A 56,245-nucleotide genomic window follows, 5' to 3' on the forward strand; every position below is an offset into this window, starting at 1 on the left:
CGACATAGTTCGATCTGAGTGCAGGTCCACCGCGACGGATCAGCTAGTCCGAAATGGAAACGAGGCGGCTGAAGCCATCGGCATGATGATGTAACTCCAGCCATGACGGCAAGACTAACTTGTTCAAGGCCGCAACCAGACACCTGTTCGGGGACGACCTCGATGGCAGAATGGGCCCTGCTGCTTGTGAGCGCCGCGACGGCGGTGCTTGCCGGCATCACGGCTGCGGAGGCGGCCGACTGTCCGCGCAAGGACGCACTCGGGACCTCGCGCGTGCTCGCCGTTGACGCCAAGACTCATCCGCGGGTTGGACTGAAGAGCTTTCCCCAAACTCTCCCCTTAGCCGACCACGAGGTCGTGCTGACCTTCGACGACGGGCCCCGGCCGCCGTACACGGAAAAGGTGCTGGCGGCGCTCGCGCAGGAGTGCGTCCGAGCCACGTTCTTCCTGGTCGGCAAGTCGTCAGCCCAATTTCCCGAGCTCGCGCGGCGCGCGGCCGCGCAAGGCCACACCATCGCGCACCACACCTGGTCGCATTCGATGGCGTCGAAGATCAGCTTCGAGAAGGCGAAAGAGGACATCGATCGCGGGATTGCCGCCGACGAAATGGCGCTCCATGGAGTATCGACAATGGCGCCTTCGACGCCGTTCTTCCGCTTCCCCTATTTCGACTCGACCCCTCAGACGCTCGAGCTACTCCAGTCTCGGGGCATCGTCGTGTTCGGAGCGGACCTGTGGGCCAGCGACTGGGAGGAAATGACGCCAGACCAGGAGCTGAAGCTGATCACCAGCCGGCTCAATGCCGAGGGGAAGGGGATCATTCTGTTTCACGACGCCAAAGCACATACCGCCGCGATGATGCCCGCCTTCCTACGGTACCTGCACGACAACGGCTATCACGTCGTTCACGTCGTTCCGACGGCTCCGCTGCAGAGGAATGCCGATACGCATTGATGGCGGAGTGTCACGGCGGCGCAGAGTGGAGCAATCCCGAATCCACTAAGCCGTCGTTCATGTGAGCCGGTGCAAGGATGAAGGCGGAATCGCGCATGAGCCGTTTCGGGCAGGTAGGAACCGCAAAGTGACGTAGATTACGTCAGACGTCTGCATCATCTTTGCCGTTTACGCGCCGGCAGGAGTGGCAGCGGCGCATAGCCGCTCGGTATCTTCCTCGTGCTGCACTTCCTGATTTTGGAATGGAGAAGCCCACCGCTTGTGACCCAAGCGATCTTCCGCTCGAATGCCGCGACCGTCTCACGCTGTAACGCGTGTCCGCAAGCATTAGAAGAGGTCTTCTAAACAAACAGATCGTAAAGTGATGCAAGTGAACGACAAAACGATCTCGCGCGACACGGCCCGACGAGGCTCTCATAAAGCATTTAACGGCAATGCGATGGCAGGCAGTGAACCCGGCTCATCAGGACGGGACATTGTCTATTCGAGGAACGCGCGAGAAGCCGGCCTCAATCGCGAGCTCAACGACCAAGTTACACGCGTTCGTCGGGCGTCCGTGATGTTCTTCATCGCGCGGAAACAAATGGCGCGTCCGATGGGAGATTAGAAAAACTGATTATCTAAACACTACCAAAAACAGTGCGCCTTGGACTCGCGCGTTCCACGATTCTCTGAGAGCATTGATCTCAGGCAATGAAGCCGGTCAGGGACGCTCATGCTGCCCACCAACATCTTTGACAGAGTGAGTAATTCAGTTATTAGCGCGGCCCGATGAGCGTTCCTTCTGCGACGCGCGCGGCCATTGCGATGGGGCCGTCGAATGTGGGACTGGATCCGGCAAATCGCTGGTCGGCCTGCCGCTCGAACTTTCTACGAGGGGGGAGAGTAGATCCAGATGCGTGAGTCTTTTCGCAAGCGGTCAGCCTCGCTCCTGTAACGTCCGAGCATGAACACGATGGGGGTGACACGCAGGTCCAAAGAAGGAGAGAGGGCTCCGTGCGACCATTACGATGTTCGACTTCGGCTTTCTGAGATATTTTTGGAGCGGCACGAGGACGCTATCACCTCAATGTGAACTAGAGCGTCATCTCACTTTCAACTGTGCAGTGTATCTGCTTTGAATCGGGTGCTGCGGCAGCCTCCGTCCGCCGCTGGACCAGGTCGTATGTTGGTTAAGCTTGGAAGAGGATATGACATGGTGACCACGCGTGAAGTGTCTATCGATGACGCCACAACGGTGACCCACATGGTTGCTGCCCTACTTGCTGAACTTGAGGGGGGGCAAATGCAGGACGAACTAGATACCCAGCTTGTTGTCGACCTCCTGGCGATGAAAGAGCGCGTCTACGGGTTTCTGGCTTTCACGGAGGCACGCCCGGTCGGCCTCATTATGTTGTCGGAAGGCGCGGCGCTTTTTGCGCGCGGAACCTACGGCATTATCACCGAACTCTATGTGGTGCCCGATCAGCGATCTTCTGGGGTCGCGATGCGTCTCATTGCGGCTGCGGTGGGCCTGGGGACAGTAAAAGGCTGGGGCCAGCTTGAAGTGGGGGCGCCGAGGCAACCCATGTGGAGCCGTAGCCCCACCTCAGCATTGTACTTGAAGGCCGGTTTTGCAGAGATCGGCCCACGCCTCAAATTGCCGTTGCACGGCTTAGCCAGTCATCGTGCGAAATGTAATGCTGCAGGGCGATCGCGATTATATCCTCGGCGGCAACACGCACTCTGCCGCGGTGTGTCGGATTCATCTTCTGCAAGATTTGCGTGAGCGTCGAATTGCCGGCGCCCGGTTGACCGGCGACGAAGTTTGTAATGCCGGCTTGTCGCGCGCGGTGAGCGATCGGCAATTGTCGGAGGAGATCCTGGCGGACGCGGTCGAGGCGGGGCGGCGCTGAGGCTTGCGAATGGGCCGTGATGCGTTGGAACCTCCGTTGGCGATGTGTGCAATTTCCTGGTGGCTGCAATGAATCTCCGGCCGGAGCAACACTACGAAACTTGATGTGCCCGCACCGGCCGGGTTAGCGTTTCGCGCGGACCGCCGCCTGGGTCTCTCAGGCGGCGGTCCGGATCAAAGCCCGTCAGGGGCTCCCTCCCTCTCGTCATTTCGTCGCAGGGCGCGGTGCCATTGTCGGCATTGCCGCCTTGGCCATGATGAAACATGATTGGCCTTGGCCGGAGACGACTTGTCTTCGGGAAGGTGGAGATGACGCCGAACGCGCAAAGCGCAGATTCGGCCGGTTGAAGGAGCTCTTGACCGCCGACAGCACGCCCTCCGCAATCAGCGGGATGTCCATCGGGCGCTCGCGTAGCGCCGGCATGTGCACCGGGAATGCGGCGAGGCGGTAGTACAGGTCGCGCCGGAAGCGACCGGCCTCGACCTCGGCCTCCAGGTCGCGGTTGGTCGCCGCCACCACGCGAACGTCGACCTTGCGCACGCGCTGCGCGCCGAGCGGCCGGATCTCGCTCTCCTGCAGCACACGCAGCAGCTTGACCTGGAACCCCGGGGAGGTCTCGCCGATCTCGTCGAGGAAGATCGTACCGCCATCGGCGACCTCGAACAGGCTGATACGATCCTGGTAGGCGCCGGTGAAGGCGCCCTTCTTGCAACCGAACAGATCGCTTCCAAGAGCTCGTCCGGCAGCGCGCCGCAGTTCTCGACCACGGACGCCTTGTTGGCCCGCGCCGAGCCGTAATGGATCGCGCGGGCCAGAAGCTCCTTGCCGGTGCCGGATTCTCGGGTGATCAGAACCGAAATATCGTAGTCGGCGGCGCGCCTGCCGAGCTCGATCACGGCGTGCATCGGGCTTTCCGTCGAATGCACGATGCGGTCGAAATCGCAGAGCTGCTTGGCCACTCCGCGCTTGACCGAGGCGACCTTCTTGATGTGCCCCGAGGTCGCCTTGACGTCGAGGCCGGCGGTCTCGGTCTCCTTCTGCAGCCGATAGAGCTGAACCGCCTCCTTGACGGTTTCGACCAGTTGGTCCGGCTGCCAGGGCTTGGTGATGTATTGATAGATGCCGGCCTCGTTCAGTCCTGCGATGATGTCCTCGGACTCCGAATAGCCGGAAATGATCATCCGCACCGGATCCGGCCTGAGCTCGCGGACGCGCTTCAGGAAGCTCACGCCGGATTCGTGCGGCATCCGCTGGTCGCAGAGGATCGCGTGGACAATCTCGCCCTCCAGCAGCTTCTCCGCATCGGTCGCATTGCCGACGCAGAGCACCTCCAAATCCTCCCTGAGCACGCGCCGCAGCGCTTCCTGCGAGCGGACCTCGTCGTCGACGAGGAGAATGGTTCCCTGAATGCTCACGATGGCACCGCCATGCCGACAGGCCGATCTGGCGCACGCCGGGACCGGTGACCAGCGATGGTCAGCGGCGTGCGCGACTTCGGCACCTTGTGGATGAAATTGTAGCGCGCGACGTGGTAGCTCGGATCGAAGCCGTAGAAATTCAGCTTCATCCGCCGCAGCTCCTCGTCGCGGTAGGATTGCAGGGGCTTCTCGGCCTCATCGGCGGCGCGCCGCTGCCGCTTGGCGGCGAGGCGCATGGCAAAACCGGCATCCGACGCCATGGTGGCGCCGCGCTGTACGAGGCTTATTATCGGCAAGCTCCTCGCCCGATAGCACGCGATCGACGATGCCGAGGCGCCGCGCCTCCGCCACTCCCATCGGAAGCCGGCATTGCGTGATCCGGGTTGCGTTCGCGGCGCCCGCACGGCGCGGCAGCAGATAGGTCCAGTATTCCGAGCCGTAAAGATTGCCCATGTCCTTGTAATGCGGATTGAGGACGATCTGGTCGCTTGCCCAGACCTCGTCGGCGGCAAGACTCAGGAAGACGCCGCCCGCACCCGCATTGCCGCGAATGACCGAGACGACCAGGCGGTCGGTGGTCTCGATGATCGCGCGGGCAAGATCGTCGATCGCATTGATGTTGCGCCAGGACTCATCCGCGGGGCTGTCGGCCGCCTCGATTTCTGCAAGATGAATGCCGTTCGACCAATAATCCCGGCCCCGGTCAGGAGCAGCACCCTGGTCGGGCGCGCCAGCGCCGCGCGATAGGCCTCGAGCAGGGCCTCACATTCGGCGGTCGCCATGGCGCCGTTGTAGAAGGAGAACGCGAGCTCGCCGACCTCGCCATGCTCGCGATACCTGATCCGGGCGTAGCCGCAGCCGGGCCGGTGCGGCAGATGCGCCGCCTCGGCGGCAAAGAGTTTCGCCGCCGGCAGCTTCAGGCTCTTCGGCGCGAGCTTCCTGACATGCCCGATCCAGACCGCGCCATCGACCGTGGCGCGCGCCAGCGCGCCGTCGCATTGCGCGACGACGGTGCCGGGCACGCCGGAGATGCCGTGCGCCTCATGCGCATCGAACAGCCTGACCTCCTGGAAGGACAGACTGTCGACCAAGCCCGGCATGCCGTCGGCGCTGTCAATCTTGCGCAGCACGGTCGCGGTGGTGTCGTGCTGCCAGTCGATCGCCCGGCCCGCCTGGCGGCAAGGTCCGCGCACGCGAATGCGCGGGTCGTCCGTGTCCATCGGCTGCGGGGCAGGCCGTCCGGATTCGATCGCCGCGACGGCTTCGAGCACCGCCGCAACCGCGCAGGACGTCACCTCATTGCGGTAGATGCTGGACTTAGGCGCACGCCCCACTCGCTTGCACCGTCCAGAATCGCCCAGTCGAGCGCCGCCGGACCGCGATCGCCGGGCGGACCGGGATGGACGACCAGGCACCGCAGGCTGCGCCAGACGTCGTTGGGAATCGCCTGCTTCAGGAACGGCGCGATCACAAGGTCCGGCCGATGCAGCGCCACGCTCTCGCGCGTGACCTCGGCATGGATGTCGAGCTCGACCGCGACATCGTGGCCTCGATCCCTGAGCTCGACATGCAGCCGCTGCGTCAGGCTGTTGAAGGAATGCGACAGGAGCAGGATGCGCATGATTTGCCTCAACAGATTCTCGGCAATTGCTCGCCCGACAGCCAGTCGACGATCCGCCCGCCGCCGAAGCTCGTGGCCATCTGCACGAAATGATGATCGTCGGCCACGGCCTCGCCGATATCGGCGGCGGCGCGGCCAAGCGGATGCGCCCGCATCGCGGCCAGCACTGCAGCAGCATTTTCGGGCGCCACGATCGCGACCAGCTTGCCCTCATTGGCGACATGGAGCGGATCGAGCCCGAGCAGCTCGCACGCTGCCGCGACGCCAGGCTTGACCGGGATCGCCTCCTCGCGAAGATGGAAGCCGAGGTCGGACTGCTGGGCGATCTCGTTCAGCGTGGCGGCAAGCCCGCCGCGGGTGGGATCGCGCATCAGGCGGATGCCGAGGCCGCCGGTTTCGACCATCTTCGCGACGAGATCGTTCAGCGCCGCCGAATCCGAGACGATCTCGGTCTCGAAGGCGAGATTCTGCCGCTTCGACATGATCGCCACGCCGTGATCGCCGAGCGTGCCCGAGATCAGCACGCGATCGCCGACGCGGGCATTCTCCGCCGAGAGATCGAGCCCGTGGGGTACGACCCCAACGCCGGCGGTCGAGATGAACAGGCCATCGGCCTTGCCGCGCTCGACCACCTTGGTGTCGCCGGTGACGATGTGAACGCCGGCGGTGCGCGCAGCCTCGCCCATCGATTCTGCGATCATCTTGAGGTCGGCGAAGCGGAAGCCTTCCTCGATGATAAAGCTTGCAGAGAGGTAGAGCGGGCGTGCACCGGCCATGGCGATATCGTTGACGGTGCCGTGCACTGCAAGCGAGCCGATATTGCCGCCGGGGAAGAACAGCGGCGAGACCACATAGCCGTCGGTCGTCATCACCATGCGCCCGGCACCAACGTCGAATGCCGACTGGTCGTTGCCGCGCGCCAGCCATTCATTGCCGAAGGCCTCGTGGAACAGACCCGAGATCAACTGCGCCATGGCCCGGCCGCCCGAGCCGTGGGACAGGTCGACGCAGCCGTTCCTGATGTCGAGCTTGCGCTGGTAGGCCTTCATGACACACGCCTTTGCTGGTGGTCGCGGAAGCGGCCATAGGTCCAGTGTGCGGCGCAGGCGCCTTCGGAGGAGACCATGCAGGAGCCCATGGGCGTCTCCGGCGTGCAGACGGTGCCGAACAGCTTGCAGTCGACCGGCTTCTTCACGCCGCGCAGGATGGCGCCGCATTCGCAGGCGGGATTGTCGTCGACGCGCAGCTCGTGCATGTCGAAGCGCACCTCGGCGTCGTATACGGCGTAAGCGCGCTTCAGCTTCAGCCCGCTATAGGGAACCTGTCCGAGCCCCCGCCATTCGAACTGATCGCGCAGCTCGAAGATGTCGGAGACCTCCTCCTTGGCGCGCAGATTGCCGTCGCGGTTCACCGCGCGGCTGTACTGGTTCTCGACCTCGTGCCTATCCTCGTTGACCTGCCGCACCAGCATCAGGATTGCCTGCATCATGTCGAGCGGCTCGAAGCCCGCGATCACCACGGGCCTGCCGAACTCCTCGGCAAAGAACTCGTAAGGAGCCGTGCCGATGATCGTCGAGACATGGGCCGGCCCGACGAAACCGTCGATCTCGACCCGGCCGATGTTGCGGATGTCGGGACTTTCCAGGATGTTCTGCATCGCCGGCGGCGTCAGCACGTGGTTGCAGAACACGGTGAAGTTTTCGAGCTGCTTCTTCTCCGCCAGCCGGATCATGACTGCAGTCGGCGGCGTCGTGGTCTCGAAGCCGATGGCGAAGAACACGACCTCGCGTCCGGGATTGTCCTCGGCGATCCGGATCGCGTCGATGGTGGAATAGACCATGCGGATGTCGGCGCCGCGCGCCTTCGCCTTCAACAGCGATGCGCCCTGCGAGCCGGGAACGCGCATCAGGTCGCCATAGACGCACAGGATGACGTCCGGCCGCTCGGCGAGCCGGATCGCCATGTCGATGCGTCCGCCCGGCAGCACGCACACCGGACAGCCGGGGCCGTGGATCATCCGCACGTTCTTCGGCAGCATGTCCTCGAGGCCGTAACGCGAGATCGCGTGGGTATGGCCGCCGCAGAATTCCATGAAGCGATAGAGCTTTTGCGGATCGGCTTCCGCGCGGATCGCTTTCGCAAGCCCGAGCGCGATCTCCTTGTCGCGAAACTCGTCGGCATATTTCATGACGCGGCTCTCTGCCCCTCGGCGCTAAGCTCGCGCAGCAGTTCGAGCGTCCGCATTGCCTCCTCCGGATCGATCTTCGTCAGGGCATAGCCGACATGGATGATCACATAGTCGCCGACGGCGAGATTCTCGATCAAGGCGACCGATATCTCCTTGCTGACGCCGTCGATCGAGACGATCGCCATCTCGTCGGGCAGGAGCCTCGTGACCTCAGCAGGTATCGCGAGACACATCAGGCGGTTCCTTCCAGGCCGTACTGTTCGAGTTGGAGCGTGGCGATCCAGGCCTGGCCGAGGCTGAGACCGCCGTCATTGGGCGGCACTTGCCGCGGCAGCAGCGGCAAGAGACCGGCGGCGATACAGCCGCGCTCGATCTCGCAACTGAGGATCGCGTTGAGAAAGCAGCCGCCGCTCAGGGCGACGGTCGTGACGCCGGTCTCGCGCGCCGCACGGGCGATCCAGTCGACGCAGGCAGCGGCGAGCGTGCCATGGAACAGCCCGGCCCCCTCGATCGGATCGATGCCCTCGGCCGCAAGGCGCGCAAGCAACGGAAACAGGGACAGCACCCCATCCTCGATCCTCCAGCCGTCTTTCATGGAGCGCGGCGCGCGAACCCGCGCCTCCAGTTTCATCGCGGCTTCGCCCTCATAGCTCTGCACCTGGCAAAGACCGAGCAGCCCCGCCGCCGCGTCGAACAGCCGGCCGGCGCTGGTCGTCACCGGTACGCCCGGCTGGTCGAGCAAGGCATGGAGACGCGCAGCCTGCGGCTGCGCCGCAAACCGGGTCGCGATCGCGTTGCCGCGGGCCAGGTCATGCAATGCGCTTGCAGCCATGCGCCACGGCTCGCGCGCGGCGCGATCGCCGCCCGCCATCTTCATCGGCGCCAGATGGCCGAGCCGCCGGAACTGCGCGCGCTCGCACAGCAGGAGCTCGCCCCCCCAATTGCCGCCGTCGCTGCCCTGGCCGAAGCCGTCGAGCACCAGTGCCAACGCAGATCCCGCGAGGCCATGCTCCGCCATCACGGAGGCGGCATGGGCATGATGGTGCTGGACTGCGATCAGCCGCCGCCCGCTCGCTTCGGCGAAGCGGGTCGAGGCTATGTTCGGGTGCAGATCATGGGCGATAACCGCCGGCTCGACGTCCAGCGTCGACAGCAGGTGGCCGATGGTTTCCTCGAAGACACGGACGCCTTCGGCGGTGTCGAGGTCGCCGACGTGCTGGGAAACGAAGGCCTCGCTGCCGCGCGTGACCGTCACGGTCGACTTCAACGCGCCGCCGACCGCAAGGATCGGCGGCACCGGTCGCGCCAGCCGAACCGGCTCCGGCACGTAGCCGCGGGCACGGCGGCTGAACTGCGTCCGGCCGGCGACGACGGCCGCCACGGAATCGTCGGCGCGGGTGACGATGTCGCGATCATGGCTGACGATGAGGTCGGCGATGCCGGCAAGCCGCAGCTCGGCCTCGCGATTGTCGATCAGAAGCGGCTCGCCGCCGGGATTGGCGCTGGTGGCGACGATCGCCCAGCTCTCGCCGGCGAGCGGATGCGCCGCATCCAGCGCCTCGAAGATCAAATGAAGGAGCGGAGTGACCGGCAGCGCGATGCCGATCCGCGCCAGCTCCGGCGCGATCGCTGGCGAGAGCCGATGGCGCGATGTCATCAGCACGATCGGCCGCGGCGACGTCTCGAGCAAGGCGAGCTCGGCAGCATCGGCGTCGGCGATGCCGGCGACCGCGTCCACCGAGCCGACCATGACGGCAAACGGCTTCTGGTCGCGCTGCTTGCGCTGGCGCAGGCGCTGCACGGCCGCCTCGTCCCGGGCATCGCAGACGAGCTGATAGCCGCCGAGCCCCTTGACTGCGACGATCTTGCCTGCGGCGATCGCGGCAGCGATGTCCTCGATACCGTGGCTGAGCCGCGGGCCGCATTGCGGGCAGGCGATCGCTTCAGCATGGAAGCGGCGGCTGTCGGGATCGGCATAGTCGCCCGCACAGGCCTTGCACATCGCAAAGCGCTTCATGGCCGTGGTCGCGCGGTCGTAAGGAAGCCGCTCGGCAATGGTATAGCGCGGACCGCAATGGGTGCAGTTGACGAAGGGGTAGCGATAGAACCGGCTGGCTGGATCGAACAGCTCGCTCAGGCATTTTGGACAGGTCGCGGCATCGGCGCCGATGCGTGTCGACACCCTGCCCTGGTCGCTCGCGCGGATATAAAACCCCTCGCTCGCCACCGCCCCGACCGGCTGCACCGAGATCTCGTCGATCCGGGCGAGCGGCGGCTTTTCCAGCGGCAGTGCCCTGACGAAGTCCGATGCGCGCTCGCCCTCGACCTCGATGACGACGCCCTGGGAATCGTTGGCGACGAAGCCGCCGAGGCGGTAGCGCGTGGCGAGGCCGTAGACATAGGGGCGAAAGCCGACGCCCTGTACCGCGCCGCGCACGTGCAGGCGCAGCCGCCGTCCGTCCCGCGCCGTGGCCTCGCCGCCCATCGTCACTCCGCCGCCGTCATCGCGGCAGGCGTCGTCGCCGCCATCCGCTTGCGGATCCAGGCAAAGAACGCCGCAAAGCCTTCGCCGGTGCGCGCCGACACCGTCAGCACCTCGATCTTCGGGTTGACCCGGCGCGCATAGTCGATGGTCTTCGCCAGATCGAAATCGAGCACGGGCGCGAGATCGATCTTGTTGATCAGCATCAGCGACGAGGCTGCGAACATGTCGGGGTATTTCAGCGGCTTGTCCTCGCCCTCGGTGGTCGAGAACACCACGATCTTGCAGGCCTCGCCGAGATCGAACGCCGCCGGGCAAACCAGGTTGCCGACATTCTCGATGAAAAGCAGGCCGCCGTTCAGCCAGGGCAGCCGGTCATAGGCCTCGCCGACCATGGCGGCGTCGAGGTGACAGCCCTTGCCGGTATTGACCTGGATCGCCGGCACGCCGGTCGTGCGAATGCGCTCGGCATCGTTGGAGGTCTGCTGGTCGCCTTCGATCACGCCGATCGCAAAGCTTGCCTTCAGCTCGGACAGGGCGCGGACCAGCAGCGAGGTCTTGCCGGCGCCGGGGCTGGAGACCAGGTTGAAGGCGAGCACGCCGTCGGCCGCGAAGCGGGTGCGGTTGTCGGCCGCAAGCCGGTCGTTCTTGCCGAGGATGTCGCGCTCGACCTGGATGATGCGGTCGCTGCTCATGCCGGCGATCTTCTGGCCCGCGGGATTGGCGCCGCAGTCGAGCAGCCCGGCCTCATCGGGGGCGTGGTCGTGGGCACCACCGTGGTGATGGTGGTGACCGTGGTCGTGGCCATGACCGCGGTGATGATGATGGTGCTCGCCGTGCCCATGGCCATCGCCGTGATCATGATGATGACCATGCGCATCTTCGATCGATGCCTTGCCGTCGCTGCAGCCGCAGACCGTACACATCAGTCGACCTCCAATTCCCTTACCCGCATCTCCTCGCCGCCCGTCACCTGCAATTGGTAGCCGCCGCAGGACGGGCACGGCTCGTAACGCTGCCCGATCTCAACGGTTTTGGAACAGGCCATGCACCAAGCCGTGCCGGGCGTCTCGACGATCTCGAGCCGCGCGCCTTGCGCGATGGTCCGCGCGGCTACGGCCTCGAAGCAGAATTTCAGCGCCTCCGGCGCGACATGGCTCAGCGCACCGATCTCCAGACGGACGACGTTCATCTTGGTGAAAGCGCGCTTGCGCGCTTCCTCCTCGACGATACCGACGATGCCTTCGCACAGCGCCATCTCATGCATGGCCGGCCTCGCGAAATTGCAGGCTGAAGCAGACGCAGGGATCGAAGGAGCCGACCAGCGCGCGAACCGCGTCCTGCCCCTGCCGGCCGGTCGCGAGCGTCGCGCCCTTGAGGCTCCTGACCAGCGGTCCGCGGGCGTGAAAATTCCACTCGGTCGGTGCCAGGAACTCGAAGTTGACGACGCGATCCTCGTCGTCCAGTGCGACGGCGTGATGGAGGCGCCCGCGTGCGCATTCGACCGCGGCTGCCCCCTTGCCCGCGCCGAGCCGGTAGCTCGCGACGACGCCTTCATCGAGATCCGCATCGCCACGATCGAGCCAGGCGCAGAGCCGCGCGACCTCGGCAATCCGCGCCTTCAGACGCGCGGCGGAGCCCGCTTCCGCCGCCGAGACCGCTTCACGGCGTGCCCTGCGCGCCCAGACGCCGGTTTCCGGAATCCGGCCGCAGAGGTCCGGCGCATCGGAATAGGCCGCACCGTCCGCCAGCAGACGCGTGACGATGTCTAAATCGTCCGCCACCGTCAGGAAGGATGGATCGGCCTCGGGCTCTGACACCAGCTTGCCGTGGCATCCCGCGACGGAGGCGGCGAGCGGGCTGCCCGGCGCGAGCGTCTCGTCTTCTTTGCCGGCGATCCCCATCGCGCCGAGCGCGGCCTTGATCTGCACCACCGCGTCGCGATGCAAGGCCGGCGGGACGGCCTCGTCCGCGCCCCCAAGCAGCGCGCTTGCCTGCATTACGGCGCGCACCGCCAGAGCGTTTGTGCCGTCGAGCGCGAGCCGTCCGACGAACAGGCCGCGCAGCAGTTCGGTCAGCCGCTCGACGACGACTGCGGTGACGCGGCGCCGCACCGTTGCGGGAGCCGGCTCCCGTCCTTGCGCGGCTTCCACCGCCGACTGGAACGCCACGTGATGGGCGATCGAGCACAGCGAGAACAGACGCGGCAGCACCGGAAGCAGCGAAGCCGCGGGCTTTCCCGCAAACAGCCGCGTCAGCGGCGGCCGATTGCGCGGCTTGATCGCGACGTCGGCGATCGTGGCGCCGGACAACAGCACCGTAATATCGATCTCGTTGCGAAACGAGAGACTCATCCATGCCGCTCCGTCAAGGCGCCCCGCAGGAAGTTACGCCGATCGATCGGGCTTGTCGCGGGCTCGCGGCGGCGAACCGCCTCTTCGCTGTCCGCCGGCAGCATCAATTCGGCAAGCGCGGCTTCGGCCGTCGCTCGCGCGGCATCCTTGTCGGCGAATTGGAACATCGGCGAGAACAGCGAGCAGCTCGCGATCCGGCCGATCCGGGCGACCTCGCTGAGGGTGAATTCGATATGGCCCGCGGGAAAACGCATTCGCACGGTCGCGCCCGAGGTGACTGGCGTCACCGCGCCCGCCGGCATCGCCACGTTCATGAACCACGACGTGACCATGATGCCGACGATCGTGCCGTTGAAGGGACGGAAACCGACCGCCTCGACGCCGAGCGCATCGTTGTAGATGGGTAGATCGCGCATCGCGCGCTCGCCGATCTCGCGGTAGCTTGCGGCCAGAAGCTCGCCCCACGCCGCGGCGTCGGCGTCGTCGGCAGGACCTGACGCACTCGCTGGTGCGCTGCCTGTCATGTTTCGATCGCCATGAACTTGGATTTTGGCGCGTCGCAATTCGGGCAGTGCCACTCCTCCGGCAGCGCCGCGAACGGCGTGCCCGGCGCGATCTGCGCTACCTCATCGCCATCCGCCGGATCGTAGACGGTCCAGCAGATGCCGCATTCCAGCCGCGTGACGTCGGCGACGTCCTGGCGCACGCCAATATTCTCGAAGGCGCTCATTTGAAGTAGGCCTCGATGATTTCCTGCAGCCGCTCGGCGGAATCCTCGAAATCCTCGTCCGCTGCCAGCGCAACCGTCGGCACGCCGCCGACTTCGAGCGTATCGAGAATGATAGTGTCCATGGCGTTGAAGAACTGCACCGACCAGACATTGCGGATGCCGGTGGAGAGCACCCGGCAGGTGCCGTAGCCGCGCGACACCAGCTGGATCGGTCCGTTCCGGATCGTGTCCTGCATGAAGCTCATGTCGACCGGGCTCATCGGCAGCAGCGTGAAATTGATGATCTGCGAGCGAATGCCGGGCCGCCAGGCCTGTGCCCACTCGCGGATTTCGGCGAGCACCGGCAGCACGTTCATGGCGCCCTCCGGCACCTGCCCGATCTCGAAATCGGCGGATGTCAGGTCGGCAGCCGCACGCTTGACGATCTCGGGAACCGCGCCGATCTCGAGATATTCGGAAGTGGCGTCGGTCTCGAGCCGCACACGCCAAATTCCCGCCAGCACCGATTCCTGGATCTGCGCCAGCGATCCGTCCGGCAGCGCGACGACACCGGCGACCTCGCCTTCGCCGAGCACGTCGGCCACCAGCTTGCTCTCGAGATCGTTGAGATTGGCCAGCCGAAACAGTCTTGTCGGCGCGTTCGCCTTTTGATCCGCGATGGCATCCGCGATCCTCGAGAGCAGCGCGACCGCGTTCGGGCAGCTCTTTGCAAGCTCCGCACTGTCGCGCGTTGCAAGCTTTGCGAGCGCGCCGGCCGCCGTCAGGCTGCCCTTCGCTGCATTGAGACTCTCGTCGCCGATCGGAAACACGTTGACTGGTTGCTCGGCGCCTTCGGGCGCATCCCAGAAGCCGGCCTTCATAGCCCGACCTCTTGTGCGCGATGCTGGGGAATGATGGTGACGGCGACTGCGGCGCCTTGCCCGCGCGGCCGGTCGATCAGCTTGGTGATGCGGTCGGCATAGACCGACCAGTCCTGGATCTTGGCGATCAACCCCAGCGTCTTGCCGTTAGCGACGAAGATCAGCGTCGGCTGCACCCGCACCTCGAAGCGCTCGCCGAGCACACGCTCAGCGTCGCGTGCGATGATCGCACCGCGCAGCCGATTGCCGAACGCTGCGACAAGCTCGGGCAGCACCACGGCGACATCGATTGCCTCCGGAAAGCGGTTGGGATCGCCAGCCGACAGCAGCACCGCGACCGCACCGGCCTCGTCCGCTCCGCCAAGAAAATGATCGACCGTCGCAGCATCGACCTCGGGCAGACCACTCCGCGCCAGACCATGCTTTCCCACCTGGAATTCCATCGACCTCTCCTGACAAGCTTGTGTTTTTGGCGAACCAGAGGTTAGCAAGCCACGTGCCAGGATCGGTTATCACATGTTCGGATTTATCCCATTGATCCAGATCATGTATTTCTTGGCGCCGAGTGTAAGCCAAGCTTCAATGGAAAGATACTTGCCATATCTGGTGAGAGCTGTCTTTGCAGGTAGAAATCGATCTTCCAGGCGCACAGCGGCTGCCGAGGCCGGCCGGTCACTGATGTCGTCAACGCATCAAACGGGAGAAGCAGCGGCGATCCTAGTCGGACCGCAGGTGCTCGGGTAGTTGCGGCTCGCGGTCGATGAGGTCGGCGAAGAAGCGGTCGCAATCCTCGCCGTCGAGCGCCGCGCTGAGACCTTCGATCGCATTCGCGATCAGGCGTGCCTCGTCCTCGTCCAGCAGCCGGATCGCGGTGTCGATATAGACCAGCACCTTGGCGCCGACCGGAGGATTCGAGAGCAGCAGCACAGAGACGGGGCGCTGCTCGCCGCGATACGCGCACAGCGCCGAGATCCCGTCGGTCTCGACAATCGTCATGGGCAGGCCGAGGCACATGGGCAAATCTCCGGCAGTGTGGCCGATCAGGCCGGCCGCGTCTCGTAATGGAAATGATCGATGTCATTGGCGAGCAGCCGCTCGATATCTGCCAATGGCTCGGCGCGTTGGCTCACCGTGAGGCCCCATTCGGCCAGGATGGCGCAAGCGAGATTGATCGCCGGCGCGATCTGGTCGCGCACCGGCGCCGTAAGCGGCCCGCCCCAGTCTTCGAGATCGAGCGGCTGGCAGCCGATCAGCACCAGATGTTTCGGGCAACGGCCGAGCAGGTCGGCCGCGCTGATGACTTCCTGGAAGCCGGTCTGGTGCAGGCTCATCTTCTTGGCGCCGGTGAAACGCGGCACCTCGTCGTCACGCACAAGCTTCAACTGGCCGGGCTCGAGGCCATAGTCGATCGCGTCGAACACGATCAGGCGGTCCGCCTCTTCCAGATAGTTGACGAGATAGAGCCCCTGCGTGCCGCCATCGAGAATGGTGACATTGTCGGGTACGGCGTAGCGGCGGTGGAATTCCTCGACCGCCCGGACGCCGAACCCTTCGTCGGCCCACAGGATATTGCCGATGCCGAGCACCAGGATGCGATCGTCTTGCGAGAGTATCGGCTTCACTTGGCGTTCCCGTTTCAGTCGCGGAATCGCCGTTCGCCCGAGATCATCGAGGAGATGATGCTCTGGCGCGACATGATGTCTTCGCGGATCGCGGTGTAGATGTGCACCATCACGAACACGACCAGCGCCCACATGCCGAGATGATGCCAGGTGTGCACGTCCTGGCTGTTCGGCCAGATCGCAAACACCCAGCCGAACAGCTTATGCTGCCAGCTATCGATGCCGGTGCCTTCCGAATAGAGCGCAAACCCGGTGATGATCATGAAGGCCACGAACAGCGTGAATCCCGTGAACATCGCAATCTGCGCCAGAGGATTGTGGCCGACATACATCTTGGGCTCGCGCTCCAGGAACGCGTACCAGCGGATTTCGTGCAGCACTTCCTTCCAGAACTGCTTGCGGTGAAACGGGATGTAGAAGATCTGCCGAGAGTGGTGGTTGCCGACGAAAGCCCACAGGATGCGCGTGAGGAAGAATACCGCAAGCACCTGCCCCGCGGCGAAATGGGCGAAGCGGATGTAGCCCATCACGAAATTGTCGGACGCCTCGCCCGCGACCGTCGGCAACGGCGTTCCGATCAGATAGCCGGTCACCATAAGCCCGATAATCGAGAACGCGTTCACCCAGTGACAGATCCGTACCGGCGCTTCGTAGACATAGACGCTGGGACGACCCACCGCACGTTCTCCAGAAGCATAGGCTGCGATCGCCGCAAGGTCGGGCCTGGCGTCCGAGGCAGGAGCAACTGCATCCATCATGATCCTCTCCTACCTGACCTTGACCTTGGCGAGCTCCCGGCCGTCCGGGCTCATGACGTGCGTCGAACAGGCCAGGCACGGATCGAAGGAATGGATGGTGCGCAGGATCTCCAGCGGCTGCTCGGGATTGACCATCGGCGTGTTCATCAGCGACGCCTCGAAGGCGCCAATATTTCCCTTGGGGTCGCGCGGCGAGCCGTTCCAAGTCGTCGGCACCACGCACTGGTAGTTGTCGATCTTGGTGTCCTTGATCTTGACCCAGTGCGCGAGCGCGCCGCGCGGCGCCTCGGTGAAGCCGACTCCCTTGGCCTCCTTCGGCCAGCTTTCCGGCTTCCACTTGTCGACATTGGCGGTCGAGCTGTCGCCGGCCTTGATGTTGGCGACGAGCTTGTCCTGGAAGTAGCGCATCTGGCGTCCGGCCCAGACGGATTCGAGCGCACGCGCCGCCGTGCGGCCGAGCGTCGAGAACAGCGCCGACATCGGCAGGTTCAGATCCCGAAGGAACTTGTCGACGGGATCCTTGAACTCCGCCTTGTTCTGCGCGTAGCCGACGACCCAGCGCGCCAGCGGGCCGACCTCCATGGCGTGACCGCGCCAGCGCGGCGCCTTGATCCAGGAGTACTTGCCGCCTTCGTCGAGCTGCTCGATCGCCGTCTTGGTGCCCTTCGCGTTGGGTCCCAGCACGTAATTCGGCTCGGTGACGCCGTCCCAGGGATGAAGTCCCTTGGTCTCGTCGGGATATTTGTACCAGGAGTGCACCACGAACTCCTGGATCTCGTCGGGATTGGCGTGGTCGACCGGAAGCACCTTGGACAGGTTGCCGTTGATAATGGCGCCGCGCGGCAGCTTCAGGCTCTTGGCGGAATAGTCGTTGGCATGTTCTGGCACGTCGCCATACGAGAGCACGCTCTGGCTCGAAAGGCCGCCGCCATAGAGCCAATCCTTGTAGAATGAGCCGATCGCCGCCACGTCGGGGAGATAGACCATTTCGTTGAACTCGATCAGACGGTCGATGATCGAGGAGATCAGGTTCAGCCGTTCCATGTTGATGGCGCCGACAGCGCCGGTGCCGTCGACATTGATCGGACAGGGCACGCCGCCGACGAGCCAGTTAGGATGCGGGTTCTTGCCGCCGAAGATGGTGTGAATCTTGACGATCTCCTTCTGGAAATCAAGCGCCTCCAGATAATGCGCCACCGCCATCAGATTGGCTTCGGGCGGCAGCTTGTAGGCCTTGCTGCCCCAATAGCCATTCTTGAACGGACCGAGCTGCCCGGACTCGACGAACTTCTTCAGCCGGGTCTGCAGATCCTTGAAGTAGCCGGGCGACGACAGCGGCCAGCTCGAGATCGACTGCGCTAGCGTCGAGGTCGCCCGCGGATCGGCCGAAAGCGCGGAAACGACGTCGACCCAGTCCAGCGCGTGAAGGTGATAAAAATGGACGACGTGGTCGTGCACCTGCAGGGCAAGCTGCATCAGGTTGCGGATCGAATTAGCGTTCTGCGGGATGGTGATCCCGAGCGCGTTCTCGACCGCGCGCACCGAGGTCAGCGCGTGCGTGCCGGTGCAGACGCCGCAGATCCGTTCGGTAAACGCCCAGGCGTCGCGCGGATCGCGGTTCTTCAGGATCACCTCGATGCCGCGCCACATCGTGCCAGTGGAGACCGCGTTGCGGATGACGTTGTCGGCGTCGACATTGACCTCGACCCGCATGTGACCTTCGATACGTGTCACGGGGTCCACGACGATGCGCTTGCCGGAATTGTCGAGATTGAAGCCGTTGGGAGTCTGGATACCCATGATTGTCCTGCCCTGCTGTGTTCTTTTCGATCAGCTATTGTGGTCGGCGTCTTCGCGCTTGGTCGCGAGCCGCTTGACAGCGGTCACAGCCGCATGCACAGCCACCGCGGCGCCGACGGCGCCGGCCGCCACCATGCCGATCTGATCGGCGTTCTTCTCGATGCCGAACTGCTTAATGTTGGTGAGACGGTCGTAGAACGAGCCCTTGTCCCAGAAGCCGTCCTCCGAGCAGCCGATACAGCCGTGACCCGACTGGATCGGGAAGGACACGCCGCCGTTCCAGCGCACGGTCGAGCAGGCGTTGTAGGTGGTCGGCCCCTTGCAGCCCATCTTGTAGAGGCAATAGCCCTTGCGCGCGGCCTCGTCGTCCCACTCCTCGACGAACTGCCCCGCGTCGAAATGCGGGCGCCGGTAGCACTTGTCATGAATGCGCTGCGAGTAGAACATCTTCGGTCGGCCCTGGCGATCGAGCTCGGGTAGCTTGCCGAAGGTGGTGATGAAGGTGACGACGCCGGTCATCACCTCGGCGATCGGGGGGCATCCCGGCACCTTGATGATGGGCTTGTTGGTGATCACCTTGTCGATCGGAGTTGCCTGTGTTGGATTGGGCTTTGCCGCCTGCACGCAGCCCCAGGAGGCGCAGGCGCCCCAGGCAATGATTGCCATCGCATCCTCGGCCATCATCTTCAGCTTCTCGACGAACGGCTTGCCGCCGTCGATGCAGAACATCCCGCCTTCGTTCAGCGGCGGATTGCCTTCCACCGCGAGGATATACTGGCCTTTGTGCTTGGCGCGGGTCTCCTCGAGGATGGCTTCGGCCTGGTGGCCCGCAGCCGCCATGATGGTGTCGTCGTAGTCGAGCGAGATCATCGACAGCACCGCATCCTTGACCAGCGGATGCGCGGAGCGGATGAAGCTCTCCGAACAGCAGGTGCATTCCAGGCCGTGCATCCAGATCACGGGCACGCGCGGCTTAGTCTCGAGCGCGTTCGCGATGCGGCTCGCCGCCAGCGGTCCGAGGCCGAGGCTGGTCGCCGTCAGGCTGCAGAATTTATGAAAGCACCGACGTGTGATGCCTTGCCGCCTGATCACGCTGTAAAACGTTTCCGTCGCCGCGCCCATCAATCCTCCCGCCTTCGGCTTTGACTTTTCGATGACACAAACGGTAGCAAGAAGCAGGCCAACAGCCTGGAGAGATTCAAAAGTGCAGAGATTCCATAACGTTGCGAATTTGAACCACTTTCATGAACGGTACGCGAGGACGCTGCGAACACGAGAAGCGGAAACAACTCGATTTGCAGCCGGCAACGAAGTTTCCGGTCCATGCGTGGTGCACGCCATGAGGGATCGAACGAGCGCACGATGTGCCGGATCGCAACCGCACGCGGGCCGGCGTCGCCGACATCAGTGCCGACCAGCGCCTGCTCCAGCGGGCTGCCGACGTCGAAGGAATCGCGCGGCGAGAAATTCCAGGTGGTCGGCGCGATGATCTGGTAGCGCTCGATCTTGCCGTCGCGCACCGCCATCCAGTGCCCGAGACTGCCGCGGGCGACCTCGACCAACCCGACATAGCTTCCGTCGGGGAGCTTGCGCGATTTGTCGCAGAACGGCTCCGACAGCCGCAGCGCGCGCGTCCACTGCTCCATGGCAAGCGCGATGCGCGCGGTCTCGATCAGCCGCGCGATCACGCGGCGGCGCACGTTGGTGCCGTCCCGCGCGACCAGATCCGTGATCAGTGCCTGGCCCGCCACCGTCTGGCGCGCGATCGCACCGCCTCGATCGGCTGGCTCGACAGCCGCGGCGCCTTGCACCAACTATAGGCCGCCGGCTTGTCGGGATCTGGGACTGTGCTGCTATGGGCGGGATCCGCAAAGGAATTCACGCATCAGGCAGGCGAGACGTCCTCGGTGATCTGCGTCAGCGGCAGCGGTTCGACGATTGCGCGCTGGCTGAACGGGCCGCGCGGAAACAACTCGCTATCGGCACCATGATAGGCGCCGTAGCTCATCATCGGCCCCGTGCCCCGACCGAGCCCGGTCAATGCCAGACTGTCCGCAAGCCGCAGGAAATGCGCGAAGTCGCCGCGGCCATCGCGCCAGCCGTCCAGCTCGTCGGCGGTTGCGATCGCCAGCACGTTCTCCAGCGAATCCGCGAAGACGATACGCTCGAGGAAACTTCGAAACGCCGTCGTGATCGACAAGAGCAGGATCCGCTCGCCGAGATCGATGGCGCGCGTGGTGCCGCCGGGCTGGAACGCCAGGCTGTGGGCCATTTTCCGGCAATGATCCCATGGTCTCGAACAGCCGCGCCCGCGCCGGCAAGGCACCGCGCTGCCGCGGGTGGCGGCAAAGCGCTCGCGCGCCTCCTCGTGCCAGCCACGGGCGGCATAGGCCTCGCGGGCAAAGTCCGGCATAAAGAAGATGTAGAAACGGGTCAGATGGTCGGCCGCGTTCTCCGCGGCAGGGGGAAGTTGGTGGCGAGCTACCCGTTGGGCGCCGCCTCGATCGACATGGCGGCGCGCAGGGCGGCCGCAGCCGCGACCGATTACAAGACCGAACAGATGCCGCGGATCCGCGGTGCCAGCGCCAGCGCATCGAGCGGCGACCGACAGGATCTGCTCGAAACCTCGGTAGAGCGGCGCCGTCACCTCGGCGCGCATGACGCGGCCACTCTCGACATCGAGGCGGACTTCTAGATCGCCCTCGACGCGGTTGAACGGGCCGATCGTGATCCGCGTCATGGCTTGCGCTTCGTCGTCGCGCGACCCGGCGGCACGACCACATGGTCGGCGGTCGCGTTAAGCCGCACGCGGCGCGGCGTCGCGGACTTCGACAACGCGGCGAGCGCGACGAACCACGCCTTCGGCACGTCGGTCGGAAGCCCGACCGGAATGCCCGCGAGCTTGGCGGTCTCCAGAAAGTTCTGCGCCCCTTCGAAGCGCGGCGACGTGCAGGCGATGCAGGCATAGCCGGCCTTGGTGCAGGAGGTGCCGCCGTTCCAGGAGCGCAAGTTGCAGTCGCCGACCGCCTGCGTCGCCTTGCAGCCCAGATGCTCCATCAGGCAGCCGCGATCCGACATGGTCTCGGCGCTGGCCTTGAACTCGTAGAACTCGTTGCGCGAGCAGCCGTGATGGGCAAGGTGATTGGCGAGGAATTTGGGCCGCCCGTAGGAATCGAGGTCGGTGGCGGCAAGGTCCTTGGTGGTCAGTGCCAGGATGGTTTCCATCATCCAGCCCGGATGCGGCGCGCAACCCGCGACGTTGACACGTCAACATCGCGACTGAGCTGCTTCCTCGAGCACCAGACGAATCACAGCGTAGGAAAGCGCTCGCACCGGCCTTGCAGATCCAAATGGTCCGCAATTATCGGACAATCCGTGTGATGAAATCCGTCGAAAGGAGCGCTCGAACGCGGAATTTAAGCGTCAAAGCGGAACGCGTTGCATTTATCAATATCGACATCTCGTTACTGTACAGCATCGAACGCAACACACGAGCCGATTGTTGCGTAGTCCCAATTAGCGGTGCTCGCTGCCTCCTGCCAAGCTTGGTATACGTCTGCGAAAATTTACTCACCAATAGGTCTCTGTTCAATTGGGAGTTCGCCTTGGGACGTTTCTACTTTCACCTACGTGCCGGCGACGAGATTACGCTCGATGAGGAAGGAACGGAGCTACCAGATTTATCTGCGGCTGAGGGTGAGGCCGTATTAGCCGCGCGCGAGCTTCTAGCCGAAGCGATCAAGAGTGGTACGCCAGACGTGTCGGAGGTTTTGGTCATCGCAGATGAAGTGGGGCGACCGCTCAGTACCGTACCCCTTGCAACCGTTCTGCCGAGGCTCTTAAAGAAGTAGGGTGCCTCAGTTCGTGATCTGAGCATCATCCCGACGGTATTGCCGGTCCCGAGCATCCTTATTGCAGACTTATCGGCTTGCCATACGGCAGCGCCGCTATCCAAACTGCTGGATGGTGGTCCGACCGGCAGCAGCGTCACTCGAGCGAGCGCTGGATCGCGCGCAGGCCTATTTCTTCAGGCGAACGCCCCTTCAATCTCCGATTCGTGATGGCCCGCTTTCGCTTCTAGGTACCTCCGCACGACGCGTGGAAGCAGGTCTTCCTTTTAAGGTCGCACGATCAGCCTTGTATCTTGTCTATCCGCCCCGCATTCCCGCGGACACGGCTGCGCAATCAACGACGTGTAGGCGTCTCGCACCCTTTCACGGGCGCCGGATTAGCCAGGGCTGAAGATCAAATAGAGCAGGATCGCGGCTACGACGACTGTCCAGCCGATCGACGTGGCGAGAGCCCATACTTGCGGCGGCATCGGACGGCCTCTCCCGATGAAGCTAACGAAGAGGTCGCTGGCGCTGGACAGCGATCTCTTGGACCCGCTTCAAAGAGTCTTCGAGATGAAAGCCCTTACCCAGGGTCCACCACTATCAAACGCCGGACTCGCCACCCTGTGAAGTCAAAAACGGTTCAGAGGCCATGGAACAATCGTGACGTTGCGAGCGCGACACACCTAGTAAGCTAGGCCAGCACCCGTGGAGGGCTCGTCCTCGGGCCGAAGCCAACCAATTTGGTATAGAAATGAGTGACAGTGCACGGCGCGCAAGCCGGCGGCTGAATTGTGGGCTATTTCACAATGCTGATATTTAAAGTGAGCTAGATAAGCGTTCGCCAAGGGCCAAATATCGATTTGCCGGGCAGCAGATGGAACGCAAGCTATCATCATTGGAGCGGCAGGCTGCCGACGCTCTCCGTCGTGCAAGAAGGTTACCTATTGGCGCGGACCGCAACGACTTACGGCAACTTGCCCGAGGGCTTCTTTGGCTGCACCGCAATGGCATGGATGCGTTGATGAACGAACGTAGTGGCAATTGGTTAGAAAAGCCGGGGCTAACTGCCGCAGCGCAATGACAGGATGGACCAAACGCCGACATGAGACCGTCGGCTTGAAATGATTGAGGTCCCAACTGAGGCGCGCTTGCGAAGCCGCAATTGGGATGGTCAAATTGAAAATGAAAAGCGCGAGCGCAGCCGAGTTTTATCCGTCCCAAGCGATGAAGGCCATCTCCGGTCACGCGTGATACTGCGCGAGTATCCTCTACGGTTAACCTATTCGGGACCACCACCTGCGTAGTTTTGTGAGCGAAAACGTGAATTGACTTGGATCAATATTGCCTCCTGCTTAAGTGCACTAGCGTTGTGTCGACTTCGAGGAGGTTCCAATGCGCACTGTAGCTTTGACTATTCTGATGATGAGTATGGTTTTGGCAGCAGGGCAAGCCTCGGCTCAGACCTATGATTTTTCGCCTGCGCCTGCAGGGCCGGATAGCTACTGCTTGCAAGGGCGCATATGGGGCTATCCCGGCAATTGCCAATTCTCCAGCTACGCCCAATGCATGGCCACTGCGAGCGGTACTAACGCCTATTGCGGGGTCAATCCCCAGTATGCGTTCGCGCGCCAGCGGCGCGGCGCCAATCGGGACCGATACTGAGCGGCAGTCACGCGGTATCGTAGCACGGTGCTGTCGGCGCAATAGCGGAGGAGCTCGCGAGGGATTCAGCGCAAACGCCAGATTGTGCTGTGCGATTGGCGCGCGCGCGAAGGACGGCATCGATCTTCGCAAAGTCCGTGGTGAACCGGACCTTGCCGAGCGCAGACGCAGTGTCCTTGCGCCCATAACGGAACACTTTCTGGATGAGCTGCAAAACGTTCAATCCGCGTCTCGTTGCACTGCCGCGGTCGAGCTCGGGGTCGTGTTCCCAGAAGCCGTCCGGGTCGAAAAAGATCATGGGCGTGAAATCGGCAGCCGTCTTTGTCCTACTAGTCTGTTCCGCATCCTCGAACACCTCGCGGAGAGTGCCGCCACACCTTGCGCGTAGACGGTACCGGTGCGCGATTGGGTAGCAGCGCCTCTTCCGGATGCTATTGTGGAATGACTTGGCATACGTGGTCGCAAGGGGGGAGGCGCGCCGGCGTTACAGTCGCATCGAAATCAAGTAGCAGCGATCAAAGCTTGTACGTCAAACGGGGCGAAGCAGCTGTCGAGGGACGGTCCTACAGTGTCGCACGTCACGCGCGCTTCTTCGGCTTCGTCTTCTGCTGCATATAGGACCGCAGCACCACGTTGACGGCGCTGATAGCCTTCGCCCTCGCGCTTGAAGAACTCGAGCACGTCGTCATCGACGCGAATGGAAATCGCCTTCTTCTTCGGCGGAATCAGGAGCACGGCATCCGACCAATCGACGTCCATGAACTCCTGCCAGTCGGATCATTCTTGCTCGCCGCTTCGATCTCCTCGTCGGTCGGCGCATCAACACGCCTCCAGTCAGTCTTGCCTTCCGGCGATCCCCCCATTTTCGTCGCACGATCGATTGGATCAAACCATTTCTGCCAGGCGACCTATGCAATCGCCCGAACCAAATTGGAGAAGAGGCTCGCCGGCCGCCTCAGGCCGTAATGATCGCGCAGCGTTGTGCCCCTATAATCGTGACGGAACAGACCGCGCTTGCGCAGAATGGGCACGACCTGCTCGGCGAAGATGTCGAAGCCGCCGGGCAGCCAGGGCGGCATGACGTTGAAACCGTCGGCCGCGCCATTCTCGAACCAGCTCTGAATGCTGTCGGCGATCTTCTCCGGCGGTCCGGCAATCACCCAATGGCCGCGGGCGCCAGCCAGGCGCTGCACGAGCTGGCGAATCGTCGGCTTCTCGCGATCAACGATGTCGATGACCAGCTTGAATCGGCTGGCCACCCCGCGGGCGCCCTCGGTATCGATCAGATGACGAGGAAAGGGGCCATCGAGGTCAAACCCGGAGAGGTCGAGACCGATCATCTGGCGCAGCTGGCTCAGCGAATACTCGGGCTGGATCAGCTCGTTGAACTCGTCCTGCAGCCGATCGGCCTCGATCTGCGTGCTGGCGATGAAGGGACTGATGCCGGGCAAAATCTTGATCTGATCGGGACTGCGGTCGAAGGCGCGCGCCTGACGCTTGACGTCGGCATAGAATTCCTGGGCGGTCGCTAGTGTCTGATGCGCGGTGAAGATCGCCTCGGCGAAACGCGCCGCAAAGGCACGTCCGTCGTCGGAAGAGCCGGCCTGGACATAGACCGGTCGTCCCTGCGGCGTCCTTGAGATGTTGAGCGGCCCACGCACGCGGAAATGCTTTCCGATGTGATTGATTGCGTGGATCTTGCCGGTGTCGGCGAAAACACCCGATCTGGGGTCGTTGACGAGCGCGTCGTCTTCCCAGCTGTCCCAAAGCCGCGTAATGACGTCGAGATACTCCCGCGCCCGCTCGTAGCGTTCATGATGAGGAGGATGCTCTGGCAAGCCAAAGTTCTGCGCGGCCTGCGGCGTGCTCGTTGTCACGATGTTCCAGCCGGCCCGGCCGCTACTGATGTGATCCAGTGAGGCGAACAGCCGCGCCAAGTTGTAGGGCTCGGTGTAGGTCGTCGATGCCGTGGCAATCAGGCCGATCCGGTGGGTGGCGGAGGCGATCGCGGTGAGCAGGGTGATCGGCTCGAGCCGAAACCGCTGCGCATATCGGACATTGTCCGCCAGCGCCGGACCATCGGCGAAGAAGACCGCGTCAAATTTGTGCGCTTCAGCGCGCTGCGCCAGCTCCTGATAGTAGGTGACGTCGAGGATGCGATTAACTTCCGAACTCCGGTGGCGCCAGGCCGCCTCGTGATGGCCGTCTGGATAGATGAAGAAGTTGAGGGAAAGCTGCCGTCGTTGGCTCATTTGTGAGATCCGCGTGCATTGGGAGCTGTAGCAAACGAGACTCTACGTCTGCAGTCACGTTGATGTCGATGAAATGAATTTGCATTGTTTAGTTGGATGCAAGCACGAAGCTTGCGAGCAGAACGCCAATCAAAGACGAGGGAGGTCGTCACGACGAGAAACGGCGGTGGTTGTAACGATTTTATCGCGTCTCTTGACGAGAAGTGCGTTGCGTCGCGTCAAATTGCGCTCCTCTTGCGACCGGGCGGGCAGTCATCATTATGAATCTTTCAGTGTCAGCATCGACGGCGAAGCGTTCGTTTGCCTATCGCGGAAAACAAAGCTGGTTTCGTTTCATTGACTGACGATCGATCGCTCGTACCATTCAAGGCCTCAACGCGAGGTCGTTTCATCATGCTCCAATCCGATCCCACTGACCGATGTCCCGGCTCGGGCCGTCTGCCGGAGCACGTTGCGGCCGAGTAGGGCCCCTAGCCTGAAATGATTTCATTTATCTCCGCCGTCGTTTCCGCGACCGGCGCATGGCGGAGCTTTGTCCAGGGGATCGCAGTGACGAGAGCACGACCATGAGCAACACGACAACAATCGATAACGTCATTCCGCGCGCCGACATCGTCAAGCGTGCGGCCAGGCTCGGCGCCGAGATCAGGAACATCAAACTGTCGGGCGATCTTTCGGACGAGACCATCCGTGCCATCAATCAGGTGCTGCTCGAGCAGAAGGTCATCTTCTTCCGAGACCAGGGACATCTAGACGATGCGGAGCAGGAGCGCTTTGCCATCAGGCTCGGCAAGCTGGTGCCCCATCCGACGGTCGGCGCGATCAAGGGCACGTCGTCGATCCTGGAACTGGATTCTGGCCGCGGCGGTGGCCGCGCCGACCAATGGCATACCGACGTCACGTTCGTCGACGCCTATCCGAAAATCTCGGTGCTGCGCGGCGTGGTGATTCCGCCCTACGGCGGCGATACCGTCTGGTCGAACACGGCGGCAGCTTATCTCGATCTGCCGGCGGCGCTACGCAAGCTCGCTGACGAGCTGTGGGCCGTGCACAGCAACGCCTATGACTATGCCGTGAAGACGCAGGCAACCGAGGCGGACAAGAAGCACTTCGACGAGGTGTTCACCGGAACGATCTATGAGACCGAGCATCCGGTGGTGCGCGTCCATCCCGAGACCGGCGAGCGCACGCTCGTGCTTGGAAATTTCGTCCAGCGCTTCGTCGGCCTGCCGAAATACGACGGCCAGAAGCTGTTCGACCTGTTCCAGTCGCATATCACGGCGCCGGAAAACACCGTGCGCTGGAGCTGGGAGGCCGGCGACGTTGCGATCTGGGACAATCGCGCCACGCAACATTACGCGGTCAACGACTATGGCGACCAGCACCGCGTTGTGCGCCGCGCCACCATCGATGGCGATGTACCGCTCAGCGTCGACGGTCGCCGCAGCGTAACGCGCGTCAAGACATCCAAGCCCCAGACCGCCAAAGCCGCTTGATACGGATTAGCTCACGAGAGTCACAATGATGAACGCTATACTTCGATTGCTTCGCGCAGGGCGCGCCCGCTTGGGACGTGCCACCCGCATGACGTTGCGGGTTTTGTTGGCCGGCGCCGTGGCGCTCGGCCTCACGGCTCCGGCATTCGCCGAGCCGCCGCTCGAGAAGACCGACATCCGCTACCAGGGATCGGCCGGGCAGGTGACGTTTATCGAGCTGGCCGAGGACCTCGGTTATCTCGCGCCGCTCAAGCTCAAATGGGTCGGCAACACCATCAGCGGGCCGCAGGACATCCAGACCGTCGTCACCGGCGATATCGACATCGGCGGCGCGTTCTATGGGGCGATCCTCAAGTTGATCGCGGCGAAGGCCCCAGTCAAGGCGGTGGTCGGCTACTACGGCTCCGATGCCAACACCTATTATGGCTACTTCGTGAAGGACGATAGCCCGATCAAGACCGCGCGTGACCTGATTGGCAAGAAGGTGGCGGTCAACACGCTGGGCGCACATTTGGAATTCGTGCTCCGCGAATATCTGGCTAGGTCCGGCCTCAGCGCTGGTGAGGCCAGGCAGGTCACGTTGGTGGCGATCCCGCCAGTCAGCGGCGAGCAAGCGTTGCGCCAGGGCCAGGTCGAAGTGAGCGCGTTGAGCGGCGTCTTGCGCGACAAGGCGCTTGAGCGCGGCGGCATCCGTTCGCTTTTTAATGACACCGATCTGTTCGGCCAGTTCACCGGGGGGGCCTATGTACTGCGGGACAAATTCATCAAGGATAATCCCAATGCCTCGCGCAAGCTGGTGGAGGGGATTTCGCAGGCGATCCAATGGGCGCAGACCACACCTCCGGAAGAGGTCAGGGCCCGGTTCGACAAGATCATCGCTGAGCGCAAGCGCAATGAGGATGTCTCCTTGATTAAGTACTGGAAGAGCACGGGGGTTGCGTCCAAGGGCGGCGTGATCTCGGACAGCGAAATCCAGGTGTGGATCGACTGGCTGGTGAAGGACGGCCTGTTCAAGCCGGGTCAGGTCAAGGCTTCCGACACCTACACCAATGCGTTCAACTATTTCCGTCCCGGAAGGACGGCGGAGGCCCGATGACCACTGTGAAGATCCGTTTCGAGCATGTCCGCAAGGAGTTCGTCGTGCGCGGCGAGGGCGGCGGACCAGGCCGCCATTTCACCGCTCTGGAGGACATCACGCTGGATGTTCGCTCCGGCGAATTCCTCGCCCTGGTTGGCCCAAGCGGCTGCGGGAAATCCACCTTGCTCGATCTGCTGGGCGGGCTCTCGCTGCCGACCAGCGGCCGGATTCTGCTCGAGGGCCGACCGATTGCAGGACCTGGTCGCGACCGCGGCATCGTGTTCCAGCAGTATGCGCTGTTTCCTTGGCGCACCGCCGAACAGAATGTCGAGTTCGGTCTCGATATCGCAGGGCTCAAGCCCAAGCAGCGGCGCGACATCGCGCGGCGTTTCCTCGACCTGGTTGGGCTCTCCGGCTTTGCCGACCGCTATCCTCATGAGCTCTCCGGCGGCATGAAGCAGCGTGTCGCGATCGCGCGAAGCCTCGCCTATGATCCCGAGGTGCTGCTGATGGACGAGCCGTTCGCCGCGCTCGACGCCCAGACGCGCGAGACGCTGCAGGGTGAGCTGCTGCGGATCTGGCGCGCGACCGGCAAGACGATCGTCTTCATCACCCACGGTATCGACGAGGCCATCGTGCTCGGCCAGCGGGTGGCAGTGATGACCTCGCGCCCGGGCCGGATCAAGCAGGTGTTCGACATTCCGGATGTGCTCCGCAGCGACGATGACGACGTACGTTCGCTGCCCGAGTTCGGCCGCGTGCGTCACGAGGTTTGGAGTCTGTTGCGCGAGGAAGTCTTGAAAGCCCAGCAGGGACAGTTGGCCGGCGCCATTGGCACGCAGCGTGCCGCCCGCAAAGTGGAAGAGGTTGCTCATGTCTAGTCTCGAAATGTTGATATTGCTGGAGGTTGCGCGCTGGCGCCGAGAGCCGCTCACCAGCGTGGAACGCCCGGCATCGCCGGTGCTGGACCGGATCCGAGCCGCGGCCCGCGGGCTGGCTGCCTTCGGGCACCGCTCATTGCTGTTGATTGCCCTGTTGGCTGCATGGGAGGCGGTTCCGAGGCTCGGGCTGATCGATCCCGTGTTCCTGCCACCCTTCTCGGAGGTCATCGCTGCGGGCTGGCAGCTTGTGCAAACCGGCGAGCTCTACGATGACGTCTCCGCCAGCTTGCTGCGCGCTTTGAGCGGATTTCTGATTTCGGTCGCGTTGATCGTTCCGCTCGGCGTGGCCGTCGGTTGGTATGCGCGACTTGGCAATCTCGTGAACCAGTTCATCGAGATCTGCCGCAACACGGCGCCGCTTGCGCTGCTGCCGGTGTTCATCCTGTTGCTCGGAATCGGCGAGCTGTCGAAGATCACGATGGTAATCTATAGCTGCGCCTGGCCACTCCTGCTCAACACCGTTGCCGCGGTGAAGCAGGTCGATCCGCTGCTGATCAAGTCGGCGCGCACCATGGGGGCGACCCCGCAGCAGTTATTCCGCAAGGTGATCCTGCCGGCAGCACTTCCCACCATCTTTGTCGGGATACGCCTCGCCAGCGCGTCAGCCATGCTGGTGCTGGTGGCGTCCGAAATGGTCGGCGCCAAGGCCGGCCTCGGCTACCTCATCATCAACAGCCAGTACAGCTTCCTGATTCCGCAGATGTATTTCGGCATTCTCAGCATCACCGTCATCGGGCTGGCGTTCAATGCCATTGTGGAGGCACTGGAGCGGCGCTTCATGCGGTGGAAAGCGCCAGTGACGGCATGAGATTTGGGATCAGGCGCCGCTCGGAACGTTCCGCGCGGTGGCCTGCCTCACCATGCTGGTCGACGGCACGTCACGGATCAGCCAGACATCCGATGGTCGATCCGCGGCCGATCGTGATTCGGCCAAGGATCGTCTCGCCGACGTAGATCACGACGCCGTCGTCTAGGATCGGGTGGCGGGTGTCGCCCCCTGATCACCTTGCCCTTGTCGTCCGTCGGAAAGTCGCGCCTCGAGGGTGACCGCCTGATAGATGAAGACAATTATCCCCCTATAATGGCCGATCACGACCCGGGTGCGTAATCGGTGAAGAAGCCGGAGCCGATGCCGGCGCCGGGGGTCCATATCGATGCCGATCCAGTTCAATTTGACACGTACGCGCTATGTCAGCACTCCATGACCTTCGAGGATGTCATCGAGCGCTGACATTTCGTGTTGTCAACGAACGCAGACTTATGAGAAAAGTAAGCGAACGTTGACATTTGGAAATCCCATGCTCTTACGCACCCCGGCCGAACTCGGCGCCATCCTTCGCGACCGGCGCAAGAAGCTCAAACTCGATCAATCGACGTTTGCCAAGAGCATTGGCGTCAGCCGCCAATGGGTGATCGAGGTCGAGCACGGTCACGCGCGCGCTGAGCTCGGGCTGATCCTTCGCGCTCTTGACGCCCTGGACATTCGCCTGGATGCGAGCACCGACCAAGCGCCCGCCAGCGGGGTCATCAGGCAAGCCGTCGATATCAATGCCATCGTGGCCAAGGCCACGAAGAAAAAGGCATGACCAGCGAACTTGTTGCTCTGCTGGATGGTCGCGAAATCGGCCGCGTGCGCAATGACGCCCGCGGCCGGCTCACCTTTGTCTATGACAAAGACTGGCGCTAGGCCGAAGGAGCCTATCCGCTGTCGCTGTCCAAGCCGCTCGCGGCCGAAGAGCACGGTCCTTCCGCCGTGCAGGCTTTCCTCTGGGGACTCCTGCCCGACAACGAACGCGTGCTCGAACGATGGGCTCGAAGATTTCAGGTGTCCGCACGCAACGTGTTTGCTCTTATCTCTTACGTCGGCGAGGATTGCGCGGGTGCCATTCAGTTCGTCACGCCTGATCGGCTGGACGCCTTGCGAAGCGACGCCGAGGACAAGGTCGATTGGCTCGACGACACGGCGATCGCCAAACGTCTACAAATCTTACGCGAGGATCACGCCGCATGGCGGTTGCCGCGCGATACCGGACAATTCAGCCTTGCGGGTGCCCAACCCAAAACCGCCTTGCTTCTGCAAAAGGGCAAATGGGGAATTCCCTCTGGGCGCATTCCGACGACGCATATCCTCAAAACCGCCGACCGGCCATTTCGATGGACACGCGGAAAATGAACATATCTGCCTCATGCTTGCGCGTAATCTCGGTCTGCCCGTCGCCGACACCGAGGTGATAAATTTCGGATAGGAAATCGCCATCGTCATCGAGCGCTACCACCGGCAGTTCAGTGGGAACGAGATCGTCCGTGTCCACCAGGAAGATATCTGCCAGGCGCTCGGCATCCTGCCGACCATGAAGTATCAAAACGATGGCGGACCAAGCCCTGCCGATGTGATCGAGCTTTTGCGCACCTACTCCACGGATCGTGTCGCCGACGTTGACACGTTTGTCGACGCGCTAGGCTTCAATTGGCTGATTGCGGGTACGGATGCTCATGCCAAGAATTATTTACTGCTGCTGGCCGGAGGCCCTCACGTACGACTCGCGCCGCTCTACGATATCGCCAGCATTCGTCCCTACGATGACGTCGATCTGCAGAAAATCAAGCTCGCGATGAAAATCGGCGGTGATTACAAGCTCAGCCAGATTAGTTTACGCGATTGGCAGAAGTTCGCGCGCGAAACGCGCCTCGATCCTGACAAGGTGATCGCCGGACTAATTTCCATGGCCGAGCAGCTTCCGGACATTGTAGCCGCCGTACGGAAGCAAGCGCAGAAAGACGGATTGGACAATGCCATCATCGGGCGTCTCGCCGAGCACCTGATCGCAAGAGCCGGGCAATGCCGTCGACTGCTCGGTGAGGCATAGTTTCCGGCGATGGCCGCCAGCAGCATCATGCTGATCGGCAGCATGGTGCCGATCAGCATGATCGACATTCGTTGTCGACGCCAATGATGATCATCATCGGCAGCACCAACATCAGCACCACCGTGATCGGCCGATATCGATGTCGACGTCGACGATGTCAGTGGGTGTCGCTCCGTGGCAGCCGCGTAGTCGCTGCGGGTAGCATCACCTTACGACATGGCTCCGGCAGACACGATTTCTCCTCTGCGGGCTTTTCTAATTCGCTGTTTGGCACGGGCCCCAAATCAATGACGTTTAGGCGTCTCGCACCCTTTGGGGAGCGCCGGATTAGCCAGGTCCGAAGATCAAATAGAGCAGGATCACGGCCGTGACGACTGTCCAGCCGATCGACGTAGCGACAGCCCATACTTGCATCGGCATCGGATGGCCTCTCGCGATGAAGCTAGCGAAGAGGCCGCTGGCGCTGGACAGCGACCTCTTGGACCCGCCTCAAAATGTCTTCGAGATAAATGTCTCCCGGGTCCGCCACAATCAAACGCCGGACCCCCCCTGTGAAGTCAAAAACGATTCGAAGGCCAATGGAACAATTGTGACGTTGCAAGAACGGCACACCTAACAAGCCAGGCCCAGCATAGTGGAGAGTTCTAACTCGGGCGGAAGCCAACCAATCTGGCAGGGACAATGAGTGATGGTTCCTGGCGCATAAGGGAATGAATTGTGGGCTATTTCACAATACTGATATTTGAAACGGGATAGACAAGCATTCGCCAAGGTCAAATATCGATTTCAGGCAGCAGTTGGAACGCAACCTATCATCTTTGGAGCAGCAGGCTCTCCGTCGTGCAAGAAGGTTACCTATTGGCGCGGACCGCAACGACTTGCGGCAACTCGCCCGAGGACTTCTGTGGCTGCACCGCAACGGCATGGATGCGTTGATGAACGAACGTAGCGGCAATCGGTTAGAAAAGTCAGTGCTATCATAGCTTGGAGCCTTGAGGATGCGGCCCTCGCGAGCATTCGGGCGTTAGTTCTCGCTCGGGCGGCATTTGGTCAACGCTTCCTCCGTAACTCGCGGGCGCAGCTTGATCCTTCCGCATTCGCCGAAGTCACGTAATCGCACTTCGGTCCGGCGGCGCAGACCACGCTCGCTAGTTTGGCCGCACGGTATTGCACAGTGTACCGGCATTCACTTGTGAGGCCGCCGCTGGAATCATGTGAACGTCGTGCAGGTAGACGAATGGGTTCGAACGAACATCAACATTGGGGGAAGAAATGGCTTATGCATTCAAGCTTCCGGAATCGCAAGACACCATCGAGCGTCAGCGCGTAACTCTTTTGGAGGAGTACTGGCACATCCTTCTAGGCCACAAGCTCACGAAGATTGCCGGGGTAGCCGAAGCATATGGCAGAACATACGATAAATCAGAAGAACACGATGCCTACTATTTGGCCTCGGCGGTACTACTGCCGAGGGGAGCAGTAGTCGAAGCGGTGAGCAAAAAATATTCTTCGGATGAGATTGCGCAGTCATTTGGTACGTCCGCTGAATTGGTCGAGTATCCAGGCGCGGACCAGAAGGGTTTCACAGTGGTGGCCCAGTTCGACCATGATCCAGCGGCGGCCCATTTAGTGCGCAACGGCGCCGGTGGTTCCTGACCAGCGAAGGAATCGAGGACAATGTCGCCCGGCGCCGTAGCTATACGAAGCACTCGTTCGATCAGCCGTTCTGGTTTCGGTGTGTCGAATGCTGCTTCGTCGGGGAACAGAGCGCGAAGTTCGTTTTTAGAGGTCCGGTTGCTACCGACCTCCTCCTTTTTCCAGAGCGTGCGGGGCACAAGCGCGCCCACCTCGGTGAGGTATTTCTTGATGCTGGGCCGAGCTTCGCCCTTCGGACCCACCAGATGCGTCCGTCAGCATCCAACGCCTGAAGTTTTTCTTCCGACGTACGCCAAAACCTGCCCGGCGGCGGGGAGAACGTCCGGCCGCTCGGCCCGACTATCGAGTAGAATCGCCTTGGAATAGGGCTTGTTGGCGTAGGGATCACCGGGAAGCCAGTCGCCACGATGATCGCCGTCAGGATTGCTGTAGATCGAGTTCGACTCGGCCGTTCGGGGCAGCCTGTTCGGCTTCCATTCCGTGCGATTGGGGCATGGCCTCAACCGCCAGCCGCCGGTAATCACCCTTCATGCATGCAAGGCCTGTCCTTGCATTCTCTCCAGCCGATGTTACCGCACGTGCTGCAGAATCGCTGGCGCTCGAAAGCGAGCTTGGTCTCAGCCGCGAGCTCGAGCGAAGGTCTCGCCTGCAAAGCGAAAGGCCAACCGACGGCTGGCAGCCAATGCCTATCTCAAGGTCATCAAGTGACCTGGGGGATACCCCTAAAGATCTAGGGCAGCACGTAGTGCGGACCGGCGCCAATCTCACGCGCAGAGTTTGTCCTGCAAATACAAATCCTTCAGACTGCAACGGTGCAACGATGGCAAGTAACGAAGAAAATTTTTCTCCTGATTGGGCCGCCATCCGTCGGCGTTATGAGGGAGAGCATTGCTCGATCAGGAAGTTAGCGCGGGACTTTCACACGACAGACACCACGATACACAGACGTGCGAAGCGCGAGGGATGGACTCACTTCGCCCAGCCGCACCCATCCGCTTCGCCGGTGCAACGGTTGGGGCAACGACGTGAGAAATCGGCCGCACGATCTGGGAATTTGAGCCTCGGCGCGACGCCCTAATCTCGAGGCTGTATCGCCTCGACGCCAGAGGAAGCGATTCTCTCCGACCTGCCGATTGCGATGGCTCTCCTGTGGTTTCACACCCCATTCGACCAGATCGCGGCGGCCATCCAGATGACCGAGGGCGAACTCGAGGAAGTGTTCGGTTCGGCAATCATGGACTTCTGCAAGGATGGTCCAAAGCCTCAGAAGGCGTAAACGTTGGCCAAGACCGGAGCCCAACGTCAGCAGGAACGGCGCGAGCGCAAGGGGCGCGGCAAACGGCTAGTGCCTGTCGAAGTCGGCGCCGGCGAGATCGTGCTAGACCGCGGGATGATCGCTGACGCGCTCGTCGATGCCAATCTTCTGCCAGAGTGGTCAACCGAAGATTCAGAGGCGGTCAGAAACGCCTTCGCAGATGCGCTTCACCGTCACGCGCGACGGATTTCTCAGACCAACTTTGCTAGGTGAGGCCATCAACAGGATGGTGGTCGTGTATGAGTCTAGCGTGCGCGTCCTTCGCGCGCAGCGGCACGAGAGTCCTTGCATCGGCCTTGGCTAGCCGAAGTGTCTCCCTGAGAACGAGGACCTCCTCGTATTGCTCCGCAATATGCATAATGGCTAGGCGCCGGATCCGGTCGTTGAGGAGTTCGACGCGCGCAGCAATGGTCGTGCTTTTGAATGACATGTGAAACTCCCCACAACGCCGCTGGAAGGATGTCAATGCTTCGCGCGATCGCGCCTGTCGGAAATAACTTACGTTAGTTTTATTGCCATTTTTCCTTGTTCCGATTTCGGAACGGGACAGGTGGCAAAGTGGTCTCCGGTCAGCCACCCTGCGGCTGCCGTGCCCCTAAGGAGTAGACCGGCGTCTGGCGGGGCCAATAGTTTCGCCTTCTTGGCTTCTTCAAGTTCAAGCGCTTTTTGGGCGCTGAGAGCGGTGATTTCCGCTAATCGGCGAGTTCGTCGTTCGCGCTCAACGTACCAGTCGACGAACAGCATTTCGATCAGATCGATCAACATCTGGGCTTCACCAGGATCGATCTCGACGATCAGATCGACGTCCTTCTCCATGTGCGCGCCAATGTTGCCGACACTGCGTACAGCATCGATTGCGTCGACACTTTCGTGAGTGACACCTTTGGCTGCGGTGTGGTCGTCAAGTTGCCTTCTAAGGTCCTTGATCTCGTCTATGAGCCTCGATTTCGCGATGCCGCAGTAGTCGCGGATCATTCCCTGTAGGCATCTCCGCGCAAGAGTGGCACTAGCTTTTGGACTCAAATCTCGAATGGCGCATGCTTCGAAGTAGTCGTCCCGGAGCGCTTTTGGAATGTAGTCGGGTTGTGGCTTCGATGCGCCCTGTGGTTTGAGGTGATAGGTCTCAATAACATTGTTCGACCTAAAGTCGGAGTGCATGTCCTCGCCAGTTGTCAAATGCGCATTTACACTAAGGTCGCGGCAGTCCGGGTTGGTGCAAGCCGTGACCATGATATAGAAACCAAGGTTTCCATATTTATTGTTGTCCTGGCCAAGATAAACATCCCGAGTGCGAAGCTGGCCAGCGGTTAAGGTTTGCGGCCGGTTGCAGTGTGGGCAGGTCCAGTTCTTTGGCTCATCCGCCATTGCTTAGTCCTCGATGCCGCTCGCATCAAAATGGGAAAGGATCCTGAGTACCAGACGGACTGGACGAAATTCAAGCGCAGGCGCCCCCAGCAACAACACGGAAAAACCAGGTCTGATGAGACTCTACCGCTCATAGGTGCGGCCGCCCGTGCTGATGCCGTACAGGGTCGCTGAGTAGGGAAGCCGAGCAAGAATTGTGGCGTTCTTCGCTATCGCTCCTGCTGTGATCCCCCGGCACAGCAGCGTAACACCTGCGCTATTTCGTGCGCAGAACGCGTCTGGGCTATCGATAAAGGCCAGCCCTTTTGCGCTGCTCCAAGGTTTGCGCAGCAAAATGACGGTGCGGCCTTCCGGAAGCGCACCGATCGGTTGAACGACAAAGATCGATATGAATTGTGCTCCAATGATCAGCGCAACGATCGCAACCAGAACAGATAGCCATGCTTTCATAAGGCCGCCTCAAAAACCGCTAGGGAGCTCATTTGCCCGCCTTCATTGAGCTCGACTTAGATGTCGTCCAACGGCAAGTCTCTGCAATCCGATTCCTTGCGGCTGTAACGTCATTCAAGAGGAACGTGCTGTCGCTGGATCTGCCTTGAAAACCAGTCGCTCTGATGAACAGCTTGCCTTGATCCGGGAGCAATTTCATGAAGTCACGGGCGTTAGGAACAAAGATCGCCCTGCCATTCGTGCTGCCGAGACCAGCCACACTGGCTGGTGAATCTCCGTTGATCCGGATTAGAAGGTCGTAGCGGTTTCCCGTGCCAGAAATAACGAGATCGGGCGGGATAAAGACGGCCTCGGATTTGTTCTCCCAGCATCTCAGGATCAGCAACGCTTCCCCGGCTTCGCCCTGGAGCATTGCAACGAGCTGATCGCTGTCATCAATCGGGGATTTGCTCCCGCGGAACGTCCACTTATCTTTGACCGGGTTGGGCTCGGTGCTTGAGTCTTGATCCTCAGCTTGTTTCCCGATCGTATCGAAGCACTTCAGTCTGTCTGCGTCGCTCGGGATCTTCTTGCAGACCGCGAATGCCAACGGCTCGAATTGAGCTTCCGCCGTCGGCGACCACGCGGCCGATAGCAAGAGCGCCATCAAGCCGGCTGCAATTATCGTCCTCATTCTGATTCCCCCATCCCTCAACCCAAATTCAACCGCAACCGAAGGGAGAGCGCAAGCCGTAATGCATCGAGACGGGTTGGGCTTTAGTGGAGGGGCGCAAGCTAAGAAGCGGAGTGAGCGAGAGCCATGGTGGTAAACGATGCATCACGTGCGCTGGAAGACGGCAGCCGGGAAGCACAGGGGATTGTTCTCTGTTCGGCTATCTTGAAGGACGGCTTTGTCATGACGATACTTTTCGGCCGCCCGGCGCAGCCTCCGCTTCTGCTCGGTTCGTGTTTGCGGCATCATGTTGGGGAATAGCTCGCGGATGGTATCTAGATCAGCACCAGGCGCTAGCTTGTCCTCATTGAGCGAGAACCACCAAAGTTGAAATACCTGTACAGGGAGTGGCAAGCGAGCCGTAACAGAAAATAGTCCCACCAGCCGATGAATAGTGCTGCGTCGTTTACCGTATCGTTGAATGCTGCCAGCAGCTCGTCATCTTCCCTGCGCAGACCCTCCTTCGTGCTCAGATGTTTGAACGCATTCCAATATTGCCGTTGAAGACGGCGAATTTTTCCGGTGTCTAGCCGCGGGTAGGTCTCCAGTATGTGAGTCGAGAAGGTGCGAATGTTCTCCGAAGCAGCTATCGCCTCAATCAATTCACCGCCGCCACAAGCCAGACATTGCACCGCGACGGGATCGCGATCCTTGATAACAGGTCGAGAGCGGTGCCAAGCTGATGCCTTGCGACATTCAACTTTGTGAGTGCATTCGGTGTCGACTGCATCATTTTTCCGTCTCTATTGGGCGCGCTCCGGCTGCTGGAGGGGCGTCATCGCCCGCCACAGGGGGCAAGCGATTGGCAATGTGCTCCCCCATCTGCATGACGGCGAATGCAATCGAGTTGAATTCGGCAGCCGAAAACGAGAGCCGATCACCAACTGCAAACTCCCTAGTTTGTAACTCAAGTCGAATCATTATTGCCGCGTGTGTCTGTCCTTCGTCAGGCTCGATAATGGAGCCGGCACCAACTTCGACTTCGCCGCCGTCGCGGATGTAGAAGATCTTAATTCGGGGGAAACTCAGTTTGAATGTCTGCGCACCCTTACAGTCTTCAGCACCGACGATGCCGCCGCGGTGCTCAAGGCAATTGCGGGCCTGCTGAAGCGATATGCGGAAGGGAATTCAAGCTGCACGATCAACCGCTTGTTGGCTGTCGCTAACAAGTCTTCAAATCCCGCATGTTGAGCTTTTAATTTGAGACGGGCCGTGAGGCTGTCGATCTGTTCTTGTGTTTCCGGCTGCTTATCCAGCAGTGCAAGATAGACATAGGCCTGCTCGAGCGTTTCTTTCGCTCCGCGTACTACGTCGTGGAAGCCGCGCGCCAAGATCCAAGCTTCATAGGCGGCTTTCCGTTCGCCGGCGCTTAGCTCAGGCGCCTTGAAATTAATAAAGTTCGTCCCTTGCGGGGCCTTTGACAGGTCAGTGCCTGCCATGGCAGCGAATGCGAAGTCGACCATTTCTGTGGAGCGAACCACAGCTATTTGAACTGGTTGTCTGATAGCATTTCGATTCAAAACTAATTGAGGCATCTCGCCTTCCAGCGATTCTGGGCAATCTAATCAAACCTGCGGGAGCATACCGCTAGGGAATGCAATCGGCAGCGCTTCCATCCAAGCGCAACCAAAGCGGGCGCGCAAGCCGCAGGGCAACAAAGTCAACCAAATTCCTAGAGCCGAATTTACCTTGGCGTAGCTGGGCGCTTCTGCGGCAGGTTAAGCCAGCCACACGGAGCGCTCGGTATATGCCCGCCTTTCTCGTTCGGCTCATCAAGAACAAAGACTTCGTCGGGATTTTCACTGCTGACGACGAGATCGATCTCGAGTTGGCCGTCGACGAGTGCACCGACGTACCATACTGCGAGTACCCCGAGCTGCCTGATGGCGGGATCATGTGGGAAAGCCCCGCTAAGCCTGTGCCGCTCGATAGAGGCGACCCGGAAGACGACGAGGCACCGGTCGAAGAATTCCTATGGGGAGGAGCGTCACTGAGTGAGCGCTGGTGGTCAATCGCTTATGGATTTGAGGAGGTCGAATGGATTCCCTTCGTCGAGGGAGGGCCGGCGCCTGAGAGCGATCCGCAAGTTGATCCTGCCGTGAGGCGACCAATGGGGCCCGCGCGAATTATCCCAATAAAGGGACGAAAGAGAAGTTAGGATTTTTACGTTTTCAATCTGAGCCTTCCGGGTTTCCGAGGTCGATCAATTCGTCCAGGACGTGATCTAGACTGCCCGCGTCCCGATCCAGCTCGACCAAGAAGGCGCCGTAGAACTCATTGTGATGGATTCGTCCAAAGCGCTGGTCCTCATAGATCTCTCTTTCCGCAGGCCGCGCTAGGCGCAAGCGCATGATCCCGTAATTGTCACACAGAGGGGCTCCGCCAGACTTGAGGGCCGAGAGTTTCGTGCGCAATTCCTCGCCGTTAAAGATCGCTTCTGCTGCCGCATGGGTTCTCGAAGCAAATGCAAAAACAGGACGCCGGTCGACCTCAACCGCGAAAACGGACAAGGATAACGCTTCTCTCATTTCTTGATCTTCAGACCGATCTCAACAAGCCGGCGGATGGCTTCGGACCGACGGGGAGTGCCCGATTGTCTAGCTGCCCAAGCGTCAACGCTCTCTCGCATTTCAGCGGAGAGGCGAATCGCCGTCACAGGATCCTGGCCAGTGGCCGGACGGCCCGGGCGTTTACGTACTACGTTTTTCGACTGGGGCACGATAAATGTACTACGCTAATTTCGCTTGAATAACAAGCGGCCCGCCGCGATTGCTCGAACAACCGTGACGGGCCTGGCCCAAACTATGAGGTTAGTCATGGCTCAGGTTGATTCTGAGAATATCACAGCTTTGCGAGCGCGCCGCGCTGGTGCGATTTCCCAACATGTCGGTCACAAGCCAGCTCGGGCATTAGAAGCGCCAGACGCCGCGCCTAGCCCGGCGTGGCAACATGCCATCATCCGACTGGCGAATGCCACCGAACGGGTGGCCAATCAAATTTCGACCGTTTTGGAGCAGCCGCTGGGCTCTGGCGAGTACGTTCGGGGATTGCGGGATCTCGTTCGCGACGCGATCGACACGCTTGATCAGCTCGACGGCAACCCCCGACCTCGAGGATGACGGAAGCGTTGAGCCATCTCTGGGCTCGCACGAGGCCGAATCCGGAGCCGCGGTGTACTTGCCCTGCTGGGCTCCAAGGGCCGGCTATGACGTCGAAGAGCAATCCGATCATGAAGCGGTCACGGCATGAGCAGCCCCGTAATAATTGCCCGCAGAGGCTTCCTTCCGCGCTGCGGCGGTACTGGCCGGCGCCAGCGTCGCAGCGGCCATCCCCCTGACGGCCGCCCTTGCGGCTCCTGAAGAGCATCCCGCGCTGCTCGATGCCGGCCGGCGCCTCGATGGGCTGGTCGACGCCTTCACAGCGGCGCAACCCAAGCTGGCGGCGGCCAAGGACTTGGCGAGGTCGCTCGTGCCGGACGTGCCGGAGGAGATCGTCTGCCACTCCCACTTCTGGGGCGGCTGCGCCTATGAGGTGCGGGACGTGGACGACACGCCACTATCGAGTGGGGTTGTCGTTGATGCGGACGGCAAGGCGCGGCCGGCGCGGCCGACGATGATCATCCACTCGACCGGATTGAGGAAACTCATCAAGGACGGGCAGATACGCTGCGACGGCCGGACGGGCTTCGGCAAACAGGTTAAGCGAATCATCGCGGCAGCCGAACGATATGACGGCGACCGGGCGGCGGCCATCGAGCGATCAGGACTGCGAGACGCCCAAGAGGCGCTCTATTCGGCCTATCGGGCGATTGATGACCTTGCCCGCGAGGTTGCGGCCATCGAGCCGAAAACCGGTGCCGGTGCGGTCGTGTTTGGCGCGGGTCCTGTGTGCCTAGGTCAGCACCGAGGACTACAGCGGCAACCGGCACCATGGCGTGTTGATCTTCGGGAAGCCGCTGGCAGAGGCCGTTGCACGCCTCGCTTGCCCTTTGTGCAGCCACGTTAACGAGACCGTCGCGGCGTTATGCAGCCCCCGTCGCCGGAATGACTGCAGATCGCACGCCTTAGGTCGGTTTCGCGGGCAAGCTTTCCTCCAATTGCCTTGCCGAGGCGGCACGCCTCGGATCACAAAGTCGAGAGTCACGCTTCCTGTCCAGCGCCTCGGCCTCTCCGCGGTGTTAGTTTCCGTTCTCCAGCTCCGCGCGTGAATTCGACCCGCAAGCCCGCTCTGGCGCAGCCGCTTGGCCTCCTTGCGTGCAAGCTCTGGTGTCCAAGGGGCGCCGTGATGACCGATGGTGACGAAGCCCTGCCGACCGAACACTCGGTACTTGAGAACGTATGTCGCTTTTATCGCGTTGACGTTTACGGCGGGAAGCGGCACGCCTTGATTATCCGCATGGGGCAATACCGGATACACCAAAAGCATGTCTAAAGTCTGGACGTATACGCGTCGTACGATGCTGTTGGGCTGGAGCTTCTTGGGTAGCGCGTTGTTCGGGCGCGTTACGCTGCCTAAACCCAATCGGCCGCCGCGCAAGGTTGCCATGGTGTTGAAGACGGCCGACTCGTCCTTCGTCGTTGGGTGCACACAAGACGGCATTACCTCGTTGCGTTATCGGAACGATGCGCATGACACGGATTATGTCCTGCCTGGAGCCGTGCTGGGGGCGGCTCACGCTAGAGTTCGGCGTGCCGGATCCGAGTGGCATACGCTTCGAACCGGCGTTGATGCAACGAAGCCGATGCATAGCGCGGCCCTTGAACTAGCAGCCCGCGATGCCGGCGTCCTTCTCACGACCCGCCTCGCAGTCGACGAGGCTGGATTGACGTGGGAGATCATGCTGCGGAACGACGGCATGGCGAGCGTGGAGGTTGGCGACCTCTATTTGCCTATGCCGATGAACACCGAATTTCCGGCAGGGCAACCGGCGTCGGTGGCTGTTTTGAAGCACAGCTTCGTCTCGCAGCATGGCTCGCACATCTTCTGGATTCGCGGCAACAGCAGCGGTCCCTTCCTTATGCTCTTACCGGAAGCGGACACGTCACTGGAATATTGGAATGTCCACAAGGATTCGGCCGAAGCCAGTGGGACATGGTGCGCCTACATCTTGGGCGGGGCGGCCGCCGGCGAGGCAGTCGCGGGCGGGACTCGCTGGCGACAGCCGACCCATTCCCTGTCCCTGTCGCCGGCCCAGGAACGGCATTACCGTCTCCGCTTCCAGTGGGTTGCGGATTATGAGGCGGCGCGCAGGGCTATCGCGGACGCCGGTCTGGTGGACGTGGAGGTAATGCCGGGGATGACGGTTCCCAACGACCTGTACGTCGACATCGCGCTCGCGTCCTCCATTCCGGTGGAGCGAATCGAAGCGGAATTTACCGGCGACACGGTGGTGCAACGGTTGCCGGATCGGGCTGGCAGGCGACTATGGCGGGTCCGGTTTTCGCGATTGGGCGAGAACCGGCTGACTCTGCACCAGCCGGGTGCGCGCCAGACGTTTCTTGAATTCTTCGTTACCGAACCCGTCGAGACGATGATGAAGAAGCGCGCAGCTTTCATCGTGAAGCGGCAGCATCGTGACCCGTCCAAATGGTACGACGGTTTGTTCGGCGAGTGGAACATGGAGACGCAGGTCCTGCTTGGGCCGGACAATTACGACCGGATCAAGGGCGGGCGCATCTACGAGGTGACGTGCGACGATCCCGGGCTGAGCAAGCCCGCTTACCTCGCGACCAAGAATGCCGAGCATCCTGATGCGGCGGAAGTGGCGGCGCTGGACCGGTATATTGATACGTTCGTCTGGGGCGGGCTGCAACGTACCACACAGGAGGCATACGCCTACGGCCTGTACGGCATACCCGATTGGAAGCAGAACCGGGAAAGCAGCGATCCCGGCCCCAAGGGCCGCCTGCATATCTGGCGGCCTTATGACTATCCGCACATCTTCGCGATGTACTTGGCCATGCACCGCATCGCGCGTGACCATCCCGCGATACCCACCCGCCAGAGCGCAAGAGATTATTTGGTACGCGCCTACGGTACGGCGCTGGCCATGTTCACGGTGCCGATGCGCGTGGTGATGTGGTCCGCCTACTGCACCGGCTTCTACAACGAATGTGTCATCCCAGAACTTCTTTCGGCGCTCACGACGGCGGGCTTGATGCGCGAGGCGGCGACGCTGGAGGCGCACTGGGCGCGTAAGGTGCGCGCCTTCGTCGATCCGAAGGCTGACCTGTTCGGGTCGGAATATCCGTTCGATTCCACAGGCTTCGAATCAACGCAGGCACTGGCGCGCTCGGCCCTTGACGACCCTGTCGCCATGGGGGTTTCGAAGGCGGCAGCCCGTGCCTTCGCGGAGCGTCAGATCGCTGCAAACCTGTTCTGCCGTGGCTGGCTGGAACCTGCTTATTACTACCTGGGCAGCGATTATCGCGCGACTGCGGGCGACGGATATACGCTGACCTACATGGCGCAGATGGGCGGCTGGGCGCTGCTTGATCACGCGCTGAACGATGCAGACGACCCGCATCCGCTCCTTCGTCTGGGCTATGCGTCACAACTCAGCGCGTGGGCCTTGCTGAACAGCGGCCCCGCGTCAGCCGGTCATGGCTATTGGTATCCGGGCGAGGAGAATGACGGCGCGGCCGGTGGCGGCTTCGAGCCGGCGCCGAGCGGGACCACATGGCTCGGTCAGCCGCATCACCGTGGAACGTGGTATTACTCGTGCGAGATCGACCTGGGATTTTGTGGGGCGGTCCGCGCTGCTGCGACGATCGTTGCCGACGATCCCATCTTTGGGCAGGTTTGTCACGGCGGCATTATGGAGACGTTCGCTCAGACCCTGCGTATCTGGCCACGTGATGGCGTGCGGCGACGGCTCAACGTGCGGCTCCAGTTTCTCCGATTGGACCTGGTGCTGCTTGACGCCCGATTCCGGGCGGATGGACCGATCATTCTGAATATGGAGGAGGGGTGGATCAGCCTTACGCCTGAGCCCTTTGCCCCATCTGCATCGGGAGTGATGATCGAATTGCGGTACGATGATGGGAGGAAGCGCAAGGAAGTCGTCGACATCACGGACAGCCAGATCGTCGTCCGCTTGCCTGCGGCGCACTTACCGCGGATTCAAGTTCGCTAGTGTTGCCGATTATCGGGTGCGATCGGCACTTATGGCCTGCTGTTCCACGCGGCTTCCGAGGCGATGACGATCATCGCCGCAAACCCCGGGCATCTCGGCGCACCTAGTCGTGCACCGCATCGACAGGATAGAGTGGGCCGCCGTCGACGTAATGCCATTTCAGCGCGTGGTTCGGATCCCACCGCGACTGCTCCAGCGCGCCGGGCGTGCGCCGGATAACCGCCGCGGCCTCTATGCCGTCAAATTAGAACTGCCCGGCAGCGTATCGATATCGAAGTCGCGGGCGGCGGCATGCCACGGTTCTTGCGACGGCGCTTCGTGGCACGCGGAATTATCCGATTACTTGGACGGCCCTAATGCCTCGATCTGAGTCTTTTCGCCCTTGCCGCTCATGCCTCCGCCCCGAACGATAGTCGGTATGAGGCTATGAGATTGTAGGCTTCTCCGGCAAGAAAGAAACATAGGGCGCAGGTATGGCTGCTGGATAGCTGTGGCGTACAAATAGGACGGATCGCAACCCTTTCTGACGCCCTCCGACATCACGCGATGCAAGTGATCGGTGCGGATCACGAGTGGATCAAGCATCGCGCGGCGACATTCGAGTCAATAGTGTCGCCCCGCGCCGTGGTGTTAACGACTTTGATCTTGTTCGATGTCCCTTATCAACTCATCCAGTGTCAACGAGTCGTCGAGCGATTTACGCGAACAGAACCAGTCCTCCACGGCATGATCGGCAATGCCCACAACCCCTGCCTTGGAGCCGCGACGATGTAGCTCGGTCCGATCCGCCTCTTTCGTGGGGTCATGCAGAAAGCCGCGCTGGAACAAGCGCGGGACATAATGCTGGCGCTTACCAGCCATGAGGAGACTTATCCCAGGCCTAGGTTAGGTCCCGGACGTCAAGTGTGCCGTTGTTGCAACCACTGCTGTCGCGTTTACGACGTATGTCGCAATCGCTTCGATAGCCGATGGTGCTGCAGTTGGATCGGCAGCTTGCCAGGCTGATCGGTGCTCCTCAAGGCTTGTCTTGGCAGGAGAGTTTGCGATCTCCGTCGCGTGGTACGGCATTTGCTAACCTCGTTCCAGTCGTCCCGGCTCCAGGAGAAACACATGGTCGATGTGCAAGACGTTGTGCTGTCCGCACGAGAAAGACAGTGCTTGCAGTGGGTAGAGGAGGGCAAATCATCCTGGGAAATAGGGGTGATATTGAGAGTCAGCGAGAACACCGTCAATTTTCATCTCAAGAACGCGATGCGAAAGCTGGAAGTGACCACCCGAATCCAGTGTGCTATCAAGGCGCGCCGCCTCGGGCTTATTTGAACTATTGGAGTGCTGCTGCTGTCAACTTGCGCCGACGGCGACGTATAAACATCCGGTGCTAGGACTACTCCATAAGATTGGGATCGCATCTGCCGAAAGTAGCGGGCCGTTGTGAGCGCAGCGGTATAGTTAGTCGGCCGTGAAGAATCCTGATTTGCAGGCTGATTGAACCGTGGTTTGGCGAGCGTGCCGATGATTTGCCACAACAAGAGCCTGAGCCAGCAGATTGGGCGGCGGAAGTTATAGCCGACGGCGGCGAGAACGGCGTTGATGGCGTCACCTTGGCGATGCCAGAGGTAGGTGTGGCCGATGCGGTGCTCGAATTTGAGATGGCCGATGACCGGCTCGACGGCGGAGCGCCGTCGCAGCTCGCGCTTGCTCTGTGGTCACCCGCCGCTTCTGTCCTGAGATGAACACCCTGAACTTGTAATCGGGCGGGGCTTGGCCGCGATGGCCCTTGTCGAGGAGAGCGCGCTAGATAGTGTTGCCGATCAGCGCTTCCATCTTTGGGATGACGGTTGCAAGTTTGCGGGCATAGGGATTGCCGGGCAGCGCCTTCACATGGGTCACGAACTGCCCGCCGCGGGCCGGCGCCAGCGTGGTGGCGACCGAGACCTTGACGCCGATCTCGTAAGGCCGGTGCGCCTTGCTCTTGCCGATGCACTCCACCTCCGGCACGTGCAGCGAGTAGAGCTTCGGGCTACGCTGGTGCCGCTTCTGCTCAAGCACATGTCGCGCCCGCGCCAGCATGCGTTCCAACACAACCCCACCGAGCAGCGGTGTTGCCGCCGAGTTTGCGGCCTAAGTCGCGAATGATGCGGCCGAGAGGCCTTGAGTTTCTTCAAGGCTCTGTTGTCGCGCTTGAACTGTTTGGCGTGGGCGTAGCGCTGGTGCTTGATCAGCGCGAACTTGCCCACCCTGGCATAGGACTGGCGCAGCTTGACACCATGTCGCTTTGCCACCGGACCGTCGCGGGCGCGGTTCAGCAGGCTGGCATCGGCATCACATTCTTGGGTTGCACTGTCGTATTGACGGTGACCCGATTGGGATCGGCCGGATTGATCGCCTCGGTCTTACTGGCCACCGCAAGGCTTTCCTGCAAAGGCCTGCAACTTCTCCTCGCCCATCCGCTGTCGCCAGCGCGTCAGCGAAGAGCGATCGAACACCAACCGGTGCTGGAAGAACTCCTCGCCGCAGAAGAACTGGTAATAGGGGTTCTCCACCCAGCGCTTGCACAACACCTCGTCGGAGAGGTCGTAGGTGTGCTTGAGGATCGCGAGTCCCGCCATCGGCCGGGAAGGCAATGGCGGCCGGCCGGCTTGTCTTCATAGACCGCTCCGAACCGCTGCTCCAGGAACTACCAGTCTAAGTCTGTGCCAGCGTCACCAGTGGGTGGCCGACGTCGATGATCGCGTTCAGCCGGTGAGCGCAGGAGATCGCTTTGTCGCTCTCTCGTCGTTCTTTGGTTGCATCGCTCCCTCCGATGCGATCACGGAATCACGCCTTGCGATTCGACGGGATCCTCAAAGATGAAATTGCAAGCTTTTGGGCAGTCAAAGCCCGAAAGCTTGCAATCTCAAAGCCAATCTCGCCCGGGAAATCGATTCCTGATCAACCGCTTGGACGGTTCTTCACGAACGACTAACCAGACAGCCAGCAAAGACGGGCCGCAGGGCGTCGCATCACTCGTTGTGGGCTAGGTTTTCCTTGTGACCTGCGTGTCATGAATGATTCTGCTGGCCGCAAGCGCTTCGAAGGCGCTTCATAGCCCCGATCGTGCATCTTCGATTAACATCCTCCTTCATGTCTCCTCCTTTCGGCCGCATTTTTGAGCTCCAGGAGACTTTTCCTGCGAAATCGAACAAGACCCGCCGCAACAAACCTTCTCACCTCTGTAGTTGGCCAAGGTTTGGAGCAACTGCGGCATATAATGCTTTTTCATAGCGTCCGGCACTTTCGAATCGTCTAGCCATGTCATTGCCCGCTCGATCAGCTCGGTCGCGCGGTGCTTGTCACCACTCTCGTAGCAATACTGAGCGAGCCCCCTATAAGAATAGAAATCGAGGCCAGCGCTGGCTTGCCCAGGATTGAGGATATGTTCCGACACCTCCCTGCCGATCGCAAAGCGCTCCGCACGCGGAAGGTAGGCCCTATCGTTCTCCGGATCATAGAGTTGCCTCATCACGATATTCAGCCGACATACAGCCTCTAACCGTTTCTCAATCGCGTCTCGAACCAGTTGGCGCAAGACCTGGAAGCCGGTCGCCGTGTCGCGCATTTTGTGAAGCAACAGATCCGCATGAATGTCGCGGAACTCGAGATTGTCCGGCATCGCGGCAATGCCCTCTTCGACCGCTGAGAGCGCTGCCGGCCAATCCTTTGCTTCCATCGCCGGTTGAATTGTCCGGCGGATTGAGCGTTCGCGCGCCTCGCGTTGGCTTTCGGCAATCCGCTTCGCTTCGGCGGCTTTAGCTTCATAGCTGGTGCGCCACGTGCCGTTGATAATTTTCGGCAAGACGTCGTCGATTTGGCTCGGACGACCGATAAAGCCAATGTGGCCGTCGCGGTCGACGACGAACGATCTCGGAATCCAACGAGAAGAGCTGGCATTCATCCAAAGCTTGGTCATTTCGCCTGTACTGTCGAACCCGATTCGATAGTTAAGATTTGAGAACTTTTCAGTCAACCATGCGTCCAACTTGGTGCGAGCCTCATCCGCCGTTGGTGCTTGTTCACTAGCTGCGACTCCGATGACCTCAAGCCCTTCGTCTTTGTATTTTGCTTGCAGCTTTATCAGATGAGGCATCGCCACCACACATGGGCCGCACCAAGTTGCCCAAAATTCAACGATGTACAGTTTACCGGGCTGGAAGTTCGTGAGGGGCTCGCCACGCAACCAGTTCTCGACTTTGAGCGAAGGAGCCGGGGACTCCGTGCCTAGCACCATGATTATCTCCAAAGTTACCTGTTGGCGCGACGTTGTCGCTTCGCCTGAATTAGCAATCACCGTGCCAGGCTGTCCGCGCGCGCTAAGCACATGACAAAGCTTTGAAAAACATCCACACGCCCAGTAAAGTCCCCTGTAGGTAACCTGACATGCTTTGCGTCGGCGTCGGATTTCGGGCACGCATCGCGCCCTTCGTGCCGCCAGGAGAGCGGCGCCGGCTCGAAAAATCCACTACGAACGCGGTGTGCGGGTCGACCGGCCCGTTCAGCACGACCTCGATCCGACAGGAATGACCGTGCATCCGATGACAGCGATGTGTCTGCGGGAGGTTTGGAAGTCGGTGCGCTGCCTCGAACTTAGATAAAGCCCGGCGGATAGTTTGCCCACTCGGCCAGATGGATGTGACGGGTACTCTGTCGGTGGTCAGGACGGCTGGCGTCCCAGTCGCAGTTGAACCATCCGAGGTCGTATCCCGCGTTGCAGAACACGGTGCTGCCCCGGGGCCGGTGGATGATAGGCTTGACCCAGCGGCCGACGGCCGACCGCATCAACGAGCCGTCGCCGACGATGCCAGCCGACGTAGCGGTCGAGCGTCCCGACGGTCTGCCGGATGTCGCCGGTGATGATCCCGTCGAGATCGATGTCGGACGGCGAGCCATCGCTCGATCCGAACGGCCGCCACACGTGGTGATGGAGGGCAAGAACACGAGCGACGGCATAGTCGACGTCAAGTGCGCGCGCGCCGAGACCGGAGGCGAGACCATTGCGGGTCGAAGTGATCGTGACGAGCCGCGAGGAGGGCCGTGCATCCCCACGTTCGCTACTCGCTGCTGAAATCCCCCGGCCTCAGTCAGCTTGTCGCGCATCGTCAGCATGGTGCCGGGGTCGTTACCGAACGCCGTGAGCTTCGCGCATCCGTGCCTGATGTTGCCCTTGGCCGTGATCATGGAGTCCATGGCCGCGCGTCCTCCAGCGATATCTGGGTCGATCACAAAAGTTATGCACAGCGAAAGCTTTCGCGCGCATCGCCAGACCTGTTCCTGGTAGTTACGGCGGCGACCGCAGCACGCGTCAGGTCTCTTGGCACGCCTTTCGCGCTGGTACGAGAGGAACTTCCGTCCGGGCTTGGTCCTGGACTTCCTCGGACTCACCAGAACCTCCAGGTTGATTTCCCGGGCTTCGTGTTGTGCATTCGCGTCACAGCCTCGTACTGCGGCTGCGGCTCGGTCAGGTAGCCGTTCGCCTCGTAGTAGTCGGACAGCGACGCGGGGAACGTAGCGGTGCTCAGGTCGGTCTGCGCTCGGTCCGTGCCTTGAGATAGGTTCCGATGTTGCCATCGTATATCTTCTAGGGCTCGGTCTTCGGCCTCCGCTTGCTAGGCGGAGTTCGGTAGTCAGACGAGGCGGGGGAGCCGTAGGACTTGGGCGCCGGAGCCGCGAAGCCGGACACGACATCCTCCCACGTCTTGCCTGCGGAGCGTATCAGCTTGTTGGCCATGCGCATGGCGGCAATGGCCTCGCCGTCGTGGTTGGACTCCGTGAGCCTCAGAATCTTGAGCAGGCGCTCGCGGTGTATTATCATCCCCTCTTCCCCTCTTCTCCTCTTCGATGGCCATCACGAGCCACGTCCTGATCTGCGCTAGGCTCCTGTGACCGACACCCGGAAGAAGCAGCATGTCCCGGTCGGACATCGCCCCCATTGATCTGCCACATGAGCACCGGGCCGAAGAAACGGAAGCACGACAGTCGGCGCGCCGATAATCGGAATCGACAAGTGCAGAGGCCCCGAGCGGTCAGTGACCAGACGACAGGCGGCGCGAAATGCGCGCGCAGATCGAGGAGGCGCTGTCGGCAACGCACAAGAAGATAGCGAGTATCTTCATCTGATGCCGGATGTTTGTGGGCTTGCACCTGAGTCTCCATTTCGAATGAGCCAGGCAGTACGCGACGGCCTGCCGCGTCTGGTCGACCTCGTCGGGGCCCGGTCCCGGCCGGCGTGCGGGTCGGCGACCATCCCGTGCAAGCGCTTGATGAATCTCATGCAGACGCTGGAGCGTCCACTACAAGATCCCGTAGATGCCAAAGCCAAAAACTTAAGGCCCTGGGGTCCCGCCCTGTTCCCCCGCCGATCATCATCGAGGAAGCAGAAGTCAACGCAAACGACGAGAGGCCAACAAGGGGCAGAGCGGCACAATATGACCGGCAGAACCTAGGTGGCCACGCCACGCACACCTCAATCGGGGTCCTCGCTATTCTGTTAACAGACGGTTACGATAGACGAGAGGCGTATGCCTACGGAAAATCGAGTTGGCAAAAATCAGCTTGTGAAAAGCGTCAACCGGTCGACGCGATCACGGCAATCGACCGGCGCAGACGAACTTACCCGCGGTCGTGCAAGATCGGATTCGGAGAGGGTTGCGCTGAGTACGCGATTCAGCGAATTTGGAATAGCTCGCGACACGTTCATCCATGAATGAGCCGGACACGGAATTCGCCATCACAGCGAGCGCAACGTGATGCCCAAGAAAACCAGCACTCGATTTATCGGACCCGAATCTCTCGGCGTTATCCTGCGGCTCGCCCTTCGATCTGTAGTTGGGCTATCGATTCATGCGCTACAGCAGCTCGTCAACGCGATCTTTGTTGGCGCACTTGGCGCGCAGGCGATCGCAGCTGTCAGCATGACCTTGCCGATCGTCGTCCTGCTCGCGGCAGCCGGACAGGGGATCGGGGTTGGAACAGCGTCGTTCATATCTCGTCATCTCGGCGCTCGTGAGTACTTAGAGGCGAGTCGAGGCGCAAGTACAGCACTCGCGCTCACAGTCCCGATCGGCCTAGCTACCGTCGCTCTGCTTCAGGACATAGTCGCAATCTGGTTCGCCAAATTAATCGCGGCGGCGGTACGGATGTCTTCCGCACCCGTCAAAGCACCCTGGATGGGCACCTGCCGTTCCTGGACGCGCAGTGGTCAGGCGGCTGTCGCAACGGTGCCGAACTCTGGCGCCGTTTGAAGGGACCAGGCTTTATGGGATCGCTGCGCGTGGTGGCGGAATGGGCGACGCGACGGCGGCGTGCCGAGACTATCAGCCATCAACAATTGCAGAAGGTCCCGCGCCAGGACGATAGCGCAGTTGATGACGACGAAGCGCGACCACCTAACCAAGGCCGAGACCGTCACGGTTGCCGCTATTGAACAAAGCGTTCCTATGCTGGCCGATGCCTACGCTCTCGTTGGCCACTTCCACGCGATGATCCGAAAGAAGGCCGAGATGGAGCTCGAACCTTGGATTGAGGAATCCAAGCGGAGCCTCATTGCCTCGTTCGCGAATGGCATTGCCAACGATAAGGGCGCGGTGCACGCGGCTATCACGCAACCATGGTCCAATGGCCAAGTGGAAGCTCAGATCACCAAGCTCAAGCTGGTCAAACGGCAAATGTACGGACGCGCTAAGCTCGATCTCCTTCAGGCTAGGCTGATTGGCGCGCCATAAAAACAATAACGATCATCGAATATGCGTCAGAGCGCATTGCCTCATCCGGAATGTTACTGGACAACTTCTCGCCGATGATTGGGTCGGTGCCATCGAATTGGTTCGGTGGCGTCTATGGCGGGAAAGATCAGCATGGGCGCGCGGCGCGAGGTGGTGTCGGCGGTTACGGAGCGTTACCGGTCGGCCAAACGAGTGGAGAAGGGTCGCATCCTCGATGCGCTATGCGCGACGACGGGCTGGCATCGCAAGCATGCGGTGCGCGCGCTCCGGTAACGCCAGACGGTTGGACCGGGCGAGATCAAGGCACCAAGAAAGCGGAGACGCAGATATGGCGCGACGATCAAGGACGCGCTGACGGCGCTGTGGGAGGCGTCGGATCGGGTGTGCGGCAAACGGCTCAAGGTGATGATCCCGACCTTGCTACCGGCCCTCGAGCAACATGGCCGATTGCAGCTTGAGCAGGCGGACCGTGACTGTGTTCTGGCGGTCAGTGCCGCTACCATTGACCGCCTGCTCGCGGACGTGAAGGTCGCGGCGAGCGGCGGTAGGCGGCGCCGTGCCGGATTCTATTCGGCAATCCGGCGGGAAGTCCCGATCCGCACGTTCAATGATTGGAACAGCCCGCCGCCCGGGTTCTGTGAGGTCGACATGGTCGCCCATGGAGGCACGTCGGTGGCTGGCTCGTTCATCCAGACCCTGACGATGGTCGATGTCGCCACGGGCTGGACGGAGTGTCTGCCGTTGGTGACGCGGGAAGGTTCGCTGGTCGTCGAGGCGATCAATCGCGCACAGAGCCTGTTCCCCTGGCTCTTGCGCGGCGTGGACTTCGACAACGACAGCGCCTTCATGAACGATGTCGTCGTGCCATGGTGTCGCGAACAGACGCTCGAAGTCACGCGCTCGCGTGCCTACAAGAAGAACGATCAAGCGTTTGTCGAGCAAAAGAATGGTGCCGTCGTCCGCCGCCTTATGGGCTATGGCCGCTTCGATGGCGTCGAGACGGCGCGGGTGATGGGCCGCCTCTATGCGGTGGCACGGCTTTACGTCAACTTCTTCCAGCCGTCGTTCAAGCTGAAGGAGAAGCGGCGCGAAGGCGCTAAAGTAATCAAGCGCTATCATCCCCCGTCGACGCCCTATGAGCGTGCATTGGCGCATCCCAAGGTGATCGCGGCCGTGAAGAAACGGCTGCGAGATCAGTATCGTTCGCTCGATCCAGTCGCACTGTTGGCCGAGATTCGCGCAATCCAGGACGAACTCGGCAATCGCGTCGATCGTCGTGCCGGGCAGGGACACAGTCTGCAATGCGTCAGCACGAGCTCCGCGCCAGGGACCGCAGCCACTTTTACGCTCGGCATGCGCACGCAGCTTTGTCGGTCCGAATGAACAAGAGCATCAGAATGATGCGAGGGCTTGCCGAACTGGTGCGGGTTGGATGGTATCGAGAGGTAAAAGTCAAAAGTGAGGAAAGCCAGAAGATCCGAGCGATCCTTGTCGCCAGATCTCGGCTCATGCGCCGAGACATCGAGAACCAGATTCGCAGTTTGATCAAGGAATGTGGATTGCTGTTCCCTGGCGCGATCGGCCAACAATTCCGCAACCAGGTCAGCGAACTCTTGGGCGTCGATCATTTGCTTCTCAGCGTGATATCGCCGCTGCTCTCGATCCATGAGAACGTTTGTCAACAACAAGGTAAGTTCGACAACGAGGTCCGCCGGTTGGCAAAGCTGGACGAGACGACGCGTCGCCTGATGACGGTCCCGGGGGTCGGTGTCGTGACGGCCCTAACGTTCCGCCACACGATCGATGACCCCTCGCGCTTCCGATCGGCTTCGACGGTCGGCGCCTACCTCGGCCTTACGCCGAGGCGCAGCCAATCCGGCGAAACCGACTCCAACGGAAAGATATCTCGATGGGGCGACCGGCTTCTCCGAACTTACTTGTTCGAGGCCGCCACTGTCCTTCTTTATCGAACCAAAAAGTGGTGTTCCCTAAAGGCCTGGGGCATAAAGCTCGCTAAGCGGATCGGCATGAAGAAGGCAAAGGTCGCCATCGCCCGAAAGATCGCCGTGATTCTCCACTGCATCTGGGTCGATGGCACGTCGTTCGACTGGGGCCAGCCGAAGCCAATCTGATATTTGCTCGCAAGTTCCTGGTCCGGTCCGCCGGACTGGCGATGTCCCGCTGGGACGGTGGTCGTGGTGACCTCGGTCAATCGGCTGGTGGCGGTTCGCCCGCACTCCGCTGCAAACGTTGAGGCGCCCGATCCGGACATCATCATGAGGCGCTCGCGACCTCGGAAAGGACCATGACCCCAGCTACGACATCAACCCAACCCGACGAAGCCGCCAACGACATCGATTGCCAAGCCCGCTAGGCAATCGTCTCGCCATCCGCGATCGCTCCGTCTCCGCAACCTGACCAGCTCCGACGGAGCAATCGCTACCGGCGTGTCACTGGAGAGAGGAAGAATGGTAGCTTGACAACAAACCGCAATTAAAGGGCCGATTGACATTCGGGGGTGTCGTCGGTGTAACCCTGGAAGTTCCGACGCAGCCGCCCTTCGCGCTTCGCCGCGGCAAGATTGTCGCGGGGGAGGGCGAAGTGGTCGAAACCAATGCGCACGTAGCCCGCGTCGACCAGGGCTTCTGCAATCAATTCCGACTGAAGATGGCGCTCGACTGTTTGGGGGAGGGCGTGTTCGTCGATCTTGCGCTGATGCTTCTTGAAGGAGGGCATATGCGCGTAACCGAACACCCACAAGCGATCCGGCCGGAGCTCGATGCATTCGGCGACCGTGTCTAGGCACGATTGCATGGTCTGAAGCGGCTCGGCGAAGGTCTCGGGCGCCATGATCGTCGGCGTGCCGCCGCCGAAATGGATGTGCGAGATAGGAAGGCGGTGGCCGATAGTTTCGGCGATTAGGTGCGCCTCCGCTCGCAGGCCCGATTGAGCCTTTGGCGACAACGCTATGCCGATCATGGCCTTGAAGGGCTGCAAGACAAGCCGCGGCCCGGCAAGCAGCCAATCTATACGAAGGCCAC

52 protein-coding genes and 12 pseudogenes (1 of these 64 cut by a window edge) are annotated in these 56,245 nt (G+C 61.5%); 24 read left to right on the forward strand and 40 right to left on the reverse strand.

The genetic code is table 11. From position 1 onward, the window contains the following. Positions 1-162 precede the first annotated feature (162 nt). Together ABIB80_RS34795 and ABIB80_RS34800 are read left to right on the forward strand one after the other, a co-directional pair. Complete coding sequence (locus ABIB80_RS34795) at positions 163-954, forward strand: polysaccharide deacetylase family protein (RefSeq protein WP_354129123.1); 792 nt, start codon at positions 163-165, stop codon at positions 952-954. A 1,195-nt stretch (positions 955-2,149) separates the two neighbouring features. Beyond that, positions 2,150-2,722 carry a GNAT family N-acetyltransferase gene (locus tag ABIB80_RS34800; RefSeq protein ID WP_279686297.1) on the forward strand — a complete coding sequence of 191 codons (573 nt, stop codon included), beginning with the start codon at positions 2,150-2,152 and terminating at the stop codon, positions 2,720-2,722. A gap of 439 nt (positions 2,723-3,161) precedes the next feature. Here ABIB80_RS34800 and ABIB80_RS34805 read toward each other — a convergent pair. From ABIB80_RS34805 to ABIB80_RS34915, 23 genes and pseudogenes are all read right to left on the reverse strand, one after another. After that, a pseudogene (locus ABIB80_RS34805) lies at positions 3,162-4,264 on the reverse strand (sigma-54-dependent transcriptional regulator); the annotation flags it as partial. Next, entirely contained in the window at positions 4,261-4,563 is a 303-nt protein-coding gene (locus tag ABIB80_RS34810) for a hypothetical protein (protein ID WP_354129124.1), read from the reverse strand. The gene ABIB80_RS34810 and the pseudogene ABIB80_RS34805, both read right to left, overlap by 4 nt. Next, positions 4,463-4,942 (reverse strand): enoyl-CoA hydratase/isomerase family protein, encoded by a 480-nt coding sequence (locus ABIB80_RS34815; protein WP_354129174.1) that lies wholly within the window; start codon positions 4,940-4,942, stop codon positions 4,463-4,465. The genes ABIB80_RS34810 and ABIB80_RS34815 overlap by 101 nt, the downstream gene beginning before the upstream one ends. A gap of 302 nt (positions 4,943-5,244) precedes the next feature. Further along, positions 5,245-5,487 (reverse strand): annotated as a pseudogene (locus ABIB80_RS34820) (DNA-3-methyladenine glycosylase); the annotation flags it as partial. Between the two features lie 71 nt (positions 5,488-5,558). Continuing rightward, positions 5,559-5,888, reverse strand: coding sequence for a formyl transferase (locus ABIB80_RS34825; RefSeq protein WP_354129125.1), 330 nt, complete (start codon positions 5,886-5,888; stop codon positions 5,559-5,561). Between the two features lie 8 nt (positions 5,889-5,896). After that, positions 5,897-6,937, reverse strand: a complete 1,041-nt coding sequence (hypE, locus tag ABIB80_RS34830) for a hydrogenase expression/formation protein HypE (protein ID WP_354129126.1) — start codon at positions 6,935-6,937, stop codon at positions 5,897-5,899. Beyond that, the gene (gene hypD / locus ABIB80_RS34835; protein ID WP_354129127.1) at positions 6,934-8,076 is read right to left on the reverse strand and encodes a hydrogenase formation protein HypD; all 1,143 of its coding nucleotides are present in this window, start codon (positions 8,074-8,076) and stop codon (positions 6,934-6,936) included. Before hypD ends, hypE begins: the two co-directional genes overlap by 4 nt. After that, the gene (locus ABIB80_RS34840) at positions 8,073-8,309 is read right to left on the reverse strand and encodes a HypC/HybG/HupF family hydrogenase formation chaperone (RefSeq protein WP_279686301.1); all 237 of its coding nucleotides are present in this window, start codon (positions 8,307-8,309) and stop codon (positions 8,073-8,075) included. Before ABIB80_RS34840 ends, hypD begins: the two co-directional genes overlap by 4 nt. Continuing rightward, positions 8,309-10,561 (reverse strand): carbamoyltransferase HypF, encoded by a 2,253-nt coding sequence (hypF, locus tag ABIB80_RS34845; protein WP_354129128.1) that lies wholly within the window; start codon positions 10,559-10,561, stop codon positions 8,309-8,311. Before hypF ends, ABIB80_RS34840 begins: the two co-directional genes overlap by 1 nt. A 2-nt stretch (positions 10,562-10,563) precedes the next feature. Continuing rightward, entirely contained in the window at positions 10,564-11,484 is a 921-nt protein-coding gene (hypB, locus tag ABIB80_RS34850) for a hydrogenase nickel incorporation protein HypB (RefSeq protein WP_354129129.1), read from the reverse strand. Further along, entirely contained in the window at positions 11,484-11,825 is a 342-nt protein-coding gene (gene hypA, locus ABIB80_RS34855) for a hydrogenase maturation nickel metallochaperone HypA (protein WP_354129130.1), read from the reverse strand. The genes hypB and hypA overlap by 1 nt, the downstream gene beginning before the upstream one ends. Continuing rightward, positions 11,818-12,912: a nickel-dependent hydrogenase large subunit gene (locus ABIB80_RS34860; protein WP_354129131.1), complete on the reverse strand. Its 1,095-nt coding sequence runs from the start codon at positions 12,910-12,912 to the stop codon at positions 11,818-11,820. Before ABIB80_RS34860 ends, hypA begins: the two co-directional genes overlap by 8 nt. Then, the gene (gene hybE / locus ABIB80_RS34865) at positions 12,909-13,436 is read right to left on the reverse strand and encodes a [NiFe]-hydrogenase assembly chaperone HybE (RefSeq protein ID WP_354129132.1); all 528 of its coding nucleotides are present in this window, start codon (positions 13,434-13,436) and stop codon (positions 12,909-12,911) included. The genes ABIB80_RS34860 and hybE overlap by 4 nt, the downstream gene beginning before the upstream one ends. After that, positions 13,433-13,642: a rubredoxin gene (locus ABIB80_RS34870; RefSeq protein ID WP_148756122.1), complete on the reverse strand. Its 210-nt coding sequence runs from the start codon at positions 13,640-13,642 to the stop codon at positions 13,433-13,435. The genes hybE and ABIB80_RS34870 overlap by 4 nt, the downstream gene beginning before the upstream one ends. Beyond that, the gene (locus tag ABIB80_RS34875) at positions 13,639-14,502 is read right to left on the reverse strand and encodes a hydrogenase expression/formation protein (protein WP_354129133.1); all 864 of its coding nucleotides are present in this window, start codon (positions 14,500-14,502) and stop codon (positions 13,639-13,641) included. Before ABIB80_RS34875 ends, ABIB80_RS34870 begins: the two co-directional genes overlap by 4 nt. Then, on the reverse strand, positions 14,499-14,945 hold the full coding sequence (locus ABIB80_RS34880) for a thioredoxin domain-containing protein (protein ID WP_354129134.1): 447 nt from the start codon (positions 14,943-14,945) through the stop codon (positions 14,499-14,501). The genes ABIB80_RS34875 and ABIB80_RS34880 overlap by 4 nt, the downstream gene beginning before the upstream one ends. Before the next feature lie 274 nt (positions 14,946-15,219). Next, positions 15,220-15,516 (reverse strand): HypC/HybG/HupF family hydrogenase formation chaperone, encoded by a 297-nt coding sequence (locus ABIB80_RS34885; protein ID WP_148744597.1) that lies wholly within the window; start codon positions 15,514-15,516, stop codon positions 15,220-15,222. Positions 15,517-15,542: 26 nt separating this feature from the next. After that, positions 15,543-16,124: a HyaD/HybD family hydrogenase maturation endopeptidase gene (locus ABIB80_RS34890; RefSeq protein ID WP_502918761.1), complete on the reverse strand. Its 582-nt coding sequence runs from the start codon at positions 16,122-16,124 to the stop codon at positions 15,543-15,545. A 14-nt stretch (positions 16,125-16,138) separates the two neighbouring features. Then, positions 16,139-16,879: a Ni/Fe-hydrogenase, b-type cytochrome subunit gene (gene cybH, locus ABIB80_RS34895; RefSeq protein ID WP_502917010.1), complete on the reverse strand. Its 741-nt coding sequence runs from the start codon at positions 16,877-16,879 to the stop codon at positions 16,139-16,141. A 12-nt stretch (positions 16,880-16,891) separates the two neighbouring features. Beyond that, positions 16,892-18,682: a nickel-dependent hydrogenase large subunit gene (locus ABIB80_RS34900; RefSeq protein WP_354129136.1), complete on the reverse strand. Its 1,791-nt coding sequence runs from the start codon at positions 18,680-18,682 to the stop codon at positions 16,892-16,894. Between the two features lie 30 nt (positions 18,683-18,712). Beyond that, complete coding sequence (locus tag ABIB80_RS34905; RefSeq protein WP_148756128.1) at positions 18,713-19,804, reverse strand: hydrogenase small subunit; 1,092 nt, start codon at positions 19,802-19,804, stop codon at positions 18,713-18,715. Between the two features lie 201 nt (positions 19,805-20,005). Then, positions 20,006-21,422 (reverse strand): annotated as a pseudogene (locus ABIB80_RS34910) (nickel-dependent hydrogenase large subunit); the annotation flags it as partial. Beyond that, positions 21,419-21,946: pseudogene (locus ABIB80_RS34915) on the reverse strand (NADH-quinone oxidoreductase subunit B family protein); the annotation flags it as partial. The pseudogenes ABIB80_RS34910 and ABIB80_RS34915, both read right to left, overlap by 4 nt. A 341-nt stretch (positions 21,947-22,287) precedes the next feature. Here ABIB80_RS34915 and ABIB80_RS34920 point away from each other — a divergent pair. Together ABIB80_RS34920 and ABIB80_RS34925 are read left to right on the forward strand one after the other, a co-directional pair. Next, positions 22,288-22,533, forward strand: a complete 246-nt coding sequence (locus tag ABIB80_RS34920) for a DUF6894 family protein (protein WP_279692847.1) — start codon at positions 22,288-22,290, stop codon at positions 22,531-22,533. 1,377 nt (positions 22,534-23,910) lie between these two features. Then, positions 23,911-24,180: a DUF3551 domain-containing protein gene (locus ABIB80_RS34925; RefSeq protein WP_502917002.1), complete on the forward strand. Its 270-nt coding sequence runs from the start codon at positions 23,911-23,913 to the stop codon at positions 24,178-24,180. A gap of 7 nt (positions 24,181-24,187) precedes the next feature. On the opposite strand, the gene ABIB80_RS34930 is transcribed toward ABIB80_RS34925, so the two are convergent. From ABIB80_RS34930 to ABIB80_RS34940, 3 genes are all read right to left on the reverse strand, one after another. Then, complete coding sequence (locus ABIB80_RS34930) at positions 24,188-24,535, reverse strand: hypothetical protein (protein WP_354129137.1); 348 nt, start codon at positions 24,533-24,535, stop codon at positions 24,188-24,190. A gap of 146 nt (positions 24,536-24,681) precedes the next feature. Beyond that, the gene (locus tag ABIB80_RS34935; protein ID WP_354129138.1) at positions 24,682-24,939 is read right to left on the reverse strand and encodes a BrnA antitoxin family protein; all 258 of its coding nucleotides are present in this window, start codon (positions 24,937-24,939) and stop codon (positions 24,682-24,684) included. 149 nt (positions 24,940-25,088) lie between these two features. After that, positions 25,089-26,432 carry an LLM class flavin-dependent oxidoreductase gene (locus ABIB80_RS34940; protein ID WP_354129139.1) on the reverse strand — a complete coding sequence of 448 codons (1,344 nt, stop codon included), beginning with the start codon at positions 26,430-26,432 and terminating at the stop codon, positions 25,089-25,091. Positions 26,433-26,998: 566 nt separating this feature from the next. Here ABIB80_RS34940 and ABIB80_RS34945 point away from each other — a divergent pair. From ABIB80_RS34945 to ABIB80_RS34980, 8 genes are all read left to right on the forward strand, one after another. Next, positions 26,999-27,928, forward strand: a complete 930-nt coding sequence (locus ABIB80_RS34945; RefSeq protein ID WP_354129140.1) for a TauD/TfdA dioxygenase family protein — start codon at positions 26,999-27,001, stop codon at positions 27,926-27,928. 88 nt (positions 27,929-28,016) lie between these two features. Continuing rightward, positions 28,017-29,024, forward strand: coding sequence for an ABC transporter substrate-binding protein (locus ABIB80_RS34950; protein ID WP_354129141.1), 1,008 nt, complete (start codon positions 28,017-28,019; stop codon positions 29,022-29,024). Then, positions 29,021-29,887: an ABC transporter ATP-binding protein gene (locus ABIB80_RS34955; protein WP_354129142.1), complete on the forward strand. Its 867-nt coding sequence runs from the start codon at positions 29,021-29,023 to the stop codon at positions 29,885-29,887. Before ABIB80_RS34950 ends, ABIB80_RS34955 begins: the two co-directional genes overlap by 4 nt. Further along, entirely contained in the window at positions 29,880-30,755 is an 876-nt protein-coding gene (locus ABIB80_RS34960; RefSeq protein WP_354129143.1) for an ABC transporter permease, read from the forward strand. The genes ABIB80_RS34955 and ABIB80_RS34960 overlap by 8 nt, the downstream gene beginning before the upstream one ends. A gap of 490 nt (positions 30,756-31,245) precedes the next feature. Next, positions 31,246-31,533: a helix-turn-helix domain-containing protein gene (locus tag ABIB80_RS34965; protein WP_354129144.1), complete on the forward strand. Its 288-nt coding sequence runs from the start codon at positions 31,246-31,248 to the stop codon at positions 31,531-31,533. A gap of 167 nt (positions 31,534-31,700) precedes the next feature. Continuing rightward, the gene (locus tag ABIB80_RS34970) at positions 31,701-32,120 is read left to right on the forward strand and encodes a HipA N-terminal domain-containing protein (protein ID WP_354129145.1); all 420 of its coding nucleotides are present in this window, start codon (positions 31,701-31,703) and stop codon (positions 32,118-32,120) included. Positions 32,121-32,244: 124 nt separating this feature from the next. After that, a complete protein-coding gene (locus ABIB80_RS34975; protein WP_354129177.1) occupies positions 32,245-32,814 on the forward strand; it encodes a HipA domain-containing protein in 570 nt (189 codons plus the stop codon). A gap of 1,272 nt (positions 32,815-34,086) precedes the next feature. Further along, positions 34,087-34,470 (forward strand): ImmA/IrrE family metallo-endopeptidase, encoded by a 384-nt coding sequence (locus ABIB80_RS34980; RefSeq protein WP_354129146.1) that lies wholly within the window; start codon positions 34,087-34,089, stop codon positions 34,468-34,470. Positions 34,471-34,481: 11 nt separating this feature from the next. Here ABIB80_RS34980 and ABIB80_RS34985 read toward each other — a convergent pair. Further along, positions 34,482-34,712 (reverse strand): annotated as a pseudogene (locus ABIB80_RS34985) (DNA methyltransferase); the annotation flags it as partial. Between the two features lie 896 nt (positions 34,713-35,608). Between ABIB80_RS34985 and ABIB80_RS34990 the strand changes: the two are divergent. Both ABIB80_RS34990 and ABIB80_RS34995 read left to right on the forward strand, forming a co-directional pair. After that, the gene (locus ABIB80_RS34990; protein ID WP_354129147.1) at positions 35,609-35,746 is read left to right on the forward strand and encodes a hypothetical protein; all 138 of its coding nucleotides are present in this window, start codon (positions 35,609-35,611) and stop codon (positions 35,744-35,746) included. A 3-nt stretch (positions 35,747-35,749) separates the two neighbouring features. Then, the gene (locus ABIB80_RS34995; RefSeq protein WP_354129148.1) at positions 35,750-35,998 is read left to right on the forward strand and encodes a hypothetical protein; all 249 of its coding nucleotides are present in this window, start codon (positions 35,750-35,752) and stop codon (positions 35,996-35,998) included. Here ABIB80_RS34995 and ABIB80_RS35000 read toward each other — a convergent pair. The 5 genes from ABIB80_RS35000 to ABIB80_RS35020 all read right to left on the reverse strand — a co-directional run bounded on the left by ABIB80_RS35000 (position 35,991) and on the right by ABIB80_RS35020 (position 39,847). Beyond that, the gene (locus ABIB80_RS35000; protein ID WP_354129149.1) at positions 35,991-36,215 is read right to left on the reverse strand and encodes a hypothetical protein; all 225 of its coding nucleotides are present in this window, start codon (positions 36,213-36,215) and stop codon (positions 35,991-35,993) included. The two genes, ABIB80_RS34995 and ABIB80_RS35000, sit on opposite strands and share 8 nt — an antisense overlap. A 68-nt stretch (positions 36,216-36,283) precedes the next feature. Then, a complete protein-coding gene (locus ABIB80_RS35005; RefSeq protein ID WP_354129150.1) occupies positions 36,284-37,150 on the reverse strand; it encodes a DUF4145 domain-containing protein in 867 nt (288 codons plus the stop codon). A gap of 123 nt (positions 37,151-37,273) precedes the next feature. Next, positions 37,274-37,600, reverse strand: coding sequence for a hypothetical protein (locus tag ABIB80_RS35010; protein ID WP_354129151.1), 327 nt, complete (start codon positions 37,598-37,600; stop codon positions 37,274-37,276). A 28-nt stretch (positions 37,601-37,628) separates the two neighbouring features. Then, entirely contained in the window at positions 37,629-38,273 is a 645-nt protein-coding gene (locus ABIB80_RS35015; RefSeq protein WP_354129152.1) for a hypothetical protein, read from the reverse strand. 1,064 nt (positions 38,274-39,337) lie between these two features. Continuing rightward, entirely contained in the window at positions 39,338-39,847 is a 510-nt protein-coding gene (locus ABIB80_RS35020) for a hypothetical protein (protein ID WP_354129153.1), read from the reverse strand. 212 nt (positions 39,848-40,059) lie between these two features. Here ABIB80_RS35020 and ABIB80_RS35025 point away from each other — a divergent pair, with 212 nt between their 5' ends. After that, positions 40,060-40,470 (forward strand): hypothetical protein, encoded by a 411-nt coding sequence (locus ABIB80_RS35025; RefSeq protein ID WP_354129154.1) that lies wholly within the window; start codon positions 40,060-40,062, stop codon positions 40,468-40,470. A 13-nt stretch (positions 40,471-40,483) separates the two neighbouring features. On the opposite strand, the gene ABIB80_RS35030 is transcribed toward ABIB80_RS35025, so the two are convergent. Further along, a complete protein-coding gene (locus ABIB80_RS35030; RefSeq protein WP_354129155.1) occupies positions 40,484-40,822 on the reverse strand; it encodes a hypothetical protein in 339 nt (112 codons plus the stop codon). A 306-nt stretch (positions 40,823-41,128) separates the two neighbouring features. Here ABIB80_RS35030 and ABIB80_RS35035 point away from each other — a divergent pair, with 306 nt between their 5' ends. The 3 genes from ABIB80_RS35035 (at position 41,129) to ABIB80_RS35045 (ending at position 45,447) form a co-directional block, all read left to right on the forward strand. Further along, entirely contained in the window at positions 41,129-41,431 is a 303-nt protein-coding gene (locus tag ABIB80_RS35035; RefSeq protein ID WP_354129156.1) for a hypothetical protein, read from the forward strand. A gap of 145 nt (positions 41,432-41,576) precedes the next feature. Beyond that, entirely contained in the window at positions 41,577-42,317 is a 741-nt protein-coding gene (locus ABIB80_RS35040) for a hypothetical protein (protein WP_354129157.1), read from the forward strand. 418 nt (positions 42,318-42,735) lie between these two features. Further along, a complete protein-coding gene (locus tag ABIB80_RS35045) occupies positions 42,736-45,447 on the forward strand; it encodes a DUF5695 domain-containing protein (RefSeq protein WP_354129158.1) in 2,712 nt (903 codons plus the stop codon). Positions 45,448-46,077: 630 nt separating this feature from the next. Here the strand turns inward: ABIB80_RS35045 and ABIB80_RS35050 are convergent. Then, complete coding sequence (locus ABIB80_RS35050) at positions 46,078-46,308, reverse strand: hypothetical protein (protein ID WP_354129159.1); 231 nt, start codon at positions 46,306-46,308, stop codon at positions 46,078-46,080. Between the two features lie 267 nt (positions 46,309-46,575). On the opposite strand from ABIB80_RS35050, the pseudogene ABIB80_RS35055 reads away from it, so the two are divergent. Beyond that, positions 46,576-46,767, forward strand: a pseudogene (locus tag ABIB80_RS35055) (response regulator transcription factor); the annotation flags it as partial. Between the two features lie 182 nt (positions 46,768-46,949). Here the strand turns inward: ABIB80_RS35055 and ABIB80_RS35060 are convergent. From ABIB80_RS35060 to ABIB80_RS35080, 5 genes and pseudogenes are all read right to left on the reverse strand, one after another. Next, positions 46,950-48,204, reverse strand: a pseudogene (locus tag ABIB80_RS35060) (IS5 family transposase); the annotation flags it as partial. A 364-nt stretch (positions 48,205-48,568) separates the two neighbouring features. After that, entirely contained in the window at positions 48,569-49,714 is a 1,146-nt protein-coding gene (locus ABIB80_RS35065; protein WP_354129160.1) for a TlpA disulfide reductase family protein, read from the reverse strand. A gap of 223 nt (positions 49,715-49,937) precedes the next feature. Further along, positions 49,938-50,090: pseudogene (locus tag ABIB80_RS35070) on the reverse strand (6-pyruvoyl trahydropterin synthase family protein); the annotation flags it as partial. Further along, on the reverse strand, positions 50,071-50,670 hold the full coding sequence (locus tag ABIB80_RS35075) for a hypothetical protein (protein WP_354129161.1): 600 nt from the start codon (positions 50,668-50,670) through the stop codon (positions 50,071-50,073). The pseudogene ABIB80_RS35070 and the gene ABIB80_RS35075, both read right to left, overlap by 20 nt. Positions 50,671-51,061: 391 nt before the next feature. Then, positions 51,062-51,295 carry a hypothetical protein gene (locus ABIB80_RS35080; RefSeq protein ID WP_354129162.1) on the reverse strand — a complete coding sequence of 78 codons (234 nt, stop codon included), beginning with the start codon at positions 51,293-51,295 and terminating at the stop codon, positions 51,062-51,064. 934 nt (positions 51,296-52,229) lie between these two features. Here ABIB80_RS35080 and ABIB80_RS35085 point away from each other — a divergent pair. From ABIB80_RS35085 to ABIB80_RS35105, 4 genes and pseudogenes are all read left to right on the forward strand, one after another. Continuing rightward, positions 52,230-52,508: pseudogene (locus ABIB80_RS35085) on the forward strand (MATE family efflux transporter); the annotation flags it as partial. Between the two features lie 59 nt (positions 52,509-52,567). Next, positions 52,568-53,204 (forward strand): annotated as a pseudogene (locus ABIB80_RS35090) (ISL3 family transposase); the annotation flags it as partial. A gap of 114 nt (positions 53,205-53,318) precedes the next feature. Then, positions 53,319-53,477 (forward strand): hypothetical protein, encoded by a 159-nt coding sequence (locus tag ABIB80_RS35095; RefSeq protein ID WP_354129163.1) that lies wholly within the window; start codon positions 53,319-53,321, stop codon positions 53,475-53,477. An 872-nt stretch (positions 53,478-54,349) separates the two neighbouring features. Next, on the forward strand, positions 54,350-55,336 hold the full coding sequence (locus tag ABIB80_RS35105; RefSeq protein WP_502918762.1) for an IS110 family RNA-guided transposase: 987 nt from the start codon (positions 54,350-54,352) through the stop codon (positions 55,334-55,336). Between the two features lie 388 nt (positions 55,337-55,724). On the opposite strand, the pseudogene ABIB80_RS35110 reads toward ABIB80_RS35105, so the two are convergent. Next, positions 55,725-56,153 (reverse strand): annotated as a pseudogene (locus ABIB80_RS35110) (hypothetical protein); the annotation flags it as partial. Here ABIB80_RS35110 and ABIB80_RS35115 point away from each other — a divergent pair. Further along, positions 56,151-56,245 (forward strand): annotated as a pseudogene (locus ABIB80_RS35115) (IS630 family transposase); its annotated part runs 788 nt beyond the window's last position; the annotation flags it as partial. The pseudogenes ABIB80_RS35110 and ABIB80_RS35115 overlap by 3 nt on opposite strands.

It is taken from the genome of Bradyrhizobium sp. i1.15.2, assembly GCF_040548425.1.
Classification (GTDB): Bacteria; Pseudomonadota; Alphaproteobacteria; order Rhizobiales; family Xanthobacteraceae; genus Bradyrhizobium; species Bradyrhizobium canariense.

Excerpts from the sequence above, each read along its gene's own strand:
- ABIB80_RS35015 (WP_354129152.1), bottom strand. The coding sequence starts at position 38,273 with ATGAGGACGATAATTGCAGCCGGCTTGATGGCGCTCTTGCTATCGGCC.
- ABIB80_RS34825 (WP_354129125.1), bottom strand. The coding sequence starts at position 5,888 with ATGCGCATCCTGCTCCTGTCGCATTCCTTCAACAGCCTGACGCAGCGG.
- hypE (WP_354129126.1), bottom strand. The coding sequence starts at position 6,937 with ATGAAGGCCTACCAGCGCAAGCTCGACATCAGGAACGGCTGCGTCGAC.
- ABIB80_RS35020 (WP_354129153.1), bottom strand. The coding sequence starts at position 39,847 with ATGCCTCAATTAGTTTTGAATCGAAATGCTATCAGACAACCAGTTCAA.
- ABIB80_RS35045 (WP_354129158.1), top strand. The coding sequence starts at position 42,736 with ATGTCTAAAGTCTGGACGTATACGCGTCGTACGATGCTGTTGGGCTGG.
- cybH (WP_502917010.1), bottom strand. The coding sequence starts at position 16,879 with ATGGATGCAGTTGCTCCTGCCTCGGACGCCAGGCCCGACCTTGCGGCG.
- ABIB80_RS34860 (WP_354129131.1), bottom strand. The coding sequence starts at position 12,912 with ATGAGTCTCTCGTTTCGCAACGAGATCGATATTACGGTGCTGTTGTCC.
- ABIB80_RS35005 (WP_354129150.1), bottom strand. The coding sequence starts at position 37,150 with ATGGCGGATGAGCCAAAGAACTGGACCTGCCCACACTGCAACCGGCCG.
- ABIB80_RS34955 (WP_354129142.1), top strand. The coding sequence starts at position 29,021 with ATGACCACTGTGAAGATCCGTTTCGAGCATGTCCGCAAGGAGTTCGTC.
- hypA (WP_354129130.1), bottom strand. The coding sequence starts at position 11,825 with ATGCATGAGATGGCGCTGTGCGAAGGCATCGTCGGTATCGTCGAGGAG.
- ABIB80_RS34935 (WP_354129138.1), bottom strand. The coding sequence starts at position 24,939 with ATGGACGTCGATTGGTCGGATGCCGTGCTCCTGATTCCGCCGAAGAAG.
- ABIB80_RS34800 (WP_279686297.1), top strand. The coding sequence starts at position 2,150 with ATGGTGACCACGCGTGAAGTGTCTATCGATGACGCCACAACGGTGACC.
- ABIB80_RS35035 (WP_354129156.1), top strand. The coding sequence starts at position 41,129 with ATGGCTCAGGTTGATTCTGAGAATATCACAGCTTTGCGAGCGCGCCGC.
- ABIB80_RS35000 (WP_354129149.1), bottom strand. The coding sequence starts at position 36,215 with ATGTCATTCAAAAGCACGACCATTGCTGCGCGCGTCGAACTCCTCAAC.
- ABIB80_RS35050 (WP_354129159.1), bottom strand. The coding sequence starts at position 46,308 with ATGGCTGGTAAGCGCCAGCATTATGTCCCGCGCTTGTTCCAGCGCGGC.
- ABIB80_RS34880 (WP_354129134.1), bottom strand. The coding sequence starts at position 14,945 with ATGGAATTCCAGGTGGGAAAGCATGGTCTGGCGCGGAGTGGTCTGCCC.
- ABIB80_RS34950 (WP_354129141.1), top strand. The coding sequence starts at position 28,017 with ATGACGTTGCGGGTTTTGTTGGCCGGCGCCGTGGCGCTCGGCCTCACG.
- ABIB80_RS34980 (WP_354129146.1), top strand. The coding sequence starts at position 34,087 with ATGGCTTATGCATTCAAGCTTCCGGAATCGCAAGACACCATCGAGCGT.
- ABIB80_RS34965 (WP_354129144.1), top strand. The coding sequence starts at position 31,246 with ATGCTCTTACGCACCCCGGCCGAACTCGGCGCCATCCTTCGCGACCGG.
- ABIB80_RS34875 (WP_354129133.1), bottom strand. The coding sequence starts at position 14,502 with ATGAAGGCCGGCTTCTGGGATGCGCCCGAAGGCGCCGAGCAACCAGTC.
- ABIB80_RS34885 (WP_148744597.1), bottom strand. The coding sequence starts at position 15,516 with ATGTGCCTCGGCCTGCCCATGACGATTGTCGAGACCGACGGGATCTCG.
- ABIB80_RS35025 (WP_354129154.1), top strand. The coding sequence starts at position 40,060 with ATGCCCGCCTTTCTCGTTCGGCTCATCAAGAACAAAGACTTCGTCGGG.
- hypF (WP_354129128.1), bottom strand. The coding sequence starts at position 10,561 with ATGGGCGGCGAGGCCACGGCGCGGGACGGACGGCGGCTGCGCCTGCAC.
- ABIB80_RS35065 (WP_354129160.1), bottom strand. The coding sequence starts at position 49,714 with ATGGTGCTAGGCACGGAGTCCCCGGCTCCTTCGCTCAAAGTCGAGAAC.
- hybE (WP_354129132.1), bottom strand. The coding sequence starts at position 13,436 with ATGACAGGCAGCGCACCAGCGAGTGCGTCAGGTCCTGCCGACGACGCC.
- hypB (WP_354129129.1), bottom strand. The coding sequence starts at position 11,484 with ATGTGTACGGTCTGCGGCTGCAGCGACGGCAAGGCATCGATCGAAGAT.
- ABIB80_RS34870 (WP_148756122.1), bottom strand. The coding sequence starts at position 13,642 with ATGAGCGCCTTCGAGAATATTGGCGTGCGCCAGGACGTCGCCGACGTC.
- ABIB80_RS34945 (WP_354129140.1), top strand. The coding sequence starts at position 26,999 with ATGAGCAACACGACAACAATCGATAACGTCATTCCGCGCGCCGACATC.
- ABIB80_RS34795 (WP_354129123.1), top strand. The coding sequence starts at position 163 with ATGGCAGAATGGGCCCTGCTGCTTGTGAGCGCCGCGACGGCGGTGCTT.
- ABIB80_RS34900 (WP_354129136.1), bottom strand. The coding sequence starts at position 18,682 with ATGGGTATCCAGACTCCCAACGGCTTCAATCTCGACAATTCCGGCAAG.
- ABIB80_RS34905 (WP_148756128.1), bottom strand. The coding sequence starts at position 19,804 with ATGGGCGCGGCGACGGAAACGTTTTACAGCGTGATCAGGCGGCAAGGC.
- ABIB80_RS34840 (WP_279686301.1), bottom strand. The coding sequence starts at position 8,309 with ATGTGTCTCGCGATACCTGCTGAGGTCACGAGGCTCCTGCCCGACGAG.
- ABIB80_RS34925 (WP_502917002.1), top strand. The coding sequence starts at position 23,911 with ATGCGCACTGTAGCTTTGACTATTCTGATGATGAGTATGGTTTTGGCA.
- ABIB80_RS35080 (WP_354129162.1), bottom strand. The coding sequence starts at position 51,295 with ATGATAATACACCGCGAGCGCCTGCTCAAGATTCTGAGGCTCACGGAG.
- ABIB80_RS35075 (WP_354129161.1), bottom strand. The coding sequence starts at position 50,670 with ATGGACTCCATGATCACGGCCAAGGGCAACATCAGGCACGGATGCGCG.
- ABIB80_RS35010 (WP_354129151.1), bottom strand. The coding sequence starts at position 37,600 with ATGAAAGCATGGCTATCTGTTCTGGTTGCGATCGTTGCGCTGATCATT.
- ABIB80_RS34990 (WP_354129147.1), top strand. The coding sequence starts at position 35,609 with ATGGCTCTCCTGTGGTTTCACACCCCATTCGACCAGATCGCGGCGGCC.
- ABIB80_RS34940 (WP_354129139.1), bottom strand. The coding sequence starts at position 26,432 with ATGAGCCAACGACGGCAGCTTTCCCTCAACTTCTTCATCTATCCAGAC.
- hypD (WP_354129127.1), bottom strand. The coding sequence starts at position 8,076 with ATGAAATATGCCGACGAGTTTCGCGACAAGGAGATCGCGCTCGGGCTT.
- ABIB80_RS35095 (WP_354129163.1), top strand. The coding sequence starts at position 53,319 with ATGGCGGGAAAGATCAGCATGGGCGCGCGGCGCGAGGTGGTGTCGGCG.
- ABIB80_RS34960 (WP_354129143.1), top strand. The coding sequence starts at position 29,880 with ATGTCTAGTCTCGAAATGTTGATATTGCTGGAGGTTGCGCGCTGGCGC.